The following is a 57,671-nucleotide window of genomic DNA, read 5'->3' as shown; positions in this document are numbered from 1 at the left end:
AATCAGTTTTAGGTAAAGCGGCAATTTTTTCGATGCCAGAATATGTTGGATTTGTTGAATTTTCCGAAGCCAAAATCACGGCACTCGCCCCAGCTTTTTCTAAAGTGATTTCAAAAATAGGCAAACTCAAAATGGCTCTTAAATGCAATTCGAATTCGTTGAAATTTTGTGTTCCTGCCAAAGTTACCATCCCAGTATCGTGTGGTCTTGGCGATAATTCCGAGAAGTAAACGCCATCATCAGCCAAGAAAAATTCAACTCCAAAAAGGCCTGCGCCGCCCAAAGCTTCGGTTACTTTTTCTGCCATATCTTGCGCTTTGTACAAATCCTTGTCGGAAATTAAAGCGGGTTGCCAGCTTTCTTGATAATCTCCACGCTCTTGACGGTGACCTATTGGTGCGCAAAAAAGGGTTGGATTATTATTTTGAACTACAGTCAATAAAGTGATTTCCGAATTGAATTTTACAAATGCTTCCACAATCACTTCTACAACATCGCCTCGGGAACCTTCGACGGCATAATTCCATGCTTTTTCGATATCTGCTTCGGTTTTTATGGTTGATTGTCCTTTTCCTGAGGAACTCATTAATGGTTTTACTACGCAGGGCATTCCAACGGCTTCAACTCCTTTTCTTAATTCCTCGGCAGTTGTTGCATAGCGATACTTGGCAGTTTTTAATCCTAATTCTTTGGCAGCCAAATCACGGATGGCTTTGCGGTTCATGGTGAAGTTTGCCGCTTTCGCCGATGGAACTACTGTGATTCCTTGTTTTTCGTAATCATAAAAACGTTCGGTACGAATGGCTTCTATTTCTGGAACAATGAAATCAGGTTGGTGTTTGGCAACGATTCTATCTAAAGCTTCACCATCCAGCATATTGATGACTTCAAAATCATGTGCAACTTGCATGGCAGGAGCATTTTCGTAACTATCTACCGCAATTACGATTTGTCCAATGCGTTGGGCGGAGATTGTAAATTCTTTTCCTAATTCGCCTGAGCCGAGAAGTAGTATTTTCATATTTATCGTGTTAGTGACTGCTCGCTAGCTATCCGTACTTTTTCATTGTTTTTGCATGAGGGATAGGAGTGAAAATCCTTTTTATTCCCGCAGCGATAGCGAAGGTAATAAAAAGATTGCAACGGATAGCCCGACCCGCTTTTTCAGCGGGGCATGCCTATAAAAAAATAGTTTAAAGTATAAAGCGATGAAACTTTAAACCTTAAACTATTTTAAATTTTAAACAAATTTTATATTATGCAGGAACTTCGGTTAATGATACCGCTTCTTTTATTCTGCGTAATGCTTCTTTCAATAAATCTTCGCTTGTTGCGTAAGAAAAACGGATACAGTCCGGGTTACCAAATGCGTCACCAGTTACGGTTGCTACATTCGCTTCGCCTAAAAGGTACATAGAAAAGTCATTTGCATCTTTGATGAAAGTTCCTTTCAATGTTTTTCCGAAAAAAGAAGAAACGTCTGGGAATACGTAAAAAGCACCTTCTGGAACGTTGATTTTTACTCCAGGAATGTCTTTCAATAATCCAACCACTAAATCTCTACGGCTATGGAAAGCGTCAACCATGTGTTTTAAAACGCTTGGATCAGCATCAACAGCAGTAATAGTAGCACGTTGTGCAATACTGTTAGCACCACTTGTTACTTGTCCTTGAATTTTTGTACACGCTTTAGCGATGAATTCAGGAGCGCCAATATATCCGATTCTCCATCCTGTCATAGCGAAAGCTTTTGCTACTCCATTTACGGTAATCGTTCTTTCTAACATTCCCGGGATTGAAGCGATGCTACAAAAAGTTCCTGAGAAATTGATGTGCTCGTAGATTTCATCAGCAACAACATAAACGTTTGGATATTTCTCCAATACTTTTGCCAAAGCCGTTAACTCTTCTCTGTTGTACACAGATCCGCTTGGATTACAAGGGGAACTGAACCACATCATTTTGGTTTTTGGTGTGATAGCTGCCTCTAATTGTTCTGGTGTGATTTTGAAATCAGTATCTACAGAAGTTGGAACTTCTACAGGAACTCCACCAGATAATTTTACGATTTCGAAATAAGAAACCCAGTAAGGAGCAGGTAAAATTACTTCGTCACCATCGTTTAACATTACTTGCGCAATATTGTACAAAGATTGTTTTGCTCCAGTTGAAACTACAATTTGAGAGGGTTTGTACTCTAAATTATTGTCTCTTTTAAATTTTCTGCAAATTGCTTCTTTTAATTCAGCATATCCTTCTACTGGAGAATACGTGCTGTAATTTTCATCAATCGCTTTTTTTGCCGCTTCTTTAATAAAGTCTGGCGTATTAAAATCAGGTTCGCCTAAACTTAAGCTGATGATATCTTTTCCTTGTGCTTTTAATTCTCTGGCCAAAGCAGCCATTGCTAGTGTTTGTGACGTAGCTAGATTGTTAATTCTGTCTGAAAGTGGATTATTCATTAAAAAAGTTTTGAAAGCCCCGAATTCCTATGCAGGAGTTAAGGGAGGTTAATTATTATTTTTTAGTTTATTTATTTTATGCACTTAATTCTGGTTTCATTCCCAATTCTTTCAAATGCTTAAAGTGAGCAATAACAGCACTTCGCATCGTTTTATATTCGTAATAAGGCAAGTTACATTCTTGAGCAGTTTCTTTTACAATTTTTGCAATTTTGCCGTAATGTATATGACTAATATTTGGAAAAATATGGTGTTCGATTTGGTGGTTTAATCCTCCTGTGTACCAGTTTACAATTTTGTTTTTTGGTGCAAAATTGGTTGTGGTAAACAATTGATGAATGGCCCAAGTATTGTCCATTTCTCCTAATTCATTTGGAGAAGGATTAGTGGTTTCTTCCACAACATGTGCCAATTGAAAAACAACACTAAGAATTAATCCTGCGGTATAATGCATTACAAAAAATCCAATAAGTACCTTCCACCATGTAATTCCTATAAGAATTGGTAATACAATCCAAATGGAAACATAAATTACTTTTGTAATGATTAAAGTGGTCCAAAGTATTTTTGGGCTTTTGGCTTCACCATAGGATAATTTTCTTTTCAGGTAACTTCTCATTTGTTTAAAATCAGTTGTAATAGCCCAATTGAAAGTTAGTAATCCATATAGAAAAACGGAATAATATTGTTGAAAACGGTGAAAGTTATACCATTTGGCTTCTTTTGTAAAACGAATGACACGTCCGGCATCTAAATCTTCATCATGACCGGGAATGTTAGTATAGGTATGGTGTAAAACATTGTGTTGTACTTGCCAGTTATATACATTTCCTGCAAGAACATAAATAGTTCCTCCCATGAATTTATTTACCCAATTTTTATTAGAATAAGAACCGTGGTTTCCATCGTGCATTACATTCATTCCCACTCCGGCCATACCTATTCCCATGACAATAGTCAATAACAGATGAGCCCAAAACGGCATATCCAACGTTAGTATCAAAAAATACGGCGCAAGAAAAACAGTAAACAGAATTATGGTTTTCAAATAAAGTCTCCAATTTCCAGTTTTTTGAATATTATTTTCCTTGAAGTAATTGTTTACCCGCGAGTTAAGCGTTCTGAAAAACTTCAGATTGTCTTGCTTTGCAAATGTAGGAGCGGTCTTGTTCATATAATTTTATAATAATTCCCAAAGGTAATTATTATAAATTTTCAATATGCAAAATTGAGTTAAATATTTACAATCTAAAAATAGTACTTTTGTTAAAAAATTAGAGCATGGACGAGATTCTTAAGTATTTTCCTTATTTAACCGATATTCAAAAAGAGCAATTCACAAAATTGGATTTTCTATACCACGATTGGAACGAAAAAATCAATGTCATTTCTAGAAAAGATATTGATGCTTTATACACCAAACATATTCTGCATTCGTTGGGAATTGCAAAAATTATAAAATTTGAACCGGGAACTTATGTCTTGGATGTTGGTACTGGCGGTGGATTCCCTGGAATTCCATTGGCGATTCTTTTTCCGGAAACACGTTTTTTTCTGATTGATATTATTGCTAAAAAAATCAAAGTGGTTCAGGCTGTTGCCGAAGCATTGGAACTTAAAAACGTAAAAGCGGAACAATTGCGTGCCGAAAATGTAAAAGGTGATTTCGATTTTATAGTGAGTCGCGCGGTGACGAATATGCCTGATTTTGTTTCTTGGGTAAAAACCAAAATCAAGAAGAATAACAAACACGAATTGAAAAACGGTATTCTCTATCTTAAAGGCGGTGATTTAACCGAAGAGTTAAAGGATTTTCCAAAAGCGACGGAATATAATTTAGCAGACTTTTTCGAAGATGAATTCTTTGAGACTAAAAAAGTGGTGCATGTGCCACTGAAGTTTGTGGTTTAGAAATTGTATTGCTGTATTGAATTTGTGTCTGAAAACAACGAGATTCAGGACTTAAAATAATAAAATTTAATGAAAAATAAAGTAATATCATTTTGCTTTTTGATGCTGTTATTTGTAACCGCTAATAGTAATGCGCAAAAATCAGATGTAGGGAATTGGTTCGCTTATTTGGGTAACCAAAAAATAAATGATAGATGGAATTGGCATAATGAGGTACAATATAGAAACTTTAATTTTGCTGGGGATCTTGAACAATTAATGGTAAGAACAGGTTTAGGCTATAATTTATCTGAAAACAATAATAATGTATTACTTGGTTATGCTTACATTCATTCGGAACCTTATATAGCGGGAACAGATGAGAAGATCCGAACGGATGAGCATCGGATTTTCCAGCAATTTATCACCAAACAACAGTTTGGGAGAGTGAGTATTTCGCATAGATATCGTTTTGAACAACGATTTCTTCAAGATAATTTTAAAATACGTTTCCGTTATTCGCTAGCGTTGAATATCCCAATAAATAAAAAAGTGATGGAGAAAAATGCAGTTTATGCCTCGTTGTCAAACGAAGTCTTCATCAATACAAAACAAAATCATTATGATAGGGATCGTGTTTATGGCGGTATTGGATACTGTTTCAATAAATATGTTAAAGTAGAGGCGGGTGTGATGTCTCAACTTTTACCAGCTACGAGCCGAACTCAATTTCAAATTATGATTTTTAATAATCTTCCTTTTTAATTTGGTTATATAATTAGTAAAAACTATGCTTATTATATTTTAGGTTTTAAAAAATAAAACCTCCAAGACTTCAAAATTATTTGAATTCTTGGAGGTTTTTTAATCTAAAATTTTCATCCGAAAATCCTCAATCTATATCCTTATTCTCCTAAAAATGGATATCTGTAATTTTCTGGAGTAACAAAAGTTTCTTTGATAGTTCTTGGCGAAGCCCAACGCAATAAGTTCAATGCTGAACCCGCTTTGTCATTAGTTCCGGATGCTCTTGCACCACCAAAAGGTTGCATTCCTACAACAGCTCCAGTTGGTTTGTCATTGATATAGAAGTTCCCGGCAGCATTTTGTAATTTGGTAGTCGCTTGCTCAATAGCATAACGATCTTGACTGAAAACAGCACCTGTTAAAGCATATTCTGAAGTGGTATCAACTAATTCTAAAGTTTCTTCCCATTTAGCATCTTCGTAAACGAAAATTGTCATTACTGGTCCGAACAACTCGGTTTCCATTGTGGTGTAATGAGGATTGGTAGTTACAATTATTGTCGGTTCAATGAAATAACCAACAGATTTATCATAATTACCACCAACTATAATTTCGGCATCAGTATCTTTTTTGGCTTGGTCAATAAAACTTGCCAATTTGTCAAAAGAACCTTCGTGAATAACTGCCGTGATAAAATTACCAAAATCTTCTGGAGAACCCATTTTCATGGATTTTGTATCAGTGATTAGCTGTTCTTTTATGGCTGGCCATAAACTTTGTGGCACATACGCTCTTGAAGCTGCGGAACATTTTTGACCTTGAAATTCGAAAGCACCACGTACAATTCCTGTTGCAACTTGTTTTGCATTAGCACTTGGATGCGCGATAATAAAATCTTTTCCTCCAGTTTCTCCTACGATTCTTGGGTAGGTTTTATAATGGTGGATGTTTGTTCCAATTTTTGACCAAATATCTTTGAATACATGAGTTGAACCTGTAAAGTGAATTCCGGCAAAATCACGGCTTGCCAAAACAGTATCGGTAATCATCAAAGCGTCTCCAAAAACAATATTGATAACACCATCAGGTACTCCGGCTTCTTTGAAAACTTCAATGATGATTTGTGCTGAGAAAACTTGGCTGTCGCTTGGTTTCCAAATAACAACATTACCCATCATTGCAGCACTCGCAGGAAGATTTCCAGCTATGGCAGTGAAGTTAAAAGGAGTGATAGCATATACAAAACCTTCAAGTGGTCTGTATTCTAATCGGTTCCACATATCCGAATTTGAATTAGGCTGATCGCCGTAAATTTGGGTCATAAATTCTACGTTGAAACGTAAAAAATCGATAAATTCACAAGAAGCATCAATTTCGGCTTGATGAATGTTTTTAGATTGCGCAATCATAGTTGCAGCATTTATTCTGGCTCTGTATGGACCTGCAATCAATTCAGCCGCTTTAAGGAAAATCGCTGCTCTTTGTTCCCAAGCCATATTTGCCCATGCAGTTCTAGATTCTAATGCATTTGCAATGGCGCTTTCAATATGAGATTTTTCAGCTAAATGATAGGTTCCTACGATATGTTTATGATCGTGAGGAGCGGTCATGTTTTTTGTGTTTCCAGTTCTAATTTCTTCGTTTCCAATATATAAAGGCACATCGATTTTAGAATTCCACATTTTTGCATAAGCTGCTTGAACAGCTGCTTTTTCTGATGAATTTGGTGCGTATCCTTTTACTGGTTCGTTTACCGCTTTTGGTACATGAAAAAATCCTTTTAACATATTTGTAAAATTATAAAATTAGCGAATGTTTGTGTGTGGTAATTTTTTTCACAAAAGTACGAATGATTGTTTGAAAAATCGTCATTTGTTGCTATAAAACTATTGGTAATAAATTAGATCGTTTGTGTTGTAGCCAGATAGAAATGAAAAGCCAGGAGTAAAATAAGCTTTTCTTGCGGCTCTAAAAAAGCGACCAACGGAAGCTCTTTTTAGGGCTTGCAAAAATGCTATTTTTATGAGGACTTGTAATGAATAGCTGGAATAACTCCTAGAAATAAAGGGGATGATTTTAGTTTAATGCAAATGGAGCACACAATCTAAAGGTAGGCACAATAACTTTGAAAGTTTTTGTAGAAGTAAAATTGATCATATTAAAATACCCTTTCATTGCTCCATAAGGGGATGATAATAAACAACCGGAACTGTAAGTGTGGAATTCTCCTGGTTTTAAAACGGGCTTTTTGCCAATTATACCTTCTCCATCTACTACTTCAAGGTCATTTAAAGAGTCAAAAATTTCCCAATGACGAGAGGTTAATTGTACGGAATCTTTACTGTGGTTTTCGATTGTAATTTCATAACTAAAGGCAAAGTGAATCTTATAGTTTTTGAAGTAGGTGCCTTCAAAACTAGTCAATACCGTTATCTTTATGCCTCTTGTTATTTGAGAAACCATACTAAATATGTGAATAGGTGCTTAATACCGACAAATTTACAAAAAATTGATTTTGTATAGTCGTTTTTTCGAAAAGTTTTTTTAGTTGATGATATTTAATGAATTTGCCGTGCCTTTTCCGATGGCTCTATCATATCGATCGGTATTTTCTCGGTAATAGACCATTATGGAGTAATCATTTTCTGTTTGATAAAAATTCCCGTCAATTGCATTTTCATGATCGATAATACCTTTGCTGTCAGCAACTGTATATTGAAAATTAGTAAATCCTTGCTTTATTAAAATTGCTTTTTCATAAATACTTTTCTTTTCATTATAATCCATTTTATATTCTGTAGTTAAATTATAATTATTGAACATTCCGGTGATATAAATGTCTTTATTCATTCTAAAAGTTGGAGCCGAAAGACTGAAATAGACCCATGCATAATCAGCTTCAATTTCATTATTGGTCGCGTTTATATTTTTGACAACAAAATTTCCGTTTACGTCTTGTGTTACGGAATACGGATAATTTGTTCGGGCATTATTAGTATATAAATAAGAACTATAGATCTCATTATTAGAATCTACACGGGCTACATTATTATTGGCGGCTCTAATATCTTTATTTTCAAAGTATAAAAATTCGTTTCCTGCCCAAAATTGGGTTTGGGTATCATATTTATAAATTAAATCGTTCCCAATCGTGTATTGAGGGGTAATGTTTGTAATTGCGTCATTGAATTGTCCATTTTTAAGTAAAACTACTTTTACATTTTTAAGAGGATTTTGAAAAGTAATGGTACTTGATTTAATGGTAAATTCTAAGTTGTGTTTAGAATCTAAATTGCTGACAGTTCTCGCTCTTTTTACTTGAATAGGAACCGTAACCCGATCTTCATAAAGAATAAATTTCCTAGAAAAGACGACTTCTTTACTGTCGTTTAAAATTTTCAGTATGTAATTGCCACTGATTAATAATTGTGTAAACTGATTTGGAATAGCCAGTCTATAATGGGAATAGATTTGTAATGTGTTGAAAGAATTGGTGTAATCTGATATTCTTTGGTTATCAAATCCTTTCAAGTATTCACTTTTAGGGATTTCTGTAGGATTCCAATTATAGTCGCAATGGGTTATGTCATAGTAATAATCAGCTTCATTGCCAAACAAATCATCGAATTGCAACTGAAACCCTTCTCCTAATTTAAAAATCGGAATTACATTTTGATTGCTTTGAACAAAAGAAATCGTCTTAACATTATACGGTGGAGCAACCTCTTTTTCTACTTGAGCAGTAGCAGAAGTAATTATGAAAAGCAATACTATTTTTTGAAAAAAAGCTTTAAGCATATGTTTTGAATTGCTGAAGTGTAAATATACGGAATTAAGCAACACTATTATTATGCCAATTATGGAGCAGTTTTATTTTAACTGTCTTAAATCTATTTAAAACAAACAGGAATAATTTCCCCTTTTGCCAAACAATATTTTTCTACCAATTCCGGGGCTATTTTATTGGTGTAATCTTCTTCGATTACTTTAAAACCAATACTTCTTAATTTATCAAAATAATCTCGTCCATAAATACGCACGTGGTCGTATTGTCCGAAGATTTTAGCACGTTCTTTCTGGTCAGTAATAGTATCATCTGCAAATGTAGTGGCTCTGGACAACTCTTGTGGGATTTGTAAAATCGCCATTCCTCCTGGTTTCAAAACTCGATATAATTCCTGCATCGCTTTCGTATCATCCGGAATGTGTTCCAAAACATGATTGCAAAGAATAACATCATATTGATTGTCCTCGAAAGGCAAATCACAAATATCTGCTTTCACATCAGCAAGAGGTGAAAATAAATCGGTTGTGGTATAATCCAGATTTTTTTGATTTCGAAACAATTTATAAAAAGCTTGTTCCGGTGCAAAGTGTAGCACTTTCTTTTTTTCTGATGAAGTAAAAAAATCAGTCTCTTCATTCAAATACAACCACAACAAACGGTGTCTTTCCAGTGATAGGGTACTAGGCGAAAGTACATTGTTTCTTTGTGTTCCATAACCGTAAGGCAGAAACATTTTGAAACTTTTTCCATCAATAGGATCCGTAAATGTATTTCCTTTCAATGCTAATGCAAGAACGGGACGAGCCACGTAACTTAACCGAATAAGTAAAGGACGCGGAATGGTATTGAGTATAAGTTTAAAGAGTTTTTTCATTTTTGTTTCAGAGAGATTCGCTTTTACAACTTTAGATTTTCTTATATGACTTTAATCACTTATTTGTTTCAAAAAAGGGTAATGATATAAGTGATTTAAAGTCATTTAATTTGGGTTTTAATTCATGTTGAGCTTTTAAATAATTTATAAAACTAAAGGCTCTCTTCTAAACTCATCTTCTTCATTACTCACAATTCCTAACGCTTTGTAGATGTATCCAAAAGTCGATAAAATCTCTGGTTTCCCATCGATAATCGCAACGTCATGCTCAAAATGGGCACTTGGTTTTCCATCGGCAGTAAGGATTGTCCAGCCGTCTTTTAATTGTTTGATGTTTCGGGTTCCTAAATTAATCATAGGTTCAATAGCTACAACCATTCCTTCAACAAAAAGCTTTCCTCTTCCTTTTTTACCATAGTTAGGCATTTCAGGGTCTTCATGCATTTTTTGTCCTACTCCGTGTCCTACTAACTCACGAACAACTCCGTATCCATGTGCTTCAGTGTATCTTTGAATAGCATTTCCAACATCTTCCACGCGATTTCCTAATTTTAATTCTCGGATTCCTACGTATAAAGATTCTTTGGTTATTTGCAATAATTTTTTGGTTTCAGGAGCTACTTCGCCAATTTCAAAAGAATAAGCGTGATCGCCATGGTATCCATTTTTATAAGCACCACAATCTACAGAGATTACATCGCCACTTTCCAATGGTTTATTATTTGGAATTCCATGAACCACCTGCGCGTTTGGACTCATGCAAAGTGAATTTGGGAAACCATACAAACCAAGAAAACTTGGTTCAGCTCCGTGATCACGAATGAATTCTTCTGCTAATTTGTCTAAATATAAAGTGGTGACCCCTTCTTTTATTTCAGAAGCAATCATTCCTAATGTTTTTGATACGATCAATGCGCTTTCTCGCATCAATTCTATTTCTTCACGTGATTTTACTATAATCATAATTTCGAATTTTCAGTTTGCAAAAGTACAATTTTATGAGAACTTTTGATGTCAATTTTTTGATAATAAAAAAGCTGTTCCAAATTAGAACAGCTTTTTGAATTTTATTAAATCGTATTTAAAATTTTTGATTCAAATTATTTCTACGTTTTACAACAAAGAATGACAGGTCATAACCGCTGGTTTTTCAACTCCCATCAATTCTAAAACAGTTGGAGCAATATCACCTAAAACGCCATCATGAATGGTTTTCAAATCTTTGTCTACCAAAATAATTGGAACTGGATTTGTTGTGTGCGCAGTATTAGGGCTTCCATCAGGATTAATCATAGTTTCACAGTTTCCGTGATCTGCAATTACAATGGTAGTGTAATTATGAGCTAATGCTGTTGTGATTACCTTTTCGACACATTTGTCAACGGCTTCACAAGCTTTTATCGCTGCACTCATAATCCCTGTATGACCTACCATATCGCCATTGGCAAAATTAAGACATACAAAATCTACTTCTTCTTTTTCAAGTTCAGGAACTAAAGCATCTGTCAATTCAAATGCACTCATTTCGGGTTGCAAATCATAAGTGGCTACTTTTGGAGAATTTTTCAAGATGCGACTTTCGCCATCAAAAGGTAATTCTCTTCCGCCTGAAAAGAAGAAAGTCACGTGAGGATATTTCTCTGTTTCGGCAATACGAATTTGTTTTTTATGTGCTTTTTCTAAAACTTCGCCAAGAGTTTCGGTAATGTTATCTTTATTATAAACAACTTTTACGTTTTTATACGTTTCGTCATAATTGGTAAGTGTTACATAATACAAATTCAATTTGTGCATGTTCTGCTCATGGAAATCTTGTTGCGAAAGCGCTTCGGTCAATTCTCTTCCTCTATCGGTTCTGAAATTAAAGAAAATAACTACATCATCTTCCTCAATAGTAGCTAGGGGTTTGTCATTATCATCAACCACAACCATTGGATTAATAAATTCATCAGTTACATTATTTTTGTAACTTTCTTCTATTGATGCTACGGCATTTTTTGAATGAGTTCCAGTTCCGTTTACTAATAAATCGTAAGCTAGTTTTACTCTTTCCCAACGTTTGTCACGGTCCATCGCGTAATAACGTCCAATAACAGAAGCTATTTTTACAGTAGTATTTGCGATATAATCTTCTAAATCCTGAATATAATTTTTTCCTGATTTTGGATCAACATCACGACCATCAGTGAAGGCGTGAACAAAGACTTTTTGTAATCCGTATTGTTGTGTTGCATCAATCAAACCTCGTAAATGAGAAGTATGGGAGTGAACACCACCATCAGAAACCAATCCTAAGAAGTGTACTTTTTTATTATTTTCTTTAGCATAAGTAAAAGCATCAACCAAGACTTGTTCTTTTGCTAAAGTATTATGTGCTACGGCAAGATTTATTTTGGCTAAATCCTGATATACTATTCTTCCAGCGCCAAGGTTCATGTGACCTACTTCGCTGTTTCCCATTTGTCCTTCCGGCAAACCTACATTTAGACCATCTGTTCTAAGTTGAGCACTTGGGTAATTTTTATAAAGGCTATTTATAAATGGTACATTGGCATTATCAATTGCAGATACCTTAGGGTCAGGAGATTTTCCCCAACCGTCCAAAATCATAAGAATTACTTTTTTGTTCATTGTAAAATATTTTGAACAAAGATAAAGCATTTCTAAAAATGTTCGAAGCAATCGAAATCACTATTATTCATTCGTAACATAACAATAACAAATAATGATGATTTTGTTGCAGAAACCGTAGTTTTCTAAAATTAATGCAACTTAGAATTTATTTTTTACGGCGTTATAATCTATGAAATAACGAATACTTATTGAAAAAACATGTTTAAGTTGATCATTGGTTAACAAAGTAGTAACGTTTCTTCCAAAATCTTTGTCGATTTCTCTTTGAAAATTGGCTGCATTGTTTCTATATAAAATAGAGACTTCACTTCCAGGGGCAAACCACCAGGAATAGGATAAATCAGCGTTCCAAGAATAAAAACTTGAGTTTCTGTTTTCGGCAAAATTCGTATAATCCTTTAATCTTCCGTTTTGTTCCAGAGAGAGGAAGTTTTTATTTTCGGCAAAGGACCAATATTGTCGTAAAGATAGATTAAAAGTCATTTTGCTGTTAACAGAGTATTTTCCAGTAAGTGAATTAGAATAGGTAATTACATTTCTATTAGCAAATATTATGGTGTTAGGGGTTGCTGAATTTAAATCATCATCAACACTATCTATATATCCTTTGTTATTGTTTTGTCTAAAAAAGTTGAAGCTGTAATTTAAAGCAAATTTATCGTTGAAGCGGTATCTTGGACCAAGTAAAAAGCCATATGAATTTCTTCCGGGTTCGCTTAAAACTGCAAAAGAGGGATTAAAGTCTATTGCGAATTTATTATTGTAATTAGAAGAAAAGTAGAACCAGCCTCCCATTCTTTTTGGAAAAATTAGAGGCCTGTTTTCTGTTCTTGATTCATAGTAATCATAGGATTCAATAGGATTTGCATTTATTCCTAATCCAAAATAATGATTTTGTTTATTATTAGAATTTATATTTACATTGATATTATTTGCTTGAATTTTTCCCGTCTCTTTTTGAAATTGACTGTACATGTTGAAATTCGCTACGAAAGTGTTGAAATATTTTGTGGGATTTAATATTCTATAATTTGTGTTTCCATAAATAGCATAGTAGTTGGTTTCAAAGTTGATTCCTAAATCATTGCTGTCGAAATTTTTAGAAACTATTTCTGTTCCAAGGCTGTATCTGTATTTTCCAGAAGTTTCTCCAAAGTTTAAGGAAGTAAAAGTCCCTTTCTTGTCTTCGGTATCGTTTATGATGCTGTACTTGAAATTTCCAGAGAGATTATAGGTGTTTTTCTTAGTGTTTAAATCCCAGACTAATGCTGAAACATTTGCATCACGAAAACTTCCGTTTCTGGTTACATTTGTATTGATAAATGAAACTGAGGAGTTTTTGCGAAAGCGCTGATCTAAAACCAATACATTATAATTAGTTAACGGTTCAACTAACTCTTTTCTTGTTTCATTGGTATCATTATTTTGAATCGTTGCATATGTTTTTTCAGTAACTGCATTTAAAATCCCTATCCCTAACCCATTTTTTGTTCTACCGGACACTTTTAAGGCATTGATAAGATTGATGCTTGAAGGATTGTCAATAATTTTTTCATTGCTCGCAATAGTTGGATAATTTGATGGTCTTCCACCAATTCTTCTGGAATAGAGTAGGTTTCCTTTGCTGAATAAATCCGTTCCTTCTGTAAAAAAAGGTCTGTTCTCATTAAATTGTTGTTCGAAAGGACCTAAATTCAAAATTTGATCATCATATTTTGTTTGGCCAAAATCAGGAATAAGTATGGCATCAAGTGTAAATGCGTCATTTATGCCATATTTTATATCTAAACCACCTTTAAGTGTACCCGTAGTTTTTTGCTGTGAATTAGCATTTACATAAAAAGAAGAATAGGGTAAAAGAAACAGTCGGGTAGGTGTTTTTATATTTTCAATTCCTTCTAAAACACCAGTTTGTTGCGTAAAAGTTCCAATTTTTGAATCAATAAAATTCCAACTATATTTTTGCTGGTCCCGTTTTATTTCTCTAAAAAAATTGAGTCCCCAAGTTTGTTTTTTCTCACCCGAAAAACGTAGCGCGGCATATGGAATTCGCATTTCAACTACCCAACCAAAATCCGTGATTACTGCTTTACTTTTCCAAACTGCGTCCCAAGAGTAATCTTCTCCATTTGTATCGGTTCCTATACAATCAGCTTGTCCATCTGATGCGGATACTATAAACCGAAAATCTTGTTGCCCGTCATTGTAACCGTTTACAAAAACTCCAAAAATATCAGAAGCACCAAAATTATCTCTTTGTGAGATTTCTTTCAATATTTTATTAGGTTCATTATCGTACATCAATGCGGCAACATATATGGCGTCATTGTCATATAAAACTTTTATCTCGGTTTTTTTATTTTCTGCAATGGGTTTGCCATTGTCTGGTTCAAACATGATAAAGTCTTTAGCCACAGGGACTGATTTCCAAACATTTTCATCTAATTTTCCATCAATAGTTATGTTGTCAGTGATGAATTTAGTTTGTAAAGTTTTTTTCTGGCTGTAGCCAAATAATGAAAAAAAGAGTGTGATTATAAGGAGTAATTTTTTCATTTAATTTTGATTGATTTTGATTGAAGTTGATTGATTTTGATGATTGCTATGATTCTTTTAATCGAATCAGAATAATAGACTGTACTTTTAAGAATTTGTTACAGTTTTTTTAATAAAAAATTAAGCTGCGTTTCATTGCATAAAAAAATGAGATTGAAAACGGAGTGTTTTTCAATCTCATTTTATGAAGCTTTCTTTTTGGGTTAAAATTTACTTTTTACAACATTGTAATCAATAAAGTAACGAAGACTAATGGAAAAAATAGTAGTCAGATTACTGTCAAAAACATTTTTGAAATTAGTGGATAAATCTTTTTGAACGTTTCGAGTACTTTCGAGTGCATAGTTGCGGTATAAAATAGAGATTTCACTACCTGGAGCAAACCACCAGGAATACGATAAATCAAAATTCCAGGAATTAAAATTTCTGTTTTTATTTAATGAATAAGCATTATTTTGAGCTAAATAACCATTATCCTGTAAAGTTAGAAATTGATGATTTTGAGAATAGGACCAGTAATAACGAGCCGTTAAGTTTAGGGTCATTTTATTATTTATGGCATATTTTCCTGTAAGGTCATTTTGTAATATTTCCCTGTTGCGCTCTGCAAAAATGATTCCCGTGTTGTCTTGGTCTACCCAACCTCTGTCGTTTACTTTTCGAGTATATTGGATGCCATGTGCTAAGGAAAGTTTATCGTTAAATCTATATTTGACACCGCCATTTAACATATAAGTTACTCTTTGATTTTCATCAAATTTAGTTATTGATGTTTCAGCTTCATAAGTAAATGGTTTGTTTTGATCACTAACAAATGCGGCATATCCTAAAATACTTTTAGGTATATAAACATATCTTCCTAGTTCTCGAGGTTCATAAAAATCATATCTATCTATGGGGTTTATTCTTAAAAATAATTCAAAATAATTATTTTTTAAGGTTGTTGCTTTTATTTGGGTAATAGAATAGGCCTCCTGTATTTTTCCTGTTGTATTTTGAGTTTCTAAACTTATTTCTTGATATACTTTAAATGTGTTGAATTTATTTGTTGGATTCAATATTCTATAACTTCCATTTGCAGCAATGCTGTTATAATTAGTGTAAAAAATAATTCCAAGATCATTTATATCATAATCTTTAGAAATGTATTTTCCTGAAAGTAAGTATCGATATCTTCCACTTATTTTTGCGAAATTTAATTCTGTTTTGTAGCCGTCATAATTTTCAACTGTATTGATAGCACTGTATTTGAAATCGCCATATAAATTATAGGTATTTGCTTTTGTTTTCAAATCGAATAATAAAGCAGAAACATTAGCGTCTCTGAATCCTCCATTACGAGTTGTATTTGTATTTACAAATGAAACTGATGAATTTTGATTAAAACGTTGGTCTAAAACCAATATATTATAATTGGTAAGTGGTTCTATGACTTCTTTTCTAGCCTCGTTAGTATCATTATCACGAATAGTAGCGTATGTTTTTTTTGTGACAGCATTCAAAAAGCCAATTCCGAGACCTTTTTCTGTTCTTCCGGAAACTTTTACTGCATTAAGTAAGTTAACAGTGTTAGGATAATTTATTATTTCTTCATTTGCTTCAATTAATGGTTCTGTGATTGGTGAACCACCAATTCTTCTGGAATAAAACAAACCTCCTTTATTGAATAAATCAGTTCCTTCTGTAAAAAAAGGCCTGTTTTCATCCAGTTTTTGTTCGAAAGGTTCTAGGTTTAAAATGGCATTGTCAAATTTAGTCTGTCCAAAATCTGGGACCACGATAGCATCCAATGTAAAGGAATCATTAATTCCATATTTTATATCTAAACCAGCTTTAAAAGTAGTTCCCGAAGCGATATCATTTTCTTGGTAATAAGCAGATGAATAAGGGATAAAAAAGAGTCGGGTAGGGGTTTTTATATTTTCAATTCCTTGAAGAATACCTGCCTGCGGAATTACAGCGCCAATTTTTGTATCAACACGATTCCAAGTATATTTTTGATTGTCGCGTTTTATTTCCCGCATAAAATTCAAACCCCAAGTTTGTTTTTTGGTATTCGAAAATCGTAAAGCTGCATAAGGGATTTTCATTTCGACCGTCCAGCCATAATCAGTTATTGTTGTTTTGCTATACCATATAGCATCCCATGTAAAATCTTCGCTCTCCTCTATTGCTAAACAATCTGCTTGAACTCCTGCTGAACTTACAAAAAAGCGAAAGTCTTGCTGTCCGTCATTGAATCCGTTAATGTTAACTGAAAAGTTATCTGAAACTCCAAAAACATCTCGTTTTGTGATTTCTCTTTTTATTTTATTGGGTTCGTCATCGTATAATGTTGCAGCAATATAAATGGAATTGTTATCATAAAGTATTCTAACTTCCGTTTTTTTAGCAGTGCTTATTGGTTTTCCATTATCAGGTTCAAACATGACAAAATCGGTAGCTATCGAGCTTGTTTTCCAAATTTCCTCATTAATTTTCCCATCAATGGTGATGTTTTCTGAAATAGATTTTGTTAAAAGAATCTTTTTTTGGCCATAGATATTGAAACTATAGAAAATTAATATAATTAGGACTGTAAAATGCAATTTGGACATAAATTAGTATTGTATCTAAACAAAAATAACAAAATTAACATAGAAAGTGATTTTATTATGATTTTTTGCTCAATATTTTCAGCTCTTAATTCGTTATACTGGTCTAAAGTTTTGTTAATTACTTTTTAATTCTTGTTTTTTAGAGTACGTTTGCAATCCCGAATTAATCTATAACTTAAAGATATTCAATGATTTATAAGATATTTCCTGCTATTTTGTTTATGTTGGTTTCATTCACTCCAAGCAAAACAAGTTTTTCTGAGCCAAAGAGTATTAAATCAGTAGTTTATGCCAAAACGGTAAAATCTAGTGTAGAAGCTACTATTGAAATGGCATATAATAATTTGCATTCCAGCGAATTTGCCTTACCTAAATTTGAAGGTTTTTCAGAAGCTTTAAAAGGGTATTATTTGTTGAAAGAAAAAGGATTAATTAAGAAAGATATTTTAACTTTAGTTGATTTTAGTTTATCATCCAATACCAAAAGACTTTGGGTGATTAACTTGACAACAGGTGAAATCTTGTTCAATACGCTTGTTGCACATGGAAGAAATACTGGCGATGAATTTGCTTCTACTTTTTCAAATTCAGCCGAATCCTATAAAAGCAGTTTAGGATTCTATGCAACTGGTGAAATTTATAGCGGTAAACACGGCATGTCACTAAAATTAGATGGTTTAGAAAAAGGAGTTAATGACAATGCCAGAGCAAGAGGTGTTGTTATGCATGCAGCTGAATATGTTTCTAATTCATTTATTAAAAACAATCATAGATTAGGAAGAAGTCAAGGTTGCCCAGCAGTGCCAGCAGAATTGTCTAAAGATATAATCAATGCAATAAAAGACAAATCATGTTTCTTTATCTATCATCCATCAAGAGCATTTAAATTGGAATCAGAATTAGTTTCTTAATTTCTTGTATAAATCAACGTCAAGATTATAGATGTCATCTCTGAAAATCAATTTGTCGTTTTCGCTCCAAGCAGTCCAATACAATAAATGAAAGGAAACATCTTTTTTTATTTTGACAAATTTTGTTTTTTCGCTTTGTAATGTAGTTGTGATTTTTTCAAAGTTCCAATTAACGGGGTCATTCAGTAAATATTCTGTTAATTCCAACGGATTATCAACTCTTACGCAGCCTGAGCTCAACGAGCGATCAATTTTATCAAAATAATCCCTGTGATTCGTATCATGTAAATAAACAGAGAAACGATTTGGAAAAATAATTTTCACCATACCCAGGGAATTAAAAGTTCCCGGAGTTTGTACATAGCGATAACTTTTTGCTTGGGATAATTGCCATTCATAAGGACTTACTATTCTTCCGTCACTATCATATATCTTAATGTTTGAAGTTGTTAAATAGCTTTTGCTTTTTAAAATAGCAGGAATAACATCTTCTCTTAAAATAGTTGGTGGAACCGTCCATGTTGGATTAAAAACCACTTGCGTTAATTTTGAACTTAAGATTGGTGTTTTTCTTTTAGCTCTTCCCACGATTACTCTGTGTGTTCTTAAAGTATCTTTATCTTTGACTAAAGTCAATCTGTAATCGGGTATGTTAATGATTACGTATTCTTTTCCCATTTCTTTTGGATACCATTTCCAGCGTTCGAGATTGACGATAATTTGATGAATGCGTTGTTCTTTTGAGAAATTTAGTAAAGCAATTGTTGTTTCTCTAATAATTTCGTCAGGAGCTAAACCATGACGATTTTGAAATCTTTTTAACGCCATTACGGTTTCTTCTTCATAAACGGGTGTCAAAGTGTCTTTAGGCTTTAAATCTTTCCAATAGATTAATCTTTTTTTGATGTCAATTATGGAAGGATTAGTGTCATTTGGAGAAATTCTCCCAGTAATTTTTAAATTTTTGAAATTGTATTTAGGAAAACTTTGAATCAGTTTAAGCGCCTTTTTTAGTCTTTTGTAAACAATATGACCGGGTTTTAATTGTTCTATTTTAGAGGCCAATGAATCGCTTTTTAGTAAATGAGTGACAGTTTCGTTTAAATCAATATAGTTCTCTTTTAAATCCCAGTTTTTATATAGTTTTCTCGGGTTTAATATCCCATTAGTTAGATTTGAAATGTATTTTTCAAGACTGGAGGTTAGTAAAACATCATATTTTGCTAAATCTATAGTGTCTAGAGTTGCTGATTTTTTTTCGAATTCAAGTAGTTTTTTTACTTTATAATCCTCTGGATTTAGTCCTTCTTCGTCAGATTTAAGAAGTTCTTCTAAAATTATTTTTCTCTTTTCGTCAGATTGCCAAACGGTTTCATATTCAGTCGATTTATAAAAATCGAAAAGTGTTTTATCGTTAAAAGAGGTTAGTAGCGTAGTGTCGATTCTAATTGATTTGCCTTCAGGGATAACATAGGAATTTCGAATCTCTTTTTTCAAGATTACCTCGCTTTTCAGTTCTTCCTTTTTACAACTTATGGCTGAGTATAGCAATAATATTAGAAATAACTTATTCATCATTCGTTTTTTTTAACATGACAACGTGTTCTCGAACTTCTTTTATTTGCAAAAGCAATCCTTTTATTTGGTAGGCCATTTTCTCATAGAAACAATTGCTTCTTTCCTGGTATTAAACCAAATTAAATGTATTTAGGACTTTACAATATTTCTCAGAACTGAGAATGAATTTTTCACCAAAATCTTTTTTTGATACTGTTCTAAAACTCCCATTCCCCGAATTTGAAACTGTTTTTTACATCAAATAAATCATTTTTTGCTTCGAATATTGAAATGATTTAATTAGACTATTCCTGTCAAACAAACCAAAATGAGCGGTATTCTCTAAATTATCGCCGTCGAAATGACAATGATCTATAGATTTATAAGCTCTAAGTTTAGGATATCTTACCGAAAATGTCTCCAATGCAGAGATTTATTTAATGTTTTGGATTCTTTTTTTTTAGCCTAATAAAGGTATAATATTTTCATATTAAATTCTTTATGATTTATATCGGCTTTGTTAAAAAAGATTGTGGGGAGTAGTTTGTGATTTTTCAGAAAAAAAACTTGCATTGAAGCAGAATTATTATTTATATTTGCACCGTTGTTAATGCGAAAGTAGCTCAGTTGGTAGAGCTCCAGCCTTCCAAGCTGGTTGTCGCGAGTTCGAGCCTCGTCTTTCGCTCTAAAACCTCAAATTTTGGTTTGAGGTTTTTTATTTAAATTTTGTCATGCGAAAGTAGCTCAGTTGGTAGAGCTCCAGCCTTCCAAGCTGGTTGTCGCGAGTTCGAGCCTCGTCTTTCGCTCTTCAAAGCCGAAACTTAATAGTTTCGGCTTTTTTATTTAGTATAAATTCGTTTCTGAATTATGTTAGAGCACTCAAATCACTTCCGCTTTCTAATTCTTCCGCTATTTTATTTTGTCTAAAAAGTCTCGCAGACAAATTTCCCCTTAAGATTATTTTTTCGCCTAGAACCTCTAACCAGCTTCCTTCTCGTAATCCTAAAACAGGAATGGTATTAAATGCATGAAATTCTTTGATTCGTGTTTCGCGCGTTTCACCCATATGTGTTGACTGCTCATCAGCATCTAAATAGTGTGGATTCAAATTAAAAGGAATCAATCCCAATGTTTGAAAACTCGGGGGATAAATAATAGGCATGTCATTAGTGGTTTGCATCGTTAGACCGCAGATGTTACTTCCGGCACTTGTTCCTAAATAAGGAGTTCCTTTTTTAACGTTATCAGCGAGAACAGTCATGACTTTGTTTTTATACAATTGTGAAACCAGTAAAAAAGTATTACCGCCTCCGGTAAAAATTCCTTCTGCATTTTGAATAGCTTCTGCTGCATCTTCAAATTCATGAATTCCTTTTACGGTTTTGTTTATTTTGGCAAAAGCCAAAGCTACTTTTGATGTGTATTCCTCATGTGAAATGCCTCCAGAACGGGCATAGGGAATAAAAAGTATGGTTTTACAATTTAGAAAATGCAAGCTTAATCGGGGTAATAAGTAGTCTAAATAATCTCCACCATGAAGGACAGATGTGCTGGCGATAATTATGTTTTTCATTGTGTTTTGTTTTGAAATAGTAAGCGTTAAAGGTATAAAATTGTCTATTTTAATGTTATGTTTTACGTTTTTTAATTAACATATTTTTACCAAGTCATTAGTAATTAATTTTGAAGAGAGTAAGATACTTTTACAATGTACCAATAATCTAAATTTGATTATCATCTGATGAGTAGAGTTGTTTGCCTTTTTTTTTTTTTAGTTGCTTCCAAAGCCTTTGCTCAAGAACCCGTTCCTGTAAAATTGAAGGGAAAAGTTATTGCTGACATGTCAGATCTGGAAGGAATTTATATTATAAATTTAAAAACTGAAAAAGCAGCAATTACTGAAAAAGGCGGTTATTTTTCAATAGCTGCTGTTCCAGGGGATACGCTGCTGTTTTCTGCTATGCAGTTCAAAGGGGTTCGGGTAGCTTTAACACAAAAAACTTTTGAAAATGAATTGCTTCTTGTTAAAATGGAACCTATAATGAATCAATTAAAAGAGGTCATTGTTAGAAGGGGTTTTGACAATATCAATGCCATTTCTCTTGGTATAATTCCAAAAGGACAAAAATCCTATACTGTAGCTGAACGTAAATTATATACCGCCACTGATCTTAATGCATCAGCAAGTTTGTCAGGAATGGCTGGTGGTTCAATTTCAGCGGATCCATTACTTAATTTCCTTTCCGGTAGAACACGCATGCTCAAAAAGCAATTGGAAGTAGAGAAAAAAGAGTTTTATTTAAAGCAATTGGAAAATCTGTTTGACATTGACCATTTTGTAAATAAATTGAAAATTCCTTCTGAATATGTAAAAGGATTTGAGTATTTTGCAGTTGAAAATATTAAATTCACTCGAATTTTGGACACAAAAAATAAAACCACCATTGAGTTTTTATTGGGTGAATTAGCTATAAAATATAACGAAATATTAACCAGTGAAAATAAATAATACGTTACTGCTTTTTTTATTTTTTATCACTACTATTACTTTTGGACAAGTTACTTTTGAAAAAGAAATTCGAGGAAGAATTAGTGCTGATGCAATTGCAGTTGAAGGAATAAATATCGTCAATTCGTTAACTCAAAAAGCAACAACAACAGATAAGAATGGCTCTTTTTTACTATTTGTAAAAGAAGGGGATATTTTGATTTTTTCTGCTGTAAATCTTGTAACTTTACATAAGAGAATAAGTAAACAGGATTTAATGCAGGATATTCTTAAGATTCAAATGACTCCCAAAAGTATTGAACTAAAGGAAGTTATTATTAATGAAAATCCACAAATAACGGCTGAGAATTTAGGAATTATCCCTTATGGTCAAAAAAAATATACACCAGCAGAACGGAAATTATATACTGCAACTTCCGGTGGTGGGATTGATGGTTTATTGAACACAATTTCAGGCCGTAAGGCGATGCTTAAAAAAGAGATACTAGTTGAAGGGAAAGAACAATCCTTAAACCGACTTGTTCCGATTTTTGATGATAAATATTATTCAGAAACTTTGAAAATACCGACTGATTATATCAAGGGGTTTCAATATTATTGCGTTGAAGATGCCAGTTTTACTGCAGCATTGAAATCTAAAAATAAAACGTTGATTATGTTTCTGATTGTTGGATTGTCTGAAAACTATACTAAAATCATTACAAATGAAAAATAAAATCATAATATTGGTTTTGTGTTTGTGTTGTCAATTTTGTTTTAGTCAATTGACAAGAAAAACATTGTATGGTCAAGTCGTAAATGATTCAATTAAGTTAGAAAATGGGATTGTTTTTAATGTGAATTCTAAGACAGGAACGGTTATAAATCAACAAGGATATTTTAGTATTTTGGCAAAAGCCAAAGACACCTTAGTTTTTTCGGGTATAGCTTTTAAATCCAGAAAAGTAGTGCTTACTGGAAAAGATATGTTAACTGTACTATTAAGAGTGAAACTAATTGCTTTTGTCAATCAATTGCCGGAAGTGGTAGTTTCGGGAAATAAAAAAATTAGCCCGATTTCAGGAGGTTCGCAGGCAATTGTGGATAAGCAATATTTTGACGATGCAAAATCATCCCCAAAAAACAGAACGATGCCACCCGATGGAAGTATTGAAAACGGAGTAAACTTTGTTCGAGTTTATAAAGATGTCTTAAAAGCTTTGAGAAAAAATAATCCTGAAAAAACCGACTTTACTACCGATAAAAGTTTTACGGAACTCACAATGAATAAAGTTGGCTATTCCTTTTTTACAAACACATTGAAGTTAAATGATGATGAAATAGGTCTCTTTCTTATTTTTTGTGAAAATGATCCTAAATCAAAGCTATTTATGAAATCAGATAATGAATTTCAATTGATGGATTTCTTGGTAACAAAAAATAAAGAGTTTAAAAGAATTACTACTTTTGAAAAATGAAATCGCCATGATTCCAAAACATAAATAAGATTGAAGAAAGGCGATACCATATTCCGATAAAAAATAAATAGAATCTTCTTATGAAAAAAACAGTCCTATATACTTTTATTGGAATTTTATTTCTGAGTTTAACTGCTTTTAGTGTTCATAAATTTTATATGGCGGTTTATCAGGTAAATTATGCTCCCGAAAAAAAAATGCTCCAAATTACATCCCGCATTTTTGTTGATGATTTGAATAAAGCGTTAGAGAAAAAGTATAATAAAAAACTCAATTTAGGATCTGAAAAAGAATCACCAGAAGAAATTCTTTTGCTGAAGAAATATTTCTTGGAAAAATTCTCAGTAAAAGTAAATGGACAATCTAAAATAATCAATTTTCTAAGCAAAGAATTAGAGGGTGATGTGCTTGTATGTTATTGCAGCATAAAAGATATTACCAAGATTAATTCGATTGAAATTGCCAACACAATTTTGATCGATTGGAATTCAGAACAGCAAAATATAACCCATGTTACAGTGCTGGGAGAGAAAAACAGTATTCTTTTTACTGATTCTAATAAAATAGGAATGTTAAAATATTGATATAATGCGAGAAATTTGTTAAAAATTATTATTTTCACGCGCTCAAATAATTTGCATTCTACACATGAAAAAAATCACTTTATTATTCCTTTTTCCAGTAATTTTACTTGCTCAAGAAAAAGCTCCTGTTGTAACGTCTAAGCAATCAGGAAAATACGACACGAACAAGTTTAGCCAAATGTATGATTTGTTAGCGACGCCTAATATGTTTCGTACAGCATCTGGAGCTCCAGGACCAGCCTATTATCAACAACAGGCTGATTATAAAATAGATGTGGAGCTGGATGATAGAAAAGCTAAATTAAGCGGCTCAGAAACGGTAACGTATTATAATAATTCCCCGGACAGTTTAGAATATTTATGGGTGCAATTAGATCAAAACCAAGCAGCCAAGAATTCTCAATCTCCTTTGGCCGAAAGTGAAAAAATAGAACAGGTTTTACCTGCCGAGAAATTTGCAAATGAACATTTAAAGCAAGGATTAGATCGTGGATTTAATATTGAATATGTAAAAGAGGCCAAAGGAAATCCTTTGTCTTATACGATAAATCAAACTATGATGCGTATTAATCTGGTTACTCCTCTTAAACCAGGTGAAAAATTTATATTTTCAACAAAATGGTGGTACAATATCAATAACTACATCCAAGATGGAGGACGTTCTGGTTACGAGCCATTCGAAAAAGAAGGAAATAAACTGTATGTAATTGCTCAGTTTTATCCTAGAATGGCAGTTTACAATGATGTCGAGGGTTGGCAGAATATGCAATTTTGGGGAGGTGGAGAATTTGCTTTACCTTTTGGAAATTTTGATGTAAATATTACTGTTCCTGCGGATCATGTTATGGATGCAACAGGGGAATTGATGAATAGAAGTGAAGTGTTTACGCCTGCACAAGTTAAAAGGTATGAATTGGCTCAAAAATCATTTGATAAACCAGTAGTTATTGTAACTCAAGCTGAGGCTGAAGTTGCTGAAAAAGGGTTTTCTGATAAGAAAAAAACATGGAAATTTAGCGCTAAAAATGTGAGAGATTTTGGTATAGCCACTTCAAGAAAATTTATTTATGATGCTATGGCAGTACAATTGAGTAATAAAGTGGTAATGGCTGAATCTGTGTATCCTAAAGAAGCGAATCCGCTTTGGGGAGAAACTTCTACAAGAACCGTTGCGCATACTCTAAAAAGTTATTCTTCTCATACTTTTGATTATCCTTATCCAAAAGCGGTATCTGTTTCTGCAGAAGATCAAGGAATGGAATATCCTATGATTTGTTGGAACTATGGACGTCCAGATGAAAATGGAGTGACCAGCGAACGTACTAAGAATGGGATGATGGGAGTAGTTATACACGAAGTTGGACACAATTTCTTTCCTATGATTGTCAATTCTGATGAACGTCAATGGACTTGGATGGACGAAGGATTAAACTCGTTTATGCAATATATGGCAGAACAGGAATTAGGGACTAATTTCCCTTCTAATCGTGGAATTCCTAGTAAAATTGTTCCTTACATGAGTGGAGATCAAAAATTATTGGAGCCAATTATGTCTAATTCAGAGAATATAATTCAATTTGGTAATAACGCTTATGGGAAACCGGCAGCAGGACTTAACATTTTGAGAGAAACCATTATGGGAAGAGAATTATTTGACCATGCTTTCAAAGTATATGCAAATAGATGGAAATTCAAACACCCTACTCCGGAAGACTTTTTTAGAACAATGGAAGATGCATCGGCAGTAGACTTAGATTGGTTTTTCAGAGGTTGGTTTTACTCAACTGATTTTGTTGATATTGGTATAAATGAAGTAAAACAATATTATGTTTCTGAAACGCCAACTACAGAGTTGAAAGATGCTAAAGTGAGAAAAGGACGTTTTGGTTTGGATAAAGGACCATTTGTGTATTTGATTTCTGAGAAAAGTACAGAGTTAAATCCAGCATCTAAGAAAGCATTAAAAGTAGAGGAGGTAAAATTACTTTCGGATTACGTAGACCAAAAACTTACAGCCGAAGAGCGTTCGACTTTAAAAACACCTAAATACTTCTATGAAGTAGAGTTTAATAAGCCAGGAGGAATGTTGATGCCTATTCTCGTTGAAATTACTTATGAGGATGATTCTAAAGAAAATTTCAAATATCCAGCTCAAATTTGGAGAAAAAATAATGACACCGCTAAGAAAGTTTATGCAACTGAAAAAGCAATTAAAAAAATTCAGATTGATCCAAAATTGGAAACTGCGGATATTGATGTAACCAATAACAGTTGGCCAAAAACTGAAGTGAAATCAAAATTTGATTAAAGAATAAAAAGAATAAAAAAGAGGCTCTAAAAACGGAGTCTTTTTTTATGAAAAATTTAAAATACTGCGATTCAAAAATTGATATATTTGTAACCAAGAAAAATCTAAAATTATGTTTGGAATAGGTGGAGGCGAATTAATTTTTATAATGTTTATAGTACTGATGCTTTTTGGTTCAGATAAAGTGCCTGAAATAGCGCGTACTATGGGAAAAGCGATGGCGCAGATAAAAAATGCAACAAACGATATAAAAAGCGAAATTCAAAAAGGAGCAGAGTCGAATGGTTTTGATACAAAGACATTAAGCGATTTAAGAGGAAGTATTTCATCAGAAATCAATAAAGCTAAGGATAATCTATTAGGGGATACAAGCTCATTGACTGATATGACCGGTAATATAACATCAGAAATCAATAAAGCCAAAGACAATCTCTTAGGAGAAACTACTGCTCACGTTGAAAAAGTAAAAGAAGGAATTGACGATATTACGGGCCCTATAAAACGCCAAATGTAATGTTGGAAAAAATCCTGTCTCTTGATACCGAGTTATTTATTTATTTGAACAGCTTAGGTTCTGAAACCTATGATGGATTATGGCTTTCTATAACCAAACAAATCAATTGGATTCCGTTATTTTTATTATTGGCTTACTTGATTTTTAAAAAATTAGGAACAAAACAAACCTTATATTTATTGCTGTTTGTAGCTATTCTAATAACAATTACGGATCAAACTACCAATTTGTTTAAAAATGGATTTCAAAGGTTACGACCTTGTAATAATCCGGATATCAACACTTTTATTCGAGTAGTAAAAAAGAGTAATTCTTTTAGTTTCTTTTCAGGACATGCGGCAAATTCTATGGCAGTAGCTACTTTTTTATTCTTCAATTTTAAACACAGAATCAAATATTTTGGTTTCTTGTTTTTATGGCCGTTAATATTTGCCTACAGCCGCATCTATCTAGGTTTGCATTATCCATTAGACATTTTAACTGGCTATTTGTTCGGATTTGTTTTTGGCTTCTTAATGTTTAAGATATATAAAGTAGCACAAAGAAAATATTTTCCACAATAAAATAGGCAGTAGTTTTTGGAGCTATTTCCTGCTTTTCACTTCAATCTTTTTATTTTTAAAGGAAAAATAAAAAGGATTTTCGCTTTAATCAGGGCTAGGGCATCGGTTTCCAAAAAGACTATTTTTTTAAATTGATACAATTTGAATGTAGAATTCTGCGACTGATATCTTAAATCTAAAGAACTCGACTCACAGTCAATCCATCGCGAATAGGCAATAAAACCGTTTCTACTCGGGGATCATTTGCTAGTAATTTATTGTATTCAAGTAATACTTTTGTACTCAAATCTTTTGGGTTCAAAGGTTCAAGGACTTTACCGCTCCACAATACATTATCAGATAAGATAATTCCGCCTTTATTCATTTTTGGAACAATCAATTCAAAATAGTTGAGGTAATTGTCTTTGTCAGCATCAATGAAAACCAAATCAAATTTTATATCGAGCGTTGGAATAATAGCAGTTGCTTCTCCCAAGTGTTGGAAAATTTGTGCTCCCCAAGGTGATTTATCAAAATGTTTTCGCTGAAAATCAACTAATTCTTCCTTGATGTCAATCGTATGAAGTATTCCGTTTTCCTGCATTCCTTCGCATAAACACAATGCCGAATAACCGGTGTAAGTTCCAATTTCAAGAATAGTCACAGGTCGAATCAGTTTAGATAACATACTCAAAACGCGGCCTTGGAAATGTCCGCTCAACATTCGCGGAAGCAGAATTTTTTGGTACGTTTCTTTGTTTAAAGCGGCCAGTAAAGCCGGTTCTTTTTCTGAATGTTGCTCGATGTAATCTTCTAATTCTTGGGAAATGAAATGCATTTTCGGGATTTTTTTCAATAGAAGGCAAAGTTATCAAATTATCAAATCAACAAATCAACAAATTGTCATTAAATTTGCACCATGGAAATCGAGAAAAAAGACATACGATGCTTATCAAAAGAACAGCTACGAGATTTTTTTGTCGCTAATGGCGATAAAGCCTTTCGTGGAAATCAAGTTTATGAATGGTTGTGGAGCAAAGGCGCACATAGTTTTGAGGATATGACCAATGTTTCTAAGGGAACACGAACTATGTTGGAAACTAACTTTGTTATCAATCATATCAAAGTGGATACGATGCAGCGCAGTGAAGACGGAACCGTCAAAAATGCAGTTCGTTTGCATGATGGTCTGGTCGTAGAATCTGTTTTGATTCCAACTAATACGAGAACAACAGCTTGTGTTTCCAGTCAAGTAGGTTGTAGTTTAGATTGCAACTTTTGCGCCACAGCGCGATTAAAAAGGATACGTAATCTGGAACCAGCCGAAATTTATGATCAGGTGATTGCTATCGATAAAGAAAGTCGTTTGTATTACAATCATCCGTTGTCCAATATTGTTTTCATGGGAATGGGAGAACCACTTATGAATTACAACAATGTGTTGAAAGCAATTGAAATGATTACTTCTCCGGAAGGTTTGGGAATGTCTCCTAAACGTATTATGGTTTCAACTTCGGGAGTTCCTAAAATGATTAAGAAATTGGCTGATGATGATGTGAAATTCAAACTGGCTGTTTCTTTACATTCTGCAATTGATGAAATTCGTTCTAGAATCATGCCTTTTAGTGAAAATTTCCCTTTGGCAGATTTACGGGAATCACTGGAATATTGGTACCGAAAAACCAAAAGTAAAATCTCTTACGAATATGTGGTTTGGAAAGATATCAATGATAACAAAGCTTCGATTGATGCATTAGTAAAATTCTGTAAATATGTTCCTTGTAAAGTCAATCTGATAGAGTACAATCCAATCGATGACGGAGAATTCCAGCAAGCCTCAGAAGAATCTATTAATGCCTATATAAAAGCACTAGAAGCTAGTGGTATAGTTGTGAAAGTACGCCGTAGCCGCGGAAAAGATATTGATGCTGCCTGTGGTCAACTGGCAAATAAAGAAGCATAAAAAAGGAGTTCAATGTTGAACTCCTTTTTTGTTTAATATCTATTAAGTCTTTTAATTACCTAAAGTAATTTGAGTTGCTGTACCACCATCAATGGATAGCATAGCTAAATTATCACAATCACCTGTTCCATAATCAATTGTTGCGTAATGCGAGTTTTTTGAAAGTTTTACTATTCCAGAAACAGGAAATGGCATAGGAACGGGTATTAAACTACAAGCAGTTTTATGAACTAATGGAGTCGTTGATTCTATTAAAGAGGTAAAGATAGCTCCATTTGGATGTGTTGTTGTAAATGTTCCAAAAGTTGAATATACATCATCCGTTGGGCTTAAACGGGTTGAAAATCCAGCAGTCATTTCTCTTATGCGATCTCCATTACGCGTGTAAATTCCAGTTGATGTGGTTAATTTCATACCGGTCATAGTAAATGTGGTTTTTGGATGCAAGGTAGTCCCACTGCCCAGCATTTCTCTTTTCCAAGTTGAGACTCCTTCCAGTTTATTATCATTGATGTAAAAATTATTATAGGTAACAGTCATGATTTTAGGAAAAGTGGTTCCAATAGTTCGGGTTAAAATAATTTGCCCTTTTAGAGAATGCCCTCTGAAGATACAGGCAGAAGTTTCAGTTCCAAAAGTAATAGTTAAGACTCTGACAGAAATGGTTGATCCTAAATCACTAACTATTGCACAGCTAGGTAATAATGAATGATAATTCTCAGTAATTTTGCCAGTTGTAGAACCTTCACTTACTTCATATTGATTATCTGCAATAAGTGATATGTCATCTATGGCATTATCCATCTTCTGGGTTGAAGCGACATCATTGCTGGTAACGGTTGCTTCGGCAGTTGTCGAATTAGAGTCTTGCGAACAGCTTGTGACTGCAAGAATGCTCAAAATTATTCCAAATAATAAAATTTTCTTTTTCATAACAAATAGGTTTTAGGTTAAAGCTTTGATTTGTAAAAGGATAAAAGGTTTAATTGGGGCTTAATTAGACTATAAAAATACAAAAGTTTACTTAGAAAAATTATCGTTTCATAAATTTAGTTCTGTTAGAGAGCTATTTATAAAGACAGAGAACAGAGAGTCAAATGGGTTTTAAAATGGAAAGTGATTAAAAAAACATATAACTACAGGAAATAGATAAAGGTTTTTATTTAAAATAGTATATTTGAAATCTAAATGAATGTCACCTCTAAAATAAAACAGCCCATTTTCAATGAAATGGAACTTTTTGAAAAAAAGTTCTACGAATCGATGACTTCAAAAGTGGCTTTGTTAAATAGAATCACCTATTATATTGTAAACAGAAAGGGAAAGCAAATGCGTCCCATGTTTGTTTTTCTTACTGCCAAAATGGTTTCGGAAGGAATTGTAAACGAAAGAACCTATCGGGGAGCTTGTGTTATAGAATTAATTCATACCGCAACATTAGTTCATGATGATGTCGTGGATGACAGCAATCGAAGAAGAGGTTTTTTCTCTATCAATGCACTTTGGAAAAACAAAATTGCAGTTCTCGTTGGTGATTATTTATTGTCAAAAGGATTGTTGCTCTCAATTGATAATGGTGATTTTGATTTACTTCGAATTATTTCTGTCGCTGTTCGCGAAATGAGTGAAGGCGAGTTGCTCCAAATAGAAAAAGCCCGAAGACTTGACATCACGGAAGATGTTTATTATGAAATCATTCGAAAAAAGACAGCGACACTTATTGCTGCCTGTTGTGCTCTTGGCGCAAAATCAGTTATTGAGGATGAAGTTCAGGTGGAAAACATGCGAAAATTTGGTGAACTCATCGGAATGGCTTTTCAAATAAAAGATGATTTGTTCGATTATACGGATGAAGCCATTGGGAAACCAACAGGAATTGACATTAAAGAACAAAAAATGACTTTGCCTCTTATTCATGTTTTGAATACCTGCACTTCCAAAGAAAAAAGCTGGTTGATTAACTCTATTAAAAACCATAATAAAGATAAAAAACGCGTCAAAGAAGTTATTGCTTTTGTAAAAAACAATAATGGATTGTTTTATGCGGAACAAAAAATGGTAGAATTCCAGCAAGAAGCTCTTTTACTTTTAGATAATTATCCGGATTCGGAGTTTAAAGATGCGCTGATTTTGATGGTAAACTATGTTATTGAAAGAAAAAAATAATTTTTTTCAAAATAATTTCCCTTCGTAAACTATTGATTTTGTTGACCTTTTTTATTTTTGAACAATAAATCAAAAAAATATAAATTAACATGCAACCTTTTTGCATTGTTAATCGTCTATGCTAATAGAAACACTTTATAAAGATTTTGAAAGTAATCAACTTACATCAGGAGGAAAATGAATTGATCCAGTTAGCTGTCGAAAGTAATCGGCAGGCGCAACAGAAGATTTATACCCAGTTTTCTCCAAAAATGTTAAGTGTTTGCCGTCAATACATAAAAGACATTCATCAGGCCGAAGATATCATGATTACTGCTTTTATGAAGGTTTTTACCAATATGAAAAATTTTCAGTATAAAGGAAGTTTCGAAGGTTGGATTAGAAGAATTATGGTGAACGAGTGCATTTCTTTCATTAGAGTCCAAAAAAAGGTGAAATATATTGAGGATGAAGACTATTTTGAAGAAAGTTTCAATAACATCGAAAGCCAATTTTCAATTGATGCTATCCAGTTTTTGATAGACAGTTTGCCGGATGGTTATAAAATGGTTTTCAATTTGTATGCTATTGAAGGGTACAAACATCAAGAGATTGCCAGTATGTTAGGGATTAATGAAGGAACATCTAAATCGCAATTGTCACATGCCAGAAAAATGTTGCAAGGGCAGATTAACAAGTTAAAAAGTTACGATAATGGAACGGAATAAATTAGAAGCAAACTTCAAAGAGCAGTTGAATTCTCGGGAGATTAAACCATCAGAAATGGCTTGGAACAAACTGGATGCAATGCTTACGGTTGCTGAAAAACCAAAAGCTAAGTTTCCGTGGATGTATATTGCGGCAAGTATTCTGGGGTTTCTATTAATAGGAACAGTTTACTTTAATCAAAATGAAGATGCAATTAAAAATCAGAAAAATGAAGTTGTGATTCAGGATACGGTTAATCCTAAAACGAATGTAACTCCTGCTATTGTTGTCAATCCGAAAATAGAAGAAGAAAAAAGTGTAGTTATTAATGTTGTCCAAAAAACAACTTCAAAAATCAATAAAACTACTAAGTTAAAAGGCGAATCAATAATCATTAATAATAATCAAAATCAAGTAGCAGAAGTTTCAATCAGTAATCAAAAAACAGAACAAAAATCAATCAAATCTCAAGCCAACAATGTTTCAGTTGACGAACTGTTAGCAGCTGTTGAAAATCCTTCGAAAAAAGAAAAACAATTGAATCAAAAACCGGCTGTACATATAAATGCAAGTAATTTACTTTCGCAAGTGGATGGGGAATTAGAGCTTTCTTTTCGAGAAAAAGTAATTAATAAGGTAAGTAAGAATTACCAAACAATAAAAGTTGCTTTGTCCAATCGCAACTTAGAATAAAAATCATCAATCATCATTAAATCAAATCATCATGAGAAATTTTACCATTTACTTAGCACTACTTTTATGTCTTTACGCCAGCAAAATGCTTGGACAGGAAACATTTGAAAAACGAGCAAAAAACATCGCTTCAAAAATCGAAACGATTACAAAAGAAGAAAAATCCGCTTTGAAAATAGAAGTTGAAGCAGTTAACAATCAATTAATAAACGGCACGATTTCTCGAGAAGAAGCTGAGAATAAAAAGAAAGCTTTGGCAGAAGCCAGAGCCATAAATATTGAATCGAAAGTAGCTCAGGAGCAAGAAAACTTGAAAAATTTAGTTCAGGAAAAAGTAGACGGAAAAATCAAGGAGCAAGATACTTTGAAAAAACGCAAATTTGAATTGAATTGGGATTGGGAAAAAGATTCAAAAAGGAATGATTCTATTCGTTCAACAAAAGGAGAGCAAAGAACAACCTCGCAATTTGTTTTTGCCGCAGGTTTAAATAATTTGGTTACGGATGAAAAAGTTGAAGATTCTGATTACCGATTTTTAGGTTCTCATTTCTATGAATTGGGAGTTACTTATAATACCAGAATCGCTAAAAATAACAATTTATTACATGCTAAATACGGTTTGTCAGTAATGTACAATAATCTTCGGCCAACGGATAATCGCAGTTTTGTAGTCAATGGTGATCAGACTAATCTTGTAGTTAATCCTGTTGATTTAAAAGATTCTCGTTTTAGAAATGTGTATTTAGTGGCGCCAGTTCATTTAGAGTTTGATTTTTCAGGTAAAAAAATGAAAGAGGATAAACCATTCTTCAAAACACATCAAAGTTTCCGTCTTGGAGTAGGTGGATATGCAGGAATCAACTTAAAGTCAAAACAAATTATCAAATACGACGATAATGATTTAAAAGCTACAGAAAAAACTAGAGGAGATTTTAATACCAGTAATTTTATTTATGGTTTGAGTACTTATATTGGATATAAAGAAACAAGTTTATACTTGAAATATGATTTGAATCCTTTGTTTAAAGACAATACAGTGAAGCAAAATAATGTTTCTTTGGGATTGCGTTTCGATTTAAATTAAAATTTGTTTGAGTTAGTTTTGTACTTTGAGAAAGCACTTTGTAAGAAGTGCTTTTTTTGTTTTAGATAGAATTATCAAATTTGATTTGTGTATTTTTACACACTTTTCAATTATTAAATATTACGTAAAATTTGATTTCAAAAGCCACTATAGATACTGTTTTCGAAACTGCTCGAGTAGAGGAGGTTATTGGTGATTTTGTGCTATTAAAGCGCGCAGGAAGTAACTTCAAGGGACTAAGTCCGTTTTCTGAGGAGCGTTCTCCATCGTTCATGGTTTCTCCTGCTAAAGGAATTTGGAAAGATTTTAGCTCTGGAAAAGGTGGCAACTCTGTAGCGTTCTTGATGGAACATGAAAAGTTTACGTATCCGGAAGCTATTCGTTATTTAGCTAAAAAATACAATATTGAAATTGAAGAAACAGAGCAAACGGATGAAGAGAAAGCCAATACTGATGTTCGAGAAAGTATGTATTTGGTTTCGGAATTTGCAAAAACCTATTTTCATAATACACTTTTAAACTCTGAAGAAGGTAAAGCTATTGGGTATTCTTATTTCAAAGAACGAGGTTTTACAAATGAAACTATAAAGAAATTTGGATTAGGTTATTCACCTGAAGCTTGGGATGCTTTCACTAAAGAAGCTTTAGGAAAAGGGTACAAATTAGAATTTCTGGAAAGTACAGGTTTGACAATTGCTAGGGAAGACAGACCATTTGACCGTTTCAAAAGTCGTGTGATGTTTCCAATCCAAAGTATGTCAGGAAGGGTTTTGGGTTTTGGAGGAAGAATTTTAACCAATGATAAAAAAGCGGCAAAATACCTGAATTCTCCAGAAAGTGACATTTACCATAAAAGTAAAGTCCTTTATGGAATTTTTCAAGCAAAGCAGTCCATCGCCAAACTGAATAATTGTTATTTGGTTGAGGGATATACGGATGTAATTCAGTTCAATCAATCCGGAATTGAGAACGTAGTTGCTTCTTCAGGAACTGCATTGACGCCAGACCAAATTCGTTTAGTCAATAGATTGACCAAGAATATTACCGTTCTTTTTGATGGTGATGCTGCGGGACTTCGTGCTTCTATTCGAGGAATTGATTTGATTCTTGAGGAAGGGATGAATGTGAAAGTGTGTACTTTTCCTGATGGTGAAGATCCCGACAGTTTTGCGAAAAAAACATCTTATGACGATTTAGTTTTATATCTCGAAAATAATGCTAAAGATTTCATTCAGTTTAAAGCCTCGCTTTTGATGAATGAAGCGAAAAATGATCCTATAAAAAAAGCCGATTTAATTCGGGATATGGTATTGAGTATTTCTAAAATTCCAGATAGAATTCAGAGAGAAATTTACATTCAGGAATGTTCCAGAATTATGGATATTTCAGAGCAAGTGCTCGTTAGTACTTTAGCACAATTAGTTCAAAAAGATGTTTCTGAAGTTGGAAAAAAACAAAAACAAGAGCAAATAGCTTTTGAAGTTGTGAAAAATGAAAATCCGGTTGAAGCTGAAAAAGTTGATATTCTCTATCGTTTGGAAAGAAAAATTATCGAGATTCTTTTGTTATATGGGAATAAAACTGAAGAGTTTGAAGATACTTTTTTGAAAACAAATGAGGATGGTGAAATTGAAAATGTTTTAGAAAAAAAGGAATATAAAGTATACCAGAGAATTTATTTGAGTTTGCAGGAGGATGAGGTTGAATTAGCCAATCCATTGTTTCGCGATATATTCAATAATTTGATAAACTTCTATCATCAGAATGAAAACTTTAGTTTAGAGCATTATTTGATGCATTTACAAGTAGATTTAGCACAAGAAGTAACTGATATTTTGATGGAAGATGAAAGAGTTATTTTGCACAATTGGGAAGGACAAAATATTTTTCCAAAATCTAAAAATGATACAATAGTTCAGAATGTTTCCGAGACCATTTTAACGTTGCGATGGTATTTAGTGGGTAGAATCATCGAAGAATTAAAAAGCTCTGTATTATCGGAAGTAAATTCAGATAATACAGAGCCTATGTCAATGATTATGGATTATAATATGCTAATCCATTCGTTTTCAAAAAAATTAGGAAGAGTAATGTCTAGGTATTACTAAACAATTTCTAATGTTTTTGCTTTGTTTACTAAATCTACTAAATTAGTAACATTCAGTTTTGTTAGTAATCTTAATTTGTAAGTACTAATTGTTTTTTCGTTGAGTTTTAGAATTTCGGCTATTTCATGATTCTTTTTTCCATCACTTAAATAGCGTAATACTTCTACCTCACGGTTAGAAAGCTTTCGATACAATCGTTCGCTCTTACTTTGTTTTGCAATTAATGCTAGGTTTTTCTTAACGGTTTCGTTAATAATTATCTTTCCTTGATGTACTTTGATAATTGAAATTCCTAAAGTTTCAAGTTTTTCTTTTTTGTGAATAAACCCTGAAACCCCAGCTTTTATAGCATTTGGTGCATAAATTTGTTCAGAAAGACCACTGAATATAATAATTTTTGTTTTTGGGAAGTTTTTCAAAACTGATTTTACTTCAAAAATGCTTGAAAGCCCCTCTAATTCCAAATCCAATATTAATACATCAATCTCTTTGGTAAGCAGTATATCTCGTACCATCAAAAAATTACCAACATTGGCAACTATTGATATTTCGGCATGGTCTTTAAAGTAAGATTTTACTCCAAAATGCACTACGGGATAATTGTCGGCTAAACATACTTTAATCATGGTATTTAATTTTATTTAAGTGTTGTTTATCTTTTGGACAGTAAATTTAATAAAAAAATTCTGTAATTAATTGGAAATCAATATAAAATATGATTTTTTTTATAAATTTGATATTAAACAAACTGGTATTGCATTCATTTTGTGTTTGTTGGTATTATTTAGTCGTTTATAAATTTCAAAAACTACCTTTTCTCTGCCAGTAAAATCATTTGCTGATTTTCCAGTTTCATCCTCATTCATTGCCCATTCTAACTCATCATAACTGGCGCCCAATTGATCTTCATCAGTTCTTTCGTCGCCAAATAGTCCGTCAGATGGAGATGCTTTTAAAATTGAATCTGGAACTTCTAAATAAGCACCTAAGCTATAAACTTCAGATTTCAATAAATCAGCAATAGGACTCAAATCTACTCCGCCATCGCCATATTTTGTATAGAAACCTACTCCAAAATCTTCTACTTTATTTCCTGTACCGGCAACTAATAATCCATAAATACCAGCAAAATAATACAAGGTTGTCATTCGTAGACGTGCCCTAGTATTGGCTTGAGATAAGTGAAGCTTATGGGTGTCAACATTATCTGGAACTATGTTTTTGAAACTTTCAAAAACATAAGTTAAATCAGCTTCAACACTTGTTACATTTGGGAATCTATTTTTTAATTGTTCGATGTGTTCGCGTCCACGAGTTACATGACTGTGTGGTTGGTGGATTGGCATTTCAACACATAAAACTTGTAATCCGGTTTGTGCGCATAATGTTGAGGTGACTGCTGAATCTACTCCTCCTGAAATTCCTATTACAAATCCGTTAACTTTAGCATTTTCGGCATAAGTTTTTAACCAATTTACTATATGAGTATTCACTTTTTCAACTTGGATTGTACTTTTTTTAGTCATAATAGTTTACGTTTTAAAAAGCAGGAATGTATATTTGCAAAATCAATTAGTTGCGCATTGGTTTCCTTTGTTCTTAGGACACAAATTTAATTAATAAATATGAAAAAAAATCTATTTTTTGTAGTCTTTTGTCTCTTTTTTTTATCCTGTGAGAAAAAAAATAAGATAGAAAATGCTGTAGAAAAAATTCCGTTAAAAATAAAAGTAGAGCGCTTTGACAAAATATTTTTTGAAACTTCCCCAAAAGATTTAGATAAAGTAAAGTTAGCCTTTCCTTTCTTTTTTCCTGCAGGGAGCGATAATAGTATTTGGTTGAATAAAATGCAGGATCCAATATGGAGAGAATTATATACTGAAGTTCAAAAAAAGTATGCTAATTTTGAACCAGAAAGAGTAGAGTTGGAGTCTCTTTTTAAGCATATTAAGTATTATTTTCCTCAAACCAAAACACCCAAAGTTATTACTGTAATCTCTGAAATGGATTATAATAATAAGGCTATTTATGCGGATAGTTTGGTGATTATTTCGCTTGAATTGTATTTGGGGAAAAATCATAAGTTTTATCAGTTTCCAAATTATATAAAACAAAATTTTGAGCAAAGACAGATCTTACCTGATGTAGTTTCAAGTTTTTCATCTCGAAAAATTGCTTCTGTGACTGATAAAAAAATGTTAAGCCAAATGATTTATTTTGGAAAACAATTGTACTTAAAAGACTTACTTTTGCCAAATTATACGGATGCAGAAAAAATGGGATACACTCCTGAGCAAATAAAATGGTGTGAAGAAAATGAAAGTTACATGTGGCGTTATTTTATCGAAAAAGAAATGCTTTACAGTGATGATCAAAAGTTAATACCTCGATTTATAAATCCAGCGCCATTTTCTAAGTTTTATCTGGAAATTGATAATGAATCGCCAGGACAAGTTGGTGCCTGGATAGGATGGCAAATTGTTCGATCCTATATGAAAAATAACGAAGTCCCTATTGCAGATTTATTAAAAACAGATGCAAAAGAAATATTTATGAAATCAAAATACAAACCTAAAAAGTAATGTTAGATAAAAACACCTCAGAAATTAAGTTTCTAATAGAATTAGACGATAACCGTGTTCCGGAAAAATTAATGTGGTCCGCAAAAGACGGCGGAGTAGAACAAGAAGAAGCGAAAGCTATTATGTTGTCCATTTGGGACAGTAAAGTAAAAGAAACAATGCGTATCGATTTATGGACAAAAGATATGCCTGTTGATGAAATGAAAATTTTCTTTCATCAAACTTTGGTTGCTATGTCTGAAACTTTCAAACGTGCCACTGATGATGAAAAAATGGCGGACACTATGAAAGATTTCTGTGATTATTTTGCAGAAAAATTGGAACTAACGAAATAAATAAGGTTTTGTGCCAAAAAGAAATCCCAAAACTATTTTTTTGAAGTTTTGGGATTTTTTGTTTTTAAAAAGTGACGAAGAGTATTTTTTAAAACTGACTGTTGTTTTTGAATACTTCTTGATTCACTTCGTCAATATAAGAAAGTAACTCTTCTTTTCCTGTAGATTCAGTTGCTGATGTGACAAAATAATGGGGCATTTCGGCCCAGTTATTAGCGAACATTTTCTTTTTATACGCTGCAACATGAGAATCGATTTTTACTTTGCTTATCTTATCTGCTTTGGTGAAAACGATACAAAAAGGAATTTCACTTTCGCCCATATAAGACATAAATTCGATATCTATGGTTTGTGCTTCATGACGAATATCAATCAAAACAAAAGCGCAAACTAATTGTTCCCTAGTTTCAAAATAATCAGTGATGAACTCTTGAAAAATAGATTTTGTCTTTTTAGAAACTTTAGCATAACCATAACCTGGTAAATCAACTAAGAACCAGTTGCTGTTGATTAAAAAATGATTAATTAACTGTGTTTTTCCGGGTCTTCCAGATGTTTTAGCTAACTTTTTTTGGTTTGTCAGCATGTTTATCAAGGAGGATTTACCAACATTTGATCGGCCTATAAAAGCATATTCCGGCAAAAAGTCTTTGGGACATTTGGCTACATCGGAGTTACTAATAATAAATTCGGCGGTATTAATTTTCATTTCTTTTGGGTGTAAAATTCTTCTTAAAGATTAGTGTATTGCTAAATGGGTATGGGTTAGCCAATCCTCTAACAAACGATTAAACTCATCTGGATGTTCCATCATAGCAGCATGTCCACATTTGTCTATCCAATATAAAGTGGAATTAGGCAATAATTTATGAAACTCCTCTGCAACATCTGGAGGGGTAACTTTATCATTTTTTCCCCAAATAATACAAGTTTGAACATGCATTTTTGGTAAATCTTTTGCCATATTATGACGAATGGCACTTTTTGCGATTGTCAATGTTTTGATTAATTTTATTCTGTCATTTACGGATGCGTAAACTTCATCAATAAGTTCTTTAGTGGCTACTTTTGGATCATAAAATACATCTTCGGCTTTTTTCTTGATGTATTCATAGTCGCCTCTTTTGGGGTAACTATCACCCATCGCGCTTTCGTAAAGTCCTGAACTACCTGTTATTACGAGTCCGGATACTTTTTCAGGATACATTTTAGTGTGATACAAAGCAATGTGCCCGCCTAATGAATTTCCTAAAAGGATTACTCTTTCTAATCCTTTGAATGTGATAAAATCTTTAACGTATTTTGCAAAACTTTTTACGTTTGTTTTTAAAATATTCTGTGTGTATATAGGTAAATCTGGAATGATTATTTTATATCCTTTATTAGAAAAGTAGCTTGCAACAGCGTCAAAGTTGCTAAGTCCTCCCATAAGACCATGTAAGATGACAATTGGTGTTCCTTCGCCTGCTTCATAATAGCTGTATCTACCTTCTTTTTTATAGTATTTTTCCATGTTTTTGAATCTGGATTTTCAATTTTGACAAATATAGGATTTAATAAATAAAAATGAATTTTTACAACAATTTTTAATTATTAAATTCTATCGGCAAATATGGAAATAGGGCACTATTTTTTGTGTATTTACCTGCGATTTTATGATTATACTCTTATTATTCCTATTGATTTTAAAGGATGTTTCATACTCTTTTAATCTAGTCTTTTTTTATAACATTACCTTTCTTACAAATAAAATAAAAATAACCTAACGCTCTGATTGTCCAAAAATTAAGGGTTTTTATTCAAAAGTGGTTAAACTTATTAACAAAGTGGTATATAGTGGTAAAATGTGGTAATATTTTTTATATTTTTGCTCAACATCATTTAAACTTTTTACTTGGATACAATTATTGGAACATATGAATGTAAAGTTGATGCTAAAGGAAGGTTGCTGTTGCCGGCGCCTTTAAAAAAGCAATTGGCTTCTTCTCTTCAAGACGGTTTTGTTTTGAAGCGTTCCGTATTTCAGCCTTGTCTAGAGTTGTATCCTATGAAAGAGTGGGATTTGATGATGCAAAAAATTAATAAACTGAATCGATTTGTAAAGAAAAATAATGATTTTATCCGCAGGTTTACCGCTGGAGTAAAAGTGGTTGAAATCGATGCTTTAGGTAGATTATTGGTGCCAAAAGATTTGGTGATTTTTGCAAGTATTGCTAAAGAAGTTGTGTTTTCATCGGCAGTGAATATTGTTGAGATTTGGGATAAAGATTTATACGAAAAATCAATAAATGGTGAAGATGTTGATTTTGCAGATTTGGCAGAAGAAGTAATGGGAAATATAAATGACGACGACAATGGAATATCATAATCCGGTTTTGCTTCAGGCATCAGTAGATGGTTTAAATATTAAGCCAGACGGCATTTATGTAGATGTGACTTTTGGTGGTGGTGGTCATTCAAAAGAAATTTTGAAAAGACTGGGGCCAAACGGAAAATTATTTGCTTTTGACCAAGATGAAGACGCTTTGGCAAATGCATTACCAGATGAAAGATTTACGCTTATCAATGAAAATTTCCGTTTTATAAAACGGTTTTTACGTTTTTATGGTGTGAAAAGTGTTGATGGAATTTTAGCAGATTTAGGGGTTTCCTCACATCAATTTGATGTTCCGGAAAGAGGTTTTTCTACTCGATTTGATGCAGAATTAGATATGAGAATGAGTCAGAAAAATGATTTGAATGCCTATCGAGTTGTCAATGAATACGATGAAGCTAATTTAAGAAGAGTGTTCTTGGATTATGGAGAATTGAAAAATGCACCGGTTTTGGCAAGAACAATTATTGAAGCCAGAGAGGAGCGACCAATCAAAACAACAGATGAATTAAAAGAGGTGTTGGCAAGATATTTACCTGAAAGGGTTAGAAATAAAATATTGGCTCAAATCTATCAGGCCATCCGAATTGAAGTAAATCAGGAAATGGATGTTTTGAAAGAATTCTTAGAGCAATCCTTAGAAATATTAAATCCAGGCGGCAGATTAAGCGTGATTTCGTACCATTCTTTAGAAGATAGATTAGTGAAAAGATTTGTGAAAAATGGAATGTTTGAAGGAGAACCAGAACGTGACTTTTTTGGTAATTTTTCAGTTCCATTTAAAACTATTGGAAAATTAATTGTTCCGGATAACGCTGAAATAAAAGAAAATAATAGAGCAAGAAGTGCCAAATTAAGAATAGCTGAAAAGAGATAATTAGTTATGAAAAACGGAGTTTACAGCCTATTAAAAGCTAGATTTCTTATAGATGATGATGCCGTTAAAAATTGGCGATTCATTGTTTTTGTAATTATTTTGGCGATTGTTATGATTGCTAATACACAACGATTTGAGCAAAAAGTATTTAAGATTGCCGATTTGACAAATCAGGTTAAAGAATTGCGTTCAGAATTTGTGGACAGACGTTCAGAATTAATGAAATTGAAAATGGAATCGACTGTTTCTGAAAAAATGGTCGAAAAACAAATTTTTCCGTCAACAGTTCCTCCAGTTAAAATCAAAGTTAAAAAAGAAGAAGAAAAAAGCTTTTTCAAAAAAATATGGCAGTAGAAGATAAATACATATCGTACAGAATTTATCTGGTTGCATTCGCTATCTTTTTGATGGCCATTGCGATTGCTGTAAAATTGACAAATATTCAATGGGTCGAGGGTGATTATTACAGAAAATTAGCCAAAGAAAGAACTGTTAGAAATTTTGTTATTCCTGCTAATAAAGGTAATATTTATTCTGCTGATGGGAGTCTTTTAGCGACTTCTATTCCTAATTATGAAATACGTTTTGATGCCGTGGCTCCAAAACCAGAAGCATTCGAGAAAAACGTGAAGTCATTGTCAGATTCACTGGCTTTAGTTTTAGGAAAGCCATCAAATTTTTTCCAAAACGAATTAAGAAAAGCCAGAGCAAACAAAAACAGATATTATTTAGTTGCACGTAATTTAAGCTATACTCAGTATTTTAAAATAAAAGGTTTTCCATTGTTTAATTTAGGTGCTTATAAAGGTGGAATTATAATTGAACAGGAAACCGTAAGAGAACATCCAATAGGGAGAATTGCTGAACGAACTGTTGGTTATGAGAGAACTTCTCATGGTGCATCACTCGATGGAAAAGGAATTGAATGGGCTTTTAGAAAATATCTGAACGGTAAAGACGGGAAAATTTTAAAGCAAAAAATCGCAAAAGGGCAATGGAAACCGATACGCGATATTAATGAAGTTGATCCGCAGGATGGTTACGATGTTATTTCAACAATTGATGTTTATATTCAGGATATTGCGCATCATGCTTTACTAAAACAGTTGGAATTATATCAGGCAGATCACGGTTGTGTCGTAGTTATGGAAACAAGTACAGGTCATGTGAAAGCAATTTCAAATTTGGGAAGAGCAACCGACGGGACGTATTTTGAAACAACTAATTATGCAGTAGCCGAATCTCATGAGCCAGGTTCTACTTATAAACTAGCGGATTTAATGGCGCTTCTTGAAGACAAAAAAGTAGATACTAGTGCAGTTTATGACAGCAATGGTGGAGTCGTTGTTTACTCAGGAAGAAAAGTGCGCGATTCACACGAAGGCGGTTATGGAAAAATTTCTTTAGCAAGAGGTTTTGAACTTTCGTCGAATACTGTAATGGTTCAAGCCGTTTATAATAGTTATAAAAATGAGCCTTCTAAATTTGTAAATCACCTTAATAATTTTGGTTTAAACAGACCTCTAGGACTTTCGATTAAAGGAGAAGGTCGTCCTTATGTTCCGCAGCCAAGTGATAAACACTGGTCAAATATTTCGCTTCCTTGGATGGCTTTTGGATATGGAGTTTCTATTACGCCAATGCAAACATTAGCCTTTTATAATGCTGTTGCTAATAATGGAGAAATGGTTAAACCGCAGTTTGTTTCTGAAATTAAAGAATGGAACAAAACAATTAAAAAATACGATAAAGAAGTTTTGAATCCTAAAATATGTTCGCAAGAAACTATTTTGAAATTGAAAGCAATCTTACTGAATGTGGTTAAAAAAGGTACCGGTTCTAAGCTTTATTCTAAAGATTTTTCTATGGCAGGAAAAACAGGGACAGCTCAAGTAAATTATGCAAAAGATGGCGGTTCCGGTAAATATTATGCTTCTTCATTTGTTGGTTATTTTCCAGCGGATCATCCTAAATATTCTTGTATAGTTGTGGTGCATAAACCAAGTACAGCGCTAAATAATTATTATGGTGCTGATGTGGCAGGTCCAGTTTTCAAACGTATTGCGCAAAAGATTTTTACTGATGCGCCTTCAACAAATGAGATTAAAAACTTAGATAGAAAAATACAAAAGCAAGACAGTAATTACGATTCTTATTTTGTTAAGTCACAAAAGAAAGAGCATTTAATTCCTAATGTAAAAGGAATGTCAGGGATGGATGCTGTAGCCTTATTAGAAAATTTAGGTATAAAAGTAAAAGCGATTGGAGTTGGAAAAGTGAAAAAACAATCACTTCAGGCTGGACAAAACATAGTTAGAAACACAACAATTTTATTAGAATTATCGTGAAAATCTTAAAAGACATATTGTATAAAGTAGCTATCGAAGCCGTAAAAGGTTCGACGGATATTGCTATAAATAAAATGGATTTCGATTCTAGAAAAATCGAGCCTAATGATGTGTTTATTGCTATTCGCGGTTCCATTTCTGATGGTCATAATTTTATAGAAAAAGCAATTCAGCAAGGAGCTGTAGCGGTTATATGTTATACATTTCCGGAAAATATTGCAAAAGGAATTACCTATGTTCAGGTAAAAGACACGAATTCAGCGGTAGCATTTATGGCTGCAAATTATTTTGGAGATCCTTCTCAAAACTTGAAATTAGTTGGAATTACGGGAACAAACGGTAAAACGACCATTGCTTCTTTATTGTATCAATTATTTAAAAAAGCAGGTTTTAAAGTTGGGTTACTTTCTACAGTAAAAATTTTAGTTGACGATATTGAATATAAAGCGACTCATACCACTCCAGATTCAATTACAATAAACCACTATCTAAAAGAAATGGTGGAGAACGGTGTTGAATATTGTTTTATGGAAGTGAGTTCTCATGGAATTCATCAAAAAAGAACAGAAGCATTGCATTTTGTTGGCGGTATTTTTACCAATTTGTCTCACGATCATTTGGATTACCATCCAACATTTGCAGAATATAGAGATGTGAAAAAATCGTTTTTCGATAATTTACCGAAAACGGCATTTGCATTGTCGAATATTGATGATAAAAATGGGCAAGTCATGTTGCAGAATACTGCGGCTAAAAAACTGACTTATGCTTTAAAAACTTATGCCGATTATAAAGCGCAAATTCTTGAAAATCAATTATCAGGTTTGTTGTTGAAAATAAATGGAGATGAAGTTTGGGTAAAACTAATAGGAACATTTAATGCTTATAATTTATTGGCTATTTATGGAACTGCGGTTGAATTAGGAATGGAAAGCCTGGAAGTACTTCGATTATTATCTGATTTAGAAAGTGTTTCGGGGCGTTTTCAATTTATTGTTTCGGCTTCAAATATTACAGCGATTGTGGATTATGCGCATACGCCAGATGCATTAGAAAATGTGTTAAAAACAATCAATGACATTCGCACTAAAAACGAACAATTGATAACAGTTGTAGGTTGTGGTGGCAATAGAGATAAAACCAAACGCCCAATTATGGCAGGGATTGCGTCTGATTTGAGCGACAAAGCAATTTTCACTTCGGATAATCCAAGAAATGAAGACCCGGAAGTCATTATTACTGAAATGGAGCAAGGAGTTGCACCTCAAAATTATAAAAAAACATTGACTATAACAGATAGAAAGCAGGCTATAAAAACTGCTTGCCAATTGGCTCAGCCAAATGATATTATTTTAATTGCCGGAAAAGGGCATGAGACGTATCAGGAAATAAATGGCGTTCGTCATGATTTTGACGACATGAAAATAGTTAAAGAAATATTAGATCAACTTCATAAATAGAAAAATATGCTGTATTACTTATTTGAATATTTAGATAAAACATTAGACGTTCCTGGGACAGGCGTTTTTCAGTACATTACTTTTAGATCTGCCTTAGCATTGATGCTTTCTTTATTGTTATCTACAATTTATGGAAAAAGAATAATCCGTTTTTTGCAAAGACAACAAGTAGGAGAAACGGTTCGTGAGCTCGGTTTGGCGGGTCAAAATGAAAAAGCAGGGACGCCAACAATGGGAGGTTTAATCATCATATTTGCCACTTTGGTTCCTGTTATTCTTTTTGCAAAACTGCATAATATTTACATCGTTTTATTGATTGTGACCACACTTTGGATGGGAACGATTGGTTTTATAGATGATTATATTAAAATTTTCAAAAAAGATAAAGAAGGACTAAAAGGGATTTTTAAAGTCGTAGGACAAGTAGGTTTGGGTTTAATAGTTGGGACTGTTCTTTATTTTAGTCCTGCAGTTACCGTTCGTACAGATACATCCACATCGGATATTTTTAAAGTGTCAACAGAAACGGTTATTACGCCTGCTCCAGTTGAAGAAAAATCTACGGCAACTACGATTCCTTTCTTTAAAAATAACGAATTTGATTATGCTGAATTATTAGCTTGGACAGGTGAGGGATATGAAAAATGGGCTTGGTTGATTTTTATTCCAGTTGTTATTTTTATTATTACTGCGGTTTCTAACGGGGCTAATTTAACGGATGGTATTGATGGATTGGCTGCGGGAACTTCCGCTATTTCAGTCCTCGCATTGGGAATATTTACGTTCGTTTCGGGGAATATTATTTTCTCTAATTACTTAAATATAATGTACATCCCTAATTCGGGGGAAATGACTGTTTTTATAGCTGCTTTTGTGGGATCATTGATTGGATTTCTTTGGTACAATTCCTATCCGGCATCTGTTTTTATGGGAGATACAGGAAGTTTGACTATCGGAGGAATTATTGCAGTTCTGGCAATTGCTGTTCGAAAAGAAATGTTGATTCCATTATTATGCGGAATTTTTCTTGTCGAAAATCTATCCGTTGTTTTACAGGTAAGTTATTTCAAATATACCAAGAAACGCTTTGGCGAAGGCCGAAGAATATTCCTGATGTCGCCTTTGCATCATCATTATCAGAAGAAAGGCTATCATGAAAGTAAGATTGTAACCCGTTTTTGGATTGTTGCTATAATGCTGGCCATATTGTCAATTGTCACTTTAAAATTAAGATAATATGAGATTAGTAATTTTAGGTGGAGGAGAAAGCGGAGTAGGAACTGCTATTCTGGGTAAGAAAAAAGGATACGATGTTTTTGTGTCTGATTTTGGAAAGATAAAAGGAAATTACAAAGAGGTTCTTATCATTAATGAAATTGCTTGGGAAGAAGAAAAGCACACGGAAGATTTGATTCTGAATGCTGATGTGGTGATGAAAAGTCCAGGGATTCCGGATAAATCTCCAATAGTGAAAAAGCTTTTAGGAAAAGGAATTCCGGTATTGTCGGAAATTGAGTTTGCTGCTCCTTTTACAGATGCAACTATAATAGGAATCACGGGAAGTAATGGAAAGACTACAACTACGATGTTGACCCATCATTTGCTAAAATCGGCAGGGTTGAATGTAGGACTGGGAGGAAATATTGGAAAGAGTTTCGCCTGGCAGGTGGCAGATAATAAATACGATTCTTATGTGCTTGAATTGAGTAGTTTTCAATTGGATGGGATTGTAAATTTTAAACCACATATTGCGATTATTACGAATATTAGTCCAGATCATTTAGACCGTTATGATTATAAATATGAAAATTACATTGATTCAAAGTTTAGAATTACAATGAATCAAACCGAGGAAGATTATCTCATTTATGATGCCGATGATGAAGCCATTGCGGAATGGTTTAAAACACATACAACTAAAGCCAAATTAATTCCTTTTTCATTGACAAAAACTTTCAGCGAAGGAGCTTATATAAAAAACAACAAAATGGAAATTTCAATCAATCAAGAAGAGTTTACAATGGACACAGAGCATATTGCCTTAGAAGGAAAACATAACATGAAAAACGCAATGGCAGCAACTTCTGTGGCAAAATTGATGCAAATAAGAAAATCTACAATACGTGAAAGTTTGTCTAATTTTCAGGGAGTGGAACATCGTCTTGAAAAAGTATTGAAAATTCAAAATGTACAATACATCAATGATTCAAAAGCAACTAATGTAAACGCCACTTTTTTTGCATTAGATAGTATGAATACGCCTACGGTTTGGATTGTTGGTGGGGTTGATAAAGGAAATGATTACAACGAATTGATGTCATTAGTTCGTGAAAAAGTGAAAGCGATTATTTGTCTTGGTGTGGATAACAAGAAAATTATAGATGTTTTTGGGAATGTGGTTGATATGATGATTGAAGTTGACAATATGAATGATGCTGTGAGAATGGCTCAACGATTATCAGAAAAAGGAGATACGGTATTATTGTCGCCCGCTTGTGCAAGTTTTGATTTATTTGAAAACTATGAAGACAGAGGAAATCAATTCAAGCAAGCAGTTAAAAATTTATAAAAAATAAGAATTAGGATTTAGGAATTGTATTCTAAACATGAAATCCTAATTAGTAAATCGAAAATTCTAAATCAAAAAATGAAACAACTAATAAACAATTTAAAAGGAGATAAAGGAATTTGGTCATTTGTGGCCTTATTAGCCTTGTTTTCATTTATGCCTGTTTTTAGTGCGAGTAGTAACTTGGCTTATATTGGTCATGGAACAGGAAATACATTAGGTTATCTGGTAAAACATTTAGCGCATATTGCCTGTGGTTTTACGATTATTTATTACGTTCATAAAATTCCCTATCATTATTTTCGTTCTATTTCTAAATGGTTATTGCCTATAGTATGGGTAGTTTTAGCCATTACAATGATAAAAGGAACAGTGATTGGTGGTGCTAATGCTAGTAGATGGCTTCAAATTCCGTTTGTAGGGATTTCGTTTCAGCCTTCGGCTTTTGCTGCTTTGGTTCTGTTTGTATTTGTGTCACGCTATTTGTCAAAAACAAGAGATAAAGCTATAGATTTTGTAGAATCATTAAAAGAGCTTTGGTTGCCGGTTTTTATAACGCTGATGTTTATTTTACCAGCAAATTTTTCGACTACTGCTCTTATTTTTTCTATGATTATAATGCTTGCCTTTATTGGTAAATATCCTTTAAAATATATAGGAATAATTATAGGTTCTGGAATACTATTTCTATTGTTTTTTGTTTTGCTTTCCAAAGCTTTTCCGGATGCTAAATTTTTTAACCGAGTAAAAACTTGGGAAAGTCGTATCGAAAACTTCTCAACGGATAAACCCGATGAAGATGATTACCAAATAGAAAAAGCTAAAATTGCTATTGCCTCGGGACAATTATATGGATTAGGTCCTGGTAAAAGTGTTCAAAAGAATTTCTTGCCACAATCGTCTTCCGATTTTATTTACGCCATTATTGTTGAGGAATATGGACTTTTAGGAGGTTTGGGAGTTCTTGCGTTGTATTTATTATTGTTGTTTCGATTTGTTATTGCTTCACATAAAGCCAATACATTGTTTGGAAAATTAGTGGTCATAGGATTAGGTTTTCCCATGATATTTCAGGCGATGATTAATATGGCAGTTGCAGTAGAATTATTACCGGTTACAGGACAAACATTACCATTAATTAGTAGTGGAGGAAGTTCCATCTGGATGACTTGTTTTGCACTTGGGATTATCATTAGTGTGACTAAAAAGGAGGAAGAGATCGCTCAGGAATTAAAAGATGCTGCCAAAAGAGAAGAAGCACTTCAGAAACTAATCGACAGGGAATTAGAAGAGGAAGTTGTGACAGAAGGAGATTATTCTATTGAGGATAAAGCTACGAATCCAATGAATGCAGTTTTAAATAAGTAATTCGGTTTTCAGAGAAAAAGTAAATTATAAAAACTTAGGAACTCAGTAACTTTAATAAAGATGAAACAGTATAAATTCATATTAAGCGGTGGCGGTACAGGCGGACATATTTATCCGGCAATTGCAATTGCCAATGAATTAAAATCTCGTTTTCCTGATGCCGAAATTCTTTTTGTAGGGGCCAATAATAAAATGGAAATGCAAAAAGTACCTCAAGCAGGTTACAAAATCAAAGGACTTTGGATTGCAGGATTACAACGAAGACTGACATTTGATAATGCGCTTTTTCCAATTAAATTACTTTCAAGTTTGTTAAAATCCAGAACAATAATCAAAGAGTTCAAACCGGATGTTGTTATTGGAACCGGAGGTTTTGCAAGCGGACCTTTATTGCAGGTAGCTGGAATTGCGGGTATTCCAACAGTAATTCAAGAACAAAATTCCTATCCTGGAATTACCAATAAATTATTGAGTAAAAAAGCAAGTAAAATTTGTGTTGCTTACGAAAATCTGGAGCGATTTTTTCCAAAAGGAAAAATGATTTTGACTGGGAATCCAGTTCGTCAGGATTTAATTGATATCGACAGTAAAAGAGCGGAAGCCATTCAATATTTTAATCTAGACTCAAAAAAGAAAACATTATTAATTCTTGGAGGAAGTCTGGGAGCAAGAAGAGTCAACCAATTAATTGAAAAAGAATTGGAAAATATTCTTTCTCAAAATGTTCAGGTGATTTGGCAATGCGGAAAATTATATTTAGAAGACTATAAAAAATATAACAAAGAAAATGTTCAGGTGGCCGCTTTTATCGAAAGAATGGATTTAGTTTATGCTGCTGCAGATGTTATTATTTCCCGAGCAGGAGCATCATCAGTTTCGGAATTGTGTATTGTTGGAAAACCAGTGATTTTTATTCCGTCACCTAATGTAGCTGAAGATCACCAAACTAAAAATGCACAGGCAATTGTAGATAAAAAAGGAGCATTAATGCTTAAAGAATCGGAGCTAGATTCGCAATTTGGTCTTGTTTTTGAAGCGTTGTTGAAAGATCAGGGAAAACAAAACCAACTGAGTGAAAATATAAAACAATTGGCTATGCCAGAGGCAACAAAACAAATTGTTGATGAAATTGTAAAGTTGATTAAATAGAGAGAAAAAAGATAATAGTGCAAAGACTTAAAATAATATGAACTTAAATCAAATACATAACGTCTATTTTATAGGAATTGGAGGCATCGGGATGAGTAATCTGGCTCGTTATTTCAAGAATTTGGGAAAACAAGTTTCTGGTTATGATAAAACACCTTCGGCTCTTACCAATGAATTAATAGAAAGCGGAATTTCAATTCATTTTGAAGACAGTATCGATTTAATTCCTACAGATTTTTACGTAGAAAATACGTTGGTGATTATTACGCCAGCAGTTCCAAAAGCACATTCAGAGTGGAATTATTTCTTGGAAAGAGATTTTCAGGTTAAAAAAAGAGCAGAGGTTTTAGGAATAATCACAAAAGATACTTTTTGTTTTGCGGTTGCTGGAACACATGGAAAAACGACTACCTCAGGTATTTTAGGTCATATTTTGTATGAAAGTGGCGCAGATGTTACTGCTTTTATTGGTGGAATTGTAGAAAATTACAATTCTAATTTAATAGGAAACGGAAAAACAGTTACTGTTGTTGAAGCTGATGAATTTGATCGTTCGTTCCTGCATTTGCATCCTAATATTGCATGTATTACATCAATGGATGCGGATCATTTGGATATTTATGGAACCAGTGAAGCAATAGAGGAATCTTTTGTTGAATTTGCTTCTAAAGTAGAAGATAAGAGCAAGCTTTTTATAACGAAAGAATTGCCTTTAGAGGGTATTACTTGTGCCGTAAATGAAGAGGCGATTTTCAAAGCTTTTAACGTTAGAATAGGAAATGGTAGTTATGTTTTTGACGTACAGACGCCTACGGAGATAATCAAAGATTTGTATTTTGGATTACCGGGAAAACACAATTTGATGAATGCATTAATGGCTATTGCAATGGCAAATATATTCGGCACCCCAACCGATGCCATTGCAAGTGCCATTAAATCATTCAAAGGAATAAAAAGAAGGTTTTCGTATCAAATTAAAACGGATAAGTTAGTTTATATTGATGATTATGCACATCATCCAACGGAGATAAATGCAGTACATCAGGCGGTTAGAGAATTGTATCCAAGCCAAAAAGTATTGGCGATTTTTCAACCACATTTATTCAGTAGAACGAGAGATTTTGCGGATGATTTTGCCAAAAGCTTATCTGCTTTTGATGAGGTTGTTTTATTAGATATTTATCCGGCCCGTGAATTGCCAATGGAAGGTATAAATTCACAATGGTTGATGGATAAAATGACCAATAATCATAAAAAAATAGTCTCTAAAAGCGATTTAATTTCAACAATTTTAGCTAGCGATGCTACTGTTATTGTAACAATTGGAGCAGGAGATATTGGAGAATTAGTGCCATCCATTAAAAAAGCGATAAATGAAACTCTTTAATTGGACAAATATTCGGTTAATACTAATGTTTATAGTAGTAATTTTTCTGTTTTCGTTTACGTCAAATCGAAATAAAAACAGAAAATTGACTAAATCTGTAGTGGTTTTTGTTGGAGATAATGCGCCTTTTGTTAAACAGGAAACGGTTAATAAATTGTTAATAGAAAATAATAGAGATGCATCAAGCATTCAAAAAGTTAATTTAGATTTGAATAAACTGGAAAGAACTCTAGATGCACAAGAAATGATTGAAAAATCAGATGTATTTGTGAGTATTGACGGTGTGTTGAAAGCAGTAGTAAAACAAAAAACTCCTATAGCTAGAGTTTTTGATGATGGTGGTTCTTTTTATATTGATTACGAAGGAAATAGAATGCCATTGTCAACTAATTTTACAGCGAGAGTTCCACTTGTATCCGGGGGGATAAATAAAAAAAATAACGAAGATTTAGCCGACTTATTTCGCGCAATCTATGACGATGCGTTTTTGAAAAAAAACATCATTGGAATTGAAATTATGCCGAATGGTAGCTTAAAAATGCTCAATAGAAATTTTGATTATCAAATTGATTTTGGTAGAATGATAAATGTGGAGCGAAAATTTAAGAATTATAAAGCTTTTTTTCAAAAAGCGGTTTTAGATAGTTCGTTGTATAAATATAAAAAGATTGATCTCCGATTTACGGAACAAGTAGTTTGCACTAAATAATAGATAATGGAAAAAGAGAATATTGCAGTAGGTCTAGATATTGGGACAACTAAAATAGTTGCCATGATAGGCAAGAAGAATGAATATGGGAAACTAGAAATTTTAGGTGTAGGAAAATCTAAAAGTTTAGGTGTGGCAAGAGGCGTTGTAAATAACATCACTCAAACTATACAATCGATACAACAAGCAATACAAGAAGCCGAAAATAATTCAGGCTATAAAATAAAAGATGTAGTGGTGGGAATTGCGGGTCAGCACATCCGTAGTATTCAGCATACCGATTACATAAGCAGAAACAATCCGGAAGAAGTAATTGGAGGGAATGATATTCAGCTTTTGATTGACCAAGTAAATAAATTAGCAATGTTACCTGGCGAAGAAATAATTCATGTTTTACCGCAAGAATTTAAAATTGACGGACAATCTGAAATTAAAGAGCCTATAGGGATGTATGGCGGAAGATTAGAGTCTAGTTTTCATGTTGTAGTAGGACAAGCCTCATCAATTCGTAATGTAGGCAGATGTATTCAAAGTTCAGGAATCGAATTGTCAGGTTTAACCTTGGAACCATTAGCTTCGGCAGATGCAGTTTTGAGTCAGGAAGAAAAAGAAGCAGGAGTTGCGCTTATTGATATAGGTGGTGGAACAACAGATTTGGCTATTTTCAAAGATGGTATTATTCGCCATACGGCGGTAATTCCTTTTGGAGGAAATGTAATCACAGATGATATAAAAGAAGGATGTTCTATAATTGAGAAGCAAGCTGAATTATTGAAAGTTAAATTTGGATCTGCTTGGCCAGGGGAAAATAAAGACAACGAGATTGTTTCTATTCCGGGATTAAGAGGCAGAGAGCCAAAAGAGATTTCATTAAAGAATCTTTCTAAAATTATTCATGCCCGTGTTGTTGAAATTATTGATCAAGTTTTTACGGAAGTGAAAGCTTACGGACACGAAGATCCTCGTAAAAAACTAATCGCAGGAATAGTTCTTACTGGTGGTGGTGCTCAATTGAAACACATCAAACAGTTGGTAGAATATATTACAGGAATGGACACAAGAATAGGATATCCAAACGAGCATTTGGCTGGAAATTCAGACGAGGAGATTTCAAGTCCTTTATATGCTACTGCAGTTGGATTGGTAATGAACAGCATCGAAAACAAAACGCAAAGTGCGGTTAGAATGGATGCTATCGAACCACCAAAAGCACCAGTGTACAGACAACCAGTTGTTCAAGCACCAGTGATTGAAGTTTCTGAAGAAGAAGTTGAGGAAGAGGCCCGAAACACTAATGAAAAACAGAATTCGACAGTAAACAGAATTCAGAGAAATTTCTTCGACCGTTATGTGGATAAGATTAAGGATTTCTTAGATAATGCAGAATAAGGGCAGTGCCCAAAAAACACAATAAATAATAAATATCAAAAACCAAATAAAATGATGAGCAACTCAGAATTTGGAAGTATTTCATTTGATTTACCAAAGAACCAATCAAATGTAATAAAAGTTATTGGTGTAGGTGGAGGCGGTAGTAACGCCATAAATCACATGTTTAAACAAGGAATCAAAGGTGTGGATTTTATCGTATGTAATACGGATTCTCAGGCCTTACAGAGCAGTTCTGTGCCTAACAAAATACAGTTAGGAGTACATTTAACTGAAGGACTTGGCGCTGGAGCAAACCCAGATGTGGGTCAGCAATCTGCTATTGAAAGTATTTCCGAGATTGAAAAAATGTTGGATCGCAATACTAAAATGGTGTTCATCACTGCCGGAATGGGTGGTGGAACTGGAACTGGAGCTGCACCAGTAATCGCACAATTGGCTAAAGAAAGAGACATTCTTACTGTAGGGATTGTGACATTACCTTTCTTATTTGAAGGGAAAGTGCGTCAGGAACAAGCATTAATTGGGATAGAAAAGTTACGCAAACAAGTCGACTCTTTAATTGTTATCAATAATAACAAATTAAGAGAAGTATATGGAAATCTTGGTTTCAAAGCTGGATTTTCAAAAGCAGACGAAGTTTTGGCAACAGCCTCAAGAGGAATTGCTGAAGTAATCACGCATCACTATACTCAAAATATCGATTTAAGAGATGCCAAAACAGTATTGTTTAATAGCGGAACGGCTATTATGGGATCTTCTGTTTCTTCAGGTGAGAATAGAGCTAAGGAAGCAATTATTGCCGCTTTAGATTCTCCTTTGTTAAATGATAATAAAATTACTGGTGCCAAAAACGTATTGTTGCTTATCGTTTCTGGAACTAATGAAATTACAATTGACGAAATTGGAGAAATCAATGATCATATTCAAGTTGAAGCAGGTCATAATGCGAATATTATCATGGGGGTTGGTGAAGACGAATCGCTAGGAGATGCTATTGCAGTGACTATAATCGCTACAGGTTTTGATATTGAACAACAAAATGAAATCGTAAATACAGAGCCAAAAAAAATTATTCACACATTAGAAGATGAGCAAAGAAGTGTTCATAATCTTAGTAATAAAACGGTTACTGCATTCGATTTGAATTCAGAATCTCCAGTTTCTAATTCAAACGAAAGAATAGTTTTTGATTTGTTAGAAGATACTGTAGTTGCGCCTGAACCAGTGGTAACAATACCAACACCAGCGCCAACAATCAATAAAGAAGAGTTGATGGTTATGTCGGAATTTATTAAAAATTTAGATGTTACTTTCGAAATCGTTTCGCCTATTACTGATATTGATTTCACAATCACATCTCCAGTAGCCGAAGTTAAAGAAGTAAAAGCGGTACAACCAAAAGTTATTGAAAGACAAGAACAAACTACTTTCTCTTTTGATTTGCCACTTTTCAAAACAGAGCCGGTAGCACAAGTCGAGGAAAACAAAGTTTTGTTTGAATTAACAAATGAAACTCGTGATATTAAAGTAAATGAAGCAGTTCAATTTGTTCCGGTAACGGAATTGACTGATAACGGAATTATTAAATATTCTCTTGAAGAATATATGGAGCCTGAGAATGATTTTATGGCTAAGCCAGTTGCTAAGACTCCAGAAGTTGTTATTCCGGCTGAGTTGAACATTACCATGAAACAAGTTAATACATCAGTAAATGCGCCTGTTGACTTTGATGCTATTTCTCCTATGGAAATGACCATCGAAGAATCATTGCGAATGAGAGCTGATGAAAGAAGAAAAAAGTTAAAAGAATTCAATTATAAGTTTCATAATAATGTTTCTAAAATTGATGAGTATGAAAAAGAGCCTGCTTACAAAAGATTAGGAATAGACATTTCAAACAATCAAACTAATAATACAAATTCGAGAATTTCTGTTGGAACAGACAGCAACAACGATCTACAGTTGCGTTCTAACAACTCGTATTTGCATGACAATGTAGATTAACTAACTCAAACCAAAATGAAACAGCCCGAAAATTCAATTTAATTTTCGGGTTATTTTTTTGTGTAGCGAGAAGAATGCAATCTATTGTTAATTCCAGTAAATTTCTTTAAATTTGCCAGGCCTTAATCCAGCTGTCGTTTCAAGCTTTTTCTCGAAAATGCTTTTTTCTAAGTCCTTAAAAGAGCTTCTAAAGTCGCTTTTTAAGTTCAAGAAAAAATACATTTTCTCCTAAAAAGGCTTTTCACTACCATCTGGGGCATTTAAAGAGCAGTCGTTTTCATAATTAGCATTTCAACAATCGATTAAACAAATAATCGATTAACCAAATTAACAATAAAGAATATGAGTTTATCAGTACAAATCATGGACGAAATGAAAACCGCCATGAGAGCCAAAGATACAGTTGCATTAGAAGCTTTAAGAGCCATAAAATCTGAAATCCTATTAGCTCAGACAGCATCAGGATCAAAAGAAGAAATAACGGAAG

At 33.3% G+C, this 57,671-nt stretch carries 51 protein-coding genes and 2 tRNA genes (2 of these 53 cut by a window edge); 34 read left to right on the top strand and 19 right to left on the bottom strand.

All coding sequences use genetic code 11. The features are described 5' to 3' along the window. The 3 genes from purT to ACM55H_RS09580 form a co-directional block, all read right to left on the bottom strand. On the bottom strand, window positions 1-1,021 hold the 5' portion of the coding sequence (gene purT / locus ACM55H_RS09590) for a formate-dependent phosphoribosylglycinamide formyltransferase (protein ID WP_416836287.1). It extends 140 nt beyond the left edge of the window; the window shows 1,021 of its 1,161 coding nt (coding positions 1-1,021); it begins with the start codon at window positions 1,019-1,021; the stop codon falls past the left edge of the window. A 235-nt stretch (window positions 1,022-1,256) separates the two neighbouring features. Beyond that, window positions 1,257-2,462, bottom strand: coding sequence for a pyridoxal phosphate-dependent aminotransferase (locus ACM55H_RS09585; RefSeq protein ID WP_039108878.1), 1,206 nt, complete (start codon window positions 2,460-2,462; stop codon window positions 1,257-1,259). 76 nt (window positions 2,463-2,538) lie between these two features. Beyond that, the gene (locus tag ACM55H_RS09580) at window positions 2,539-3,636 is read right to left on the bottom strand and encodes a fatty acid desaturase family protein (protein ID WP_416836286.1); all 1,098 of its coding nucleotides are present in this window, start codon (window positions 3,634-3,636) and stop codon (window positions 2,539-2,541) included. A gap of 107 nt (window positions 3,637-3,743) precedes the next feature. Between ACM55H_RS09580 and rsmG the strand changes: the two genes are divergently transcribed. Both rsmG and ACM55H_RS09570 read left to right on the top strand, forming a co-directional pair. Continuing rightward, the gene (gene rsmG / locus ACM55H_RS09575; protein ID WP_416836285.1) at window positions 3,744-4,373 is read left to right on the top strand and encodes a 16S rRNA (guanine(527)-N(7))-methyltransferase RsmG; all 630 of its coding nucleotides are present in this window, start codon (window positions 3,744-3,746) and stop codon (window positions 4,371-4,373) included. Window positions 4,374-4,442: 69 nt separating this feature from the next. Further along, complete coding sequence (locus tag ACM55H_RS09570) at window positions 4,443-5,117, top strand: DUF2490 domain-containing protein (RefSeq protein WP_416836284.1); 675 nt, start codon at window positions 4,443-4,445, stop codon at window positions 5,115-5,117. Between the two features lie 140 nt (window positions 5,118-5,257). Here the strand turns inward: ACM55H_RS09570 and pruA are convergent, their stop codons facing one another. The 8 genes from pruA to ACM55H_RS09530 form a co-directional block, all read right to left on the bottom strand. Further along, window positions 5,258-6,886, bottom strand: a complete 1,629-nt coding sequence (pruA, locus tag ACM55H_RS09565) for an L-glutamate gamma-semialdehyde dehydrogenase (RefSeq protein WP_416836283.1) — start codon at window positions 6,884-6,886, stop codon at window positions 5,258-5,260. A 289-nt stretch (window positions 6,887-7,175) separates the two neighbouring features. Beyond that, window positions 7,176-7,562, bottom strand: coding sequence for a Co2+/Mg2+ efflux protein ApaG (gene apaG / locus ACM55H_RS09560; protein ID WP_416836282.1), 387 nt, complete (start codon window positions 7,560-7,562; stop codon window positions 7,176-7,178). Between the two features lie 81 nt (window positions 7,563-7,643). Next, window positions 7,644-8,897: a type IX secretion system plug protein gene (locus tag ACM55H_RS09555; RefSeq protein ID WP_416836281.1), complete on the bottom strand. Its 1,254-nt coding sequence runs from the start codon at window positions 8,895-8,897 to the stop codon at window positions 7,644-7,646. Between the two features lie 92 nt (window positions 8,898-8,989). Further along, on the bottom strand, window positions 8,990-9,760 hold the full coding sequence (locus ACM55H_RS09550; protein ID WP_416836280.1) for a class I SAM-dependent methyltransferase: 771 nt from the start codon (window positions 9,758-9,760) through the stop codon (window positions 8,990-8,992). A 144-nt stretch (window positions 9,761-9,904) separates the two neighbouring features. Beyond that, window positions 9,905-10,723, bottom strand: coding sequence for a type I methionyl aminopeptidase (map, locus tag ACM55H_RS09545; protein WP_416836279.1), 819 nt, complete (start codon window positions 10,721-10,723; stop codon window positions 9,905-9,907). A gap of 150 nt (window positions 10,724-10,873) precedes the next feature. After that, window positions 10,874-12,391, bottom strand: a complete 1,518-nt coding sequence (gene gpmI, locus ACM55H_RS09540; protein ID WP_416836278.1) for a 2,3-bisphosphoglycerate-independent phosphoglycerate mutase — start codon at window positions 12,389-12,391, stop codon at window positions 10,874-10,876. Between the two features lie 141 nt (window positions 12,392-12,532). Then, window positions 12,533-14,950, bottom strand: coding sequence for a DUF5916 domain-containing protein (locus ACM55H_RS09535; RefSeq protein ID WP_416836277.1), 2,418 nt, complete (start codon window positions 14,948-14,950; stop codon window positions 12,533-12,535). A 203-nt stretch (window positions 14,951-15,153) separates the two neighbouring features. Next, window positions 15,154-17,547 carry a DUF5916 domain-containing protein gene (locus ACM55H_RS09530; RefSeq protein WP_416836276.1) on the bottom strand — a complete coding sequence of 798 codons (2,394 nt, stop codon included), beginning with the start codon at window positions 17,545-17,547 and terminating at the stop codon, window positions 15,154-15,156. Between the two features lie 188 nt (window positions 17,548-17,735). Here ACM55H_RS09530 and ACM55H_RS09525 point away from each other — a divergent pair, with 188 nt between their 5' ends. Continuing rightward, complete coding sequence (locus ACM55H_RS09525; protein ID WP_416836275.1) at window positions 17,736-18,458, top strand: murein L,D-transpeptidase catalytic domain family protein; 723 nt, start codon at window positions 17,736-17,738, stop codon at window positions 18,456-18,458. Here ACM55H_RS09525 and ACM55H_RS09520 read toward each other — a convergent pair. Continuing rightward, a complete protein-coding gene (locus ACM55H_RS09520; RefSeq protein WP_416836274.1) occupies window positions 18,447-20,036 on the bottom strand; it encodes a L,D-transpeptidase family protein in 1,590 nt (529 codons plus the stop codon). The two genes, ACM55H_RS09525 and ACM55H_RS09520, sit on opposite strands and share 12 nt — an antisense overlap. A gap of 591 nt (window positions 20,037-20,627) precedes the next feature. On the opposite strand from ACM55H_RS09520, the gene ACM55H_RS09515 reads away from it, so the two are divergent. Together ACM55H_RS09515 and ACM55H_RS09510 are read left to right on the top strand one after the other, a co-directional pair. Then, window positions 20,628-20,700, top strand: a tRNA-Gly gene (locus ACM55H_RS09515). A 48-nt stretch (window positions 20,701-20,748) separates the two neighbouring features. Beyond that, a tRNA-Gly gene (locus ACM55H_RS09510) sits at window positions 20,749-20,821 on the top strand. A 59-nt stretch (window positions 20,822-20,880) separates the two neighbouring features. Here the strand turns inward: ACM55H_RS09510 and pepE are convergent. After that, window positions 20,881-21,588 carry a dipeptidase PepE gene (gene pepE, locus ACM55H_RS09505; protein WP_416836273.1) on the bottom strand — a complete coding sequence of 236 codons (708 nt, stop codon included), beginning with the start codon at window positions 21,586-21,588 and terminating at the stop codon, window positions 20,881-20,883. A 168-nt stretch (window positions 21,589-21,756) separates the two neighbouring features. Between pepE and ACM55H_RS09500 the strand changes: the two genes are divergently transcribed. The 7 genes from ACM55H_RS09500 (at window position 21,757) to ACM55H_RS09470 (ending at window position 27,950) form a co-directional block, all read left to right on the top strand. After that, a complete protein-coding gene (locus ACM55H_RS09500; protein ID WP_416836272.1) occupies window positions 21,757-22,524 on the top strand; it encodes a hypothetical protein in 768 nt (255 codons plus the stop codon). Next, on the top strand, window positions 22,511-23,239 hold the full coding sequence (locus ACM55H_RS09495; RefSeq protein ID WP_416836271.1) for a peptidase associated/transthyretin-like domain-containing protein: 729 nt from the start codon (window positions 22,511-22,513) through the stop codon (window positions 23,237-23,239). Before ACM55H_RS09500 ends, ACM55H_RS09495 begins: the two co-directional genes overlap by 14 nt. Then, on the top strand, window positions 23,229-23,981 hold the full coding sequence (locus tag ACM55H_RS09490) for a peptidase associated/transthyretin-like domain-containing protein (RefSeq protein WP_416836270.1): 753 nt from the start codon (window positions 23,229-23,231) through the stop codon (window positions 23,979-23,981). The genes ACM55H_RS09495 and ACM55H_RS09490 overlap by 11 nt, the downstream gene beginning before the upstream one ends. 80 nt (window positions 23,982-24,061) lie before the next feature. Next, the gene (locus ACM55H_RS09485; protein ID WP_416836269.1) at window positions 24,062-24,565 is read left to right on the top strand and encodes a DUF6702 family protein; all 504 of its coding nucleotides are present in this window, start codon (window positions 24,062-24,064) and stop codon (window positions 24,563-24,565) included. 64 nt (window positions 24,566-24,629) lie between these two features. After that, on the top strand, window positions 24,630-26,873 hold the full coding sequence (locus tag ACM55H_RS09480; protein WP_416836267.1) for a M1 family metallopeptidase: 2,244 nt from the start codon (window positions 24,630-24,632) through the stop codon (window positions 26,871-26,873). Window positions 26,874-26,985: 112 nt separating this feature from the next. Further along, window positions 26,986-27,387, top strand: a complete 402-nt coding sequence (locus ACM55H_RS09475; RefSeq protein WP_416836266.1) for a Sec-independent protein translocase subunit TatA/TatB — start codon at window positions 26,986-26,988, stop codon at window positions 27,385-27,387. Further along, window positions 27,387-27,950 (top strand): phosphatase PAP2 family protein, encoded by a 564-nt coding sequence (locus tag ACM55H_RS09470; protein ID WP_416836265.1) that lies wholly within the window; start codon window positions 27,387-27,389, stop codon window positions 27,948-27,950. The genes ACM55H_RS09475 and ACM55H_RS09470 overlap by 1 nt, the downstream gene beginning before the upstream one ends. A 175-nt stretch (window positions 27,951-28,125) precedes the next feature. Here ACM55H_RS09470 and ACM55H_RS09465 read toward each other — a convergent pair whose 3' ends face one another. Then, entirely contained in the window at window positions 28,126-28,767 is a 642-nt protein-coding gene (locus tag ACM55H_RS09465; RefSeq protein ID WP_416836264.1) for an O-methyltransferase, read from the bottom strand. Between the two features lie 81 nt (window positions 28,768-28,848). Between ACM55H_RS09465 and rlmN the strand changes: the two genes are divergently transcribed. After that, window positions 28,849-29,892 (top strand): dual-specificity RNA methyltransferase RlmN, encoded by a 1,044-nt coding sequence (gene rlmN, locus ACM55H_RS09460; RefSeq protein WP_416836263.1) that lies wholly within the window; start codon window positions 28,849-28,851, stop codon window positions 29,890-29,892. A 51-nt stretch (window positions 29,893-29,943) separates the two neighbouring features. On the opposite strand, the gene ACM55H_RS09455 is transcribed toward rlmN, so the two are convergent. Continuing rightward, a complete protein-coding gene (locus tag ACM55H_RS09455; RefSeq protein ID WP_416836262.1) occupies window positions 29,944-30,825 on the bottom strand; it encodes a hypothetical protein in 882 nt (293 codons plus the stop codon). Between the two features lie 255 nt (window positions 30,826-31,080). Here ACM55H_RS09455 and ACM55H_RS09450 point away from each other — a divergent pair, with 255 nt between their 5' ends. The 5 genes from ACM55H_RS09450 (at window position 31,081) to dnaG (ending at window position 36,630) form a co-directional block, all read left to right on the top strand. Next, window positions 31,081-32,058: a polyprenyl synthetase family protein gene (locus tag ACM55H_RS09450; RefSeq protein ID WP_416836261.1), complete on the top strand. Its 978-nt coding sequence runs from the start codon at window positions 31,081-31,083 to the stop codon at window positions 32,056-32,058. A gap of 146 nt (window positions 32,059-32,204) precedes the next feature. Beyond that, a complete protein-coding gene (locus tag ACM55H_RS09445; RefSeq protein WP_416836260.1) occupies window positions 32,205-32,765 on the top strand; it encodes an RNA polymerase sigma factor in 561 nt (186 codons plus the stop codon). Continuing rightward, window positions 32,752-33,438 (top strand): hypothetical protein, encoded by a 687-nt coding sequence (locus tag ACM55H_RS09440; RefSeq protein WP_416836259.1) that lies wholly within the window; start codon window positions 32,752-32,754, stop codon window positions 33,436-33,438. Before ACM55H_RS09445 ends, ACM55H_RS09440 begins: the two co-directional genes overlap by 14 nt. Before the next feature lie 31 nt (window positions 33,439-33,469). Beyond that, entirely contained in the window at window positions 33,470-34,522 is a 1,053-nt protein-coding gene (locus tag ACM55H_RS09435; protein ID WP_416836258.1) for a hypothetical protein, read from the top strand. Between the two features lie 131 nt (window positions 34,523-34,653). Beyond that, complete coding sequence (gene dnaG, locus ACM55H_RS09430) at window positions 34,654-36,630, top strand: DNA primase (protein ID WP_416836257.1); 1,977 nt, start codon at window positions 34,654-34,656, stop codon at window positions 36,628-36,630. Here the strand turns inward: dnaG and ACM55H_RS09425 are convergent. Further along, window positions 36,627-37,256: a response regulator transcription factor gene (locus tag ACM55H_RS09425; RefSeq protein WP_039108911.1), complete on the bottom strand. Its 630-nt coding sequence runs from the start codon at window positions 37,254-37,256 to the stop codon at window positions 36,627-36,629. The two genes, dnaG and ACM55H_RS09425, sit on opposite strands and share 4 nt — an antisense overlap. 99 nt (window positions 37,257-37,355) lie before the next feature. Then, complete coding sequence (nadE, locus tag ACM55H_RS09420) at window positions 37,356-38,156, bottom strand: NAD(+) synthase (protein WP_416836256.1); 801 nt, start codon at window positions 38,154-38,156, stop codon at window positions 37,356-37,358. Window positions 38,157-38,255: 99 nt separating this feature from the next. Between nadE and gldB the strand changes: the two genes are divergently transcribed. Continuing rightward, entirely contained in the window at window positions 38,256-39,212 is a 957-nt protein-coding gene (gene gldB / locus ACM55H_RS09415) for a gliding motility lipoprotein GldB (protein ID WP_416836255.1), read from the top strand. Beyond that, window positions 39,212-39,547 carry a gliding motility protein GldC gene (gene gldC / locus ACM55H_RS09410; RefSeq protein WP_416836254.1) on the top strand — a complete coding sequence of 112 codons (336 nt, stop codon included), beginning with the start codon at window positions 39,212-39,214 and terminating at the stop codon, window positions 39,545-39,547. Before gldB ends, gldC begins: the two co-directional genes overlap by 1 nt. Window positions 39,548-39,635: 88 nt before the next feature. Here gldC and yihA read toward each other — a convergent pair whose 3' ends face one another. Next, the gene (yihA, locus tag ACM55H_RS09405) at window positions 39,636-40,256 is read right to left on the bottom strand and encodes a ribosome biogenesis GTP-binding protein YihA/YsxC (protein WP_416836253.1); all 621 of its coding nucleotides are present in this window, start codon (window positions 40,254-40,256) and stop codon (window positions 39,636-39,638) included. Between the two features lie 30 nt (window positions 40,257-40,286). Next, window positions 40,287-41,060, bottom strand: coding sequence for an alpha/beta fold hydrolase (locus ACM55H_RS09400; protein WP_039108917.1), 774 nt, complete (start codon window positions 41,058-41,060; stop codon window positions 40,287-40,289). A 381-nt stretch (window positions 41,061-41,441) separates the two neighbouring features. On the opposite strand from ACM55H_RS09400, the gene mraZ reads away from it, so the two are divergent. The 14 genes from mraZ to ACM55H_RS09330 all read left to right on the top strand — a co-directional run. Beyond that, a complete protein-coding gene (mraZ, locus tag ACM55H_RS09395) occupies window positions 41,442-41,915 on the top strand; it encodes a division/cell wall cluster transcriptional repressor MraZ (protein ID WP_416836252.1) in 474 nt (157 codons plus the stop codon). Further along, the gene (gene rsmH / locus ACM55H_RS09390) at window positions 41,890-42,798 is read left to right on the top strand and encodes a 16S rRNA (cytosine(1402)-N(4))-methyltransferase RsmH (RefSeq protein ID WP_416836251.1); all 909 of its coding nucleotides are present in this window, start codon (window positions 41,890-41,892) and stop codon (window positions 42,796-42,798) included. The genes mraZ and rsmH overlap by 26 nt, the downstream gene beginning before the upstream one ends. 6 nt (window positions 42,799-42,804) lie before the next feature. Next, the gene (locus ACM55H_RS09385) at window positions 42,805-43,152 is read left to right on the top strand and encodes an FtsL-like putative cell division protein (protein ID WP_035670148.1); all 348 of its coding nucleotides are present in this window, start codon (window positions 42,805-42,807) and stop codon (window positions 43,150-43,152) included. Beyond that, the gene (locus tag ACM55H_RS09380) at window positions 43,143-45,146 is read left to right on the top strand and encodes a penicillin-binding protein (protein ID WP_416836250.1); all 2,004 of its coding nucleotides are present in this window, start codon (window positions 43,143-43,145) and stop codon (window positions 45,144-45,146) included. Before ACM55H_RS09385 ends, ACM55H_RS09380 begins: the two co-directional genes overlap by 10 nt. Beyond that, on the top strand, window positions 45,143-46,606 hold the full coding sequence (locus ACM55H_RS09375; RefSeq protein ID WP_416836249.1) for a UDP-N-acetylmuramoyl-L-alanyl-D-glutamate--2,6-diaminopimelate ligase: 1,464 nt from the start codon (window positions 45,143-45,145) through the stop codon (window positions 46,604-46,606). Before ACM55H_RS09380 ends, ACM55H_RS09375 begins: the two co-directional genes overlap by 4 nt. 6 nt (window positions 46,607-46,612) lie before the next feature. Continuing rightward, window positions 46,613-47,842 (top strand): phospho-N-acetylmuramoyl-pentapeptide-transferase, encoded by a 1,230-nt coding sequence (gene mraY, locus ACM55H_RS09370; protein ID WP_416836248.1) that lies wholly within the window; start codon window positions 46,613-46,615, stop codon window positions 47,840-47,842. A gap of 1 nt (window position 47,843) precedes the next feature. Next, window positions 47,844-49,175: a UDP-N-acetylmuramoyl-L-alanine--D-glutamate ligase gene (gene murD, locus ACM55H_RS09365; protein ID WP_416836247.1), complete on the top strand. Its 1,332-nt coding sequence runs from the start codon at window positions 47,844-47,846 to the stop codon at window positions 49,173-49,175. A gap of 78 nt (window positions 49,176-49,253) precedes the next feature. After that, a complete protein-coding gene (locus tag ACM55H_RS09360; RefSeq protein WP_416836246.1) occupies window positions 49,254-50,543 on the top strand; it encodes an FtsW/RodA/SpoVE family cell cycle protein in 1,290 nt (429 codons plus the stop codon). Window positions 50,544-50,603: 60 nt separating this feature from the next. Next, a complete protein-coding gene (gene murG / locus ACM55H_RS09355; RefSeq protein ID WP_416836244.1) occupies window positions 50,604-51,692 on the top strand; it encodes an undecaprenyldiphospho-muramoylpentapeptide beta-N-acetylglucosaminyltransferase in 1,089 nt (362 codons plus the stop codon). A gap of 37 nt (window positions 51,693-51,729) precedes the next feature. After that, complete coding sequence (gene murC / locus ACM55H_RS09350; protein WP_416836243.1) at window positions 51,730-53,079, top strand: UDP-N-acetylmuramate--L-alanine ligase; 1,350 nt, start codon at window positions 51,730-51,732, stop codon at window positions 53,077-53,079. After that, entirely contained in the window at window positions 53,066-53,788 is a 723-nt protein-coding gene (locus ACM55H_RS09345; protein WP_416836242.1) for a cell division protein FtsQ/DivIB, read from the top strand. Before murC ends, ACM55H_RS09345 begins: the two co-directional genes overlap by 14 nt. A gap of 6 nt (window positions 53,789-53,794) precedes the next feature. Further along, window positions 53,795-55,177: a cell division protein FtsA gene (gene ftsA, locus ACM55H_RS09340; RefSeq protein WP_039108929.1), complete on the top strand. Its 1,383-nt coding sequence runs from the start codon at window positions 53,795-53,797 to the stop codon at window positions 55,175-55,177. Between the two features lie 51 nt (window positions 55,178-55,228). Next, complete coding sequence (gene ftsZ, locus ACM55H_RS09335) at window positions 55,229-57,184, top strand: cell division protein FtsZ (RefSeq protein ID WP_416836241.1); 1,956 nt, start codon at window positions 55,229-55,231, stop codon at window positions 57,182-57,184. A gap of 342 nt (window positions 57,185-57,526) precedes the next feature. Further along, window positions 57,527-57,671, top strand: the 5' portion of a protein-coding gene (locus tag ACM55H_RS09330) for a GatB/YqeY domain-containing protein (RefSeq protein ID WP_416836240.1). Its footprint extends 305 nt past the window's final position; 145 of the gene's 450 nt are visible here — the first part of the coding sequence; it begins with the start codon at window positions 57,527-57,529; the stop codon falls past the right edge of the window.

It is taken from the genome of Flavobacterium cryoconiti (assembly GCF_048158645.1).
In the GTDB taxonomy this organism is placed as follows: Bacteria; Bacteroidota; Bacteroidia; order Flavobacteriales; family Flavobacteriaceae; genus Flavobacterium; species Flavobacterium cryoconiti.
Note: the sequence above shows the minus strand (reverse complement) of the source record. Positions and strands in the feature narration are given on the sequence as shown.

Bases quoted from the DNA above. Each gene is read 5' to 3' on its own strand.
- ACM55H_RS09490 (WP_416836270.1), top strand. From the start codon at position 23,229: ATGAAAAATAAAATCATAATATTGGTTTTGTGTTTGTGTTGTCAATTT.
- ACM55H_RS09440 (WP_416836259.1), top strand. From the start codon at position 32,752: ATGGAACGGAATAAATTAGAAGCAAACTTCAAAGAGCAGTTGAATTCT.
- rsmH (WP_416836251.1), top strand. From the start codon at position 41,890: ATGACGACGACAATGGAATATCATAATCCGGTTTTGCTTCAGGCATCA.
- ACM55H_RS09520 (WP_416836274.1), bottom strand. From the start codon at position 20,036: ATGATGAATAAGTTATTTCTAATATTATTGCTATACTCAGCCATAAGT.
- ACM55H_RS09580 (WP_416836286.1), bottom strand. From the start codon at position 3,636: ATGAACAAGACCGCTCCTACATTTGCAAAGCAAGACAATCTGAAGTTT.
- ACM55H_RS09585 (WP_039108878.1), bottom strand. From the start codon at position 2,462: ATGAATAATCCACTTTCAGACAGAATTAACAATCTAGCTACGTCACAA.
- mraY (WP_416836248.1), top strand. From the start codon at position 46,613: ATGCTGTATTACTTATTTGAATATTTAGATAAAACATTAGACGTTCCT.
- ACM55H_RS09435 (WP_416836258.1), top strand. From the start codon at position 33,470: ATGAGAAATTTTACCATTTACTTAGCACTACTTTTATGTCTTTACGCC.
- ACM55H_RS09360 (WP_416836246.1), top strand. From the start codon at position 49,254: ATGAAACAACTAATAAACAATTTAAAAGGAGATAAAGGAATTTGGTCA.
- nadE (WP_416836256.1), bottom strand. From the start codon at position 38,156: ATGACTAAAAAAAGTACAATCCAAGTTGAAAAAGTGAATACTCATATA.
- ACM55H_RS09450 (WP_416836261.1), top strand. From the start codon at position 31,081: ATGAATGTCACCTCTAAAATAAAACAGCCCATTTTCAATGAAATGGAA.
- map (WP_416836279.1), bottom strand. From the start codon at position 10,723: ATGATTATAGTAAAATCACGTGAAGAAATAGAATTGATGCGAGAAAGC.
- pepE (WP_416836273.1), bottom strand. From the start codon at position 21,588: ATGAAAAACATAATTATCGCCAGCACATCTGTCCTTCATGGTGGAGAT.
- ACM55H_RS09455 (WP_416836262.1), bottom strand. From the start codon at position 30,825: ATGAAAAAGAAAATTTTATTATTTGGAATAATTTTGAGCATTCTTGCA.
- ACM55H_RS09550 (WP_416836280.1), bottom strand. From the start codon at position 9,760: ATGAAAAAACTCTTTAAACTTATACTCAATACCATTCCGCGTCCTTTA.
- ACM55H_RS09400 (WP_039108917.1), bottom strand. From the start codon at position 41,060: ATGGAAAAATACTATAAAAAAGAAGGTAGATACAGCTATTATGAAGCA.
- ACM55H_RS09530 (WP_416836276.1), bottom strand. From the start codon at position 17,547: ATGTCCAAATTGCATTTTACAGTCCTAATTATATTAATTTTCTATAGT.
- ACM55H_RS09475 (WP_416836266.1), top strand. From the start codon at position 26,986: ATGTTTGGAATAGGTGGAGGCGAATTAATTTTTATAATGTTTATAGTA.
- ACM55H_RS09345 (WP_416836242.1), top strand. From the start codon at position 53,066: ATGAAACTCTTTAATTGGACAAATATTCGGTTAATACTAATGTTTATA.
- apaG (WP_416836282.1), bottom strand. From the start codon at position 7,562: ATGGTTTCTCAAATAACAAGAGGCATAAAGATAACGGTATTGACTAGT.
- ACM55H_RS09485 (WP_416836269.1), top strand. From the start codon at position 24,062: ATGAAAAAAACAGTCCTATATACTTTTATTGGAATTTTATTTCTGAGT.
- rlmN (WP_416836263.1), top strand. From the start codon at position 28,849: ATGGAAATCGAGAAAAAAGACATACGATGCTTATCAAAAGAACAGCTA.
- ACM55H_RS09555 (WP_416836281.1), bottom strand. From the start codon at position 8,897: ATGCTTAAAGCTTTTTTTCAAAAAATAGTATTGCTTTTCATAATTACT.
- gpmI (WP_416836278.1), bottom strand. From the start codon at position 12,391: ATGAACAAAAAAGTAATTCTTATGATTTTGGACGGTTGGGGAAAATCT.
- murG (WP_416836244.1), top strand. From the start codon at position 50,604: ATGAAACAGTATAAATTCATATTAAGCGGTGGCGGTACAGGCGGACAT.
- ACM55H_RS09570 (WP_416836284.1), top strand. From the start codon at position 4,443: ATGAAAAATAAAGTAATATCATTTTGCTTTTTGATGCTGTTATTTGTA.
- rsmG (WP_416836285.1), top strand. From the start codon at position 3,744: ATGGACGAGATTCTTAAGTATTTTCCTTATTTAACCGATATTCAAAAA.
- murD (WP_416836247.1), top strand. From the start codon at position 47,844: ATGAGATTAGTAATTTTAGGTGGAGGAGAAAGCGGAGTAGGAACTGCT.
- ACM55H_RS09525 (WP_416836275.1), top strand. From the start codon at position 17,736: ATGATTTATAAGATATTTCCTGCTATTTTGTTTATGTTGGTTTCATTC.
- ACM55H_RS09535 (WP_416836277.1), bottom strand. From the start codon at position 14,950: ATGAAAAAATTACTCCTTATAATCACACTCTTTTTTTCATTATTTGGC.
- ACM55H_RS09385 (WP_035670148.1), top strand. From the start codon at position 42,805: ATGAAAAACGGAGTTTACAGCCTATTAAAAGCTAGATTTCTTATAGAT.
- ftsA (WP_039108929.1), top strand. From the start codon at position 53,795: ATGGAAAAAGAGAATATTGCAGTAGGTCTAGATATTGGGACAACTAAA.
- yihA (WP_416836253.1), bottom strand. From the start codon at position 40,256: ATGAAAATTAATACCGCCGAATTTATTATTAGTAACTCCGATGTAGCC.
- ACM55H_RS09500 (WP_416836272.1), top strand. From the start codon at position 21,757: ATGAGTAGAGTTGTTTGCCTTTTTTTTTTTTTAGTTGCTTCCAAAGCC.
- ACM55H_RS09380 (WP_416836250.1), top strand. From the start codon at position 43,143: ATGGCAGTAGAAGATAAATACATATCGTACAGAATTTATCTGGTTGCA.
- ftsZ (WP_416836241.1), top strand. From the start codon at position 55,229: ATGATGAGCAACTCAGAATTTGGAAGTATTTCATTTGATTTACCAAAG.
- ACM55H_RS09465 (WP_416836264.1), bottom strand. From the start codon at position 28,767: ATGCATTTCATTTCCCAAGAATTAGAAGATTACATCGAGCAACATTCA.
- ACM55H_RS09470 (WP_416836265.1), top strand. From the start codon at position 27,387: ATGTTGGAAAAAATCCTGTCTCTTGATACCGAGTTATTTATTTATTTG.
- ACM55H_RS09425 (WP_039108911.1), bottom strand. From the start codon at position 37,256: ATGATTAAAGTATGTTTAGCCGACAATTATCCCGTAGTGCATTTTGGA.
- ACM55H_RS09480 (WP_416836267.1), top strand. From the start codon at position 24,630: ATGAAAAAAATCACTTTATTATTCCTTTTTCCAGTAATTTTACTTGCT.
- gldB (WP_416836255.1), top strand. From the start codon at position 38,256: ATGAAAAAAAATCTATTTTTTGTAGTCTTTTGTCTCTTTTTTTTATCC.
- pruA (WP_416836283.1), bottom strand. From the start codon at position 6,886: ATGTTAAAAGGATTTTTTCATGTACCAAAAGCGGTAAACGAACCAGTA.
- gldC (WP_416836254.1), top strand. From the start codon at position 39,212: ATGTTAGATAAAAACACCTCAGAAATTAAGTTTCTAATAGAATTAGAC.
- murC (WP_416836243.1), top strand. From the start codon at position 51,730: ATGAACTTAAATCAAATACATAACGTCTATTTTATAGGAATTGGAGGC.